The 56,485-nt window shown below is 42.8% G+C and carries 53 protein-coding genes, 15 tRNA genes and 1 pseudogene (2 of these 69 cut by a window edge); 25 read left to right on the top strand and 44 right to left on the bottom strand.

Annotated elements, in window-relative coordinates:
- From ACEYW6_RS01795 to pds, 4 genes are all read right to left on the bottom strand, one after another.
- Positions 1 to 324 carry the start of an ABC transporter substrate-binding protein gene (locus ACEYW6_RS01795; protein ID WP_412978381.1) on the bottom strand. It extends 999 nt beyond the left edge of the window, so 324 of the gene's 1,323 nt are visible here — the first part of the coding sequence; the start codon lies at positions 322 to 324; the stop codon falls past the left edge of the window.
- A 179-nt stretch (positions 325 to 503) separates the two neighbouring features.
- A tRNA-Ser gene (locus tag ACEYW6_RS01790) sits at positions 504 to 595 on the bottom strand.
- 84 nt (positions 596 to 679) lie between these two features.
- Positions 680 to 1,612: a 15-cis-phytoene synthase CrtB gene (gene crtB / locus ACEYW6_RS01785; RefSeq protein WP_190891065.1), complete on the bottom strand. Its 933-nt coding sequence runs from the start codon at positions 1,610 to 1,612 to the stop codon at positions 680 to 682.
- The gene (pds, locus tag ACEYW6_RS01780) at positions 1,596 to 3,035 is read right to left on the bottom strand and encodes a 15-cis-phytoene desaturase (protein WP_196512875.1); all 1,440 of its coding nucleotides are present in this window, start codon (positions 3,033 to 3,035) and stop codon (positions 1,596 to 1,598) included. The genes crtB and pds overlap by 17 nt, the downstream gene beginning before the upstream one ends.
- 29 nt (positions 3,036 to 3,064) lie before the next feature.
- Between pds and ACEYW6_RS01775 the strand changes: the two genes are divergently transcribed.
- Positions 3,065 to 3,268: a hypothetical protein gene (locus tag ACEYW6_RS01775; protein WP_412978380.1), complete on the top strand. Its 204-nt coding sequence runs from the start codon at positions 3,065 to 3,067 to the stop codon at positions 3,266 to 3,268.
- 524 nt (positions 3,269 to 3,792) lie between these two features.
- Positions 3,793 to 4,881 carry a beta-N-acetylhexosaminidase gene (gene nagZ, locus ACEYW6_RS01770; RefSeq protein WP_412978379.1) on the top strand — a complete coding sequence of 363 codons (1,089 nt, stop codon included), beginning with the start codon at positions 3,793 to 3,795 and terminating at the stop codon, positions 4,879 to 4,881.
- 1 nt (position 4,882) lies between these two features.
- Here the strand turns inward: nagZ and ACEYW6_RS01765 are convergent.
- The 16 genes from ACEYW6_RS01765 to ACEYW6_RS01690 form a co-directional block, all read right to left on the bottom strand.
- Positions 4,883 to 4,953 (bottom strand) — tRNA-Lys (locus tag ACEYW6_RS01765).
- A gap of 388 nt (positions 4,954 to 5,341) precedes the next feature.
- Positions 5,342 to 5,415: transfer RNA gene (locus ACEYW6_RS01760), tRNA-Ala, on the bottom strand.
- An 88-nt stretch (positions 5,416 to 5,503) separates the two neighbouring features.
- A tRNA-Gln gene (locus tag ACEYW6_RS01755) sits at positions 5,504 to 5,569 on the bottom strand.
- Positions 5,570 to 5,578: 9 nt separating this feature from the next.
- Positions 5,579 to 5,653: transfer RNA gene (locus ACEYW6_RS01750), tRNA-Asn, on the bottom strand.
- Between the two features lie 7 nt (positions 5,654 to 5,660).
- Positions 5,661 to 5,755 (bottom strand) — tRNA-OTHER (locus ACEYW6_RS01745).
- An 80-nt stretch (positions 5,756 to 5,835) separates the two neighbouring features.
- Positions 5,836 to 5,910 (bottom strand) — tRNA-Arg (locus ACEYW6_RS01740).
- A gap of 4 nt (positions 5,911 to 5,914) precedes the next feature.
- Positions 5,915 to 6,003 (bottom strand) — tRNA-Ser (locus tag ACEYW6_RS01735).
- A 4-nt stretch (positions 6,004 to 6,007) separates the two neighbouring features.
- A tRNA-Tyr gene (locus ACEYW6_RS01730) sits at positions 6,008 to 6,150 on the bottom strand.
- Positions 6,151 to 6,157: 7 nt separating this feature from the next.
- Positions 6,158 to 6,228 (bottom strand) — tRNA-Glu (locus ACEYW6_RS01725).
- 56 nt (positions 6,229 to 6,284) lie between these two features.
- A tRNA-Trp gene (locus tag ACEYW6_RS01720) sits at positions 6,285 to 6,356 on the bottom strand.
- 82 nt (positions 6,357 to 6,438) lie between these two features.
- A tRNA-Cys gene (locus ACEYW6_RS01715) sits at positions 6,439 to 6,511 on the bottom strand.
- A 3-nt stretch (positions 6,512 to 6,514) separates the two neighbouring features.
- Positions 6,515 to 6,591: transfer RNA gene (locus ACEYW6_RS01710), tRNA-Glu, on the bottom strand.
- Positions 6,592 to 6,595: 4 nt separating this feature from the next.
- Positions 6,596 to 6,688 (bottom strand) — tRNA-Asp (locus ACEYW6_RS01705).
- 806 nt (positions 6,689 to 7,494) lie between these two features.
- Positions 7,495 to 7,887, bottom strand: coding sequence for an alr0857 family protein (locus ACEYW6_RS01700; protein WP_412978378.1), 393 nt, complete (start codon positions 7,885 to 7,887; stop codon positions 7,495 to 7,497).
- Positions 7,888 to 7,903: 16 nt separating this feature from the next.
- Complete coding sequence (locus ACEYW6_RS01695) at positions 7,904 to 8,440, bottom strand: HNH endonuclease (protein ID WP_412978438.1); 537 nt, start codon at positions 8,438 to 8,440, stop codon at positions 7,904 to 7,906.
- Between the two features lie 84 nt (positions 8,441 to 8,524).
- A complete protein-coding gene (locus ACEYW6_RS01690) occupies positions 8,525 to 8,776 on the bottom strand; it encodes a hypothetical protein (RefSeq protein ID WP_412978377.1) in 252 nt (83 codons plus the stop codon).
- Between the two features lie 71 nt (positions 8,777 to 8,847).
- On the opposite strand from ACEYW6_RS01690, the gene ACEYW6_RS01685 reads away from it, so the two are divergent.
- The 3 genes from ACEYW6_RS01685 (at position 8,848) to ACEYW6_RS01675 (ending at position 12,334) form a co-directional block, all read left to right on the top strand.
- Complete coding sequence (locus tag ACEYW6_RS01685; protein ID WP_190891054.1) at positions 8,848 to 9,183, top strand: hypothetical protein; 336 nt, start codon at positions 8,848 to 8,850, stop codon at positions 9,181 to 9,183.
- A gap of 515 nt (positions 9,184 to 9,698) precedes the next feature.
- Positions 9,699 to 11,717 carry a GAF domain-containing protein gene (locus tag ACEYW6_RS01680; RefSeq protein WP_412978376.1) on the top strand — a complete coding sequence of 673 codons (2,019 nt, stop codon included), beginning with the start codon at positions 9,699 to 9,701 and terminating at the stop codon, positions 11,715 to 11,717.
- 8 nt (positions 11,718 to 11,725) lie between these two features.
- Positions 11,726 to 12,334, top strand: a complete 609-nt coding sequence (locus ACEYW6_RS01675) for an SRPBCC family protein (RefSeq protein WP_412978375.1) — start codon at positions 11,726 to 11,728, stop codon at positions 12,332 to 12,334.
- A gap of 90 nt (positions 12,335 to 12,424) precedes the next feature.
- On the opposite strand, the gene ACEYW6_RS01670 is transcribed toward ACEYW6_RS01675, so the two are convergent.
- Positions 12,425 to 12,497: transfer RNA gene (locus ACEYW6_RS01670), tRNA-Glu, on the bottom strand.
- A 329-nt stretch (positions 12,498 to 12,826) separates the two neighbouring features.
- Here ACEYW6_RS01670 and ACEYW6_RS01665 point away from each other — a divergent pair.
- The gene (locus ACEYW6_RS01665; RefSeq protein WP_412978374.1) at positions 12,827 to 14,746 is read left to right on the top strand and encodes a cation:proton antiporter; all 1,920 of its coding nucleotides are present in this window, start codon (positions 12,827 to 12,829) and stop codon (positions 14,744 to 14,746) included.
- Between the two features lie 43 nt (positions 14,747 to 14,789).
- Here the strand turns inward: ACEYW6_RS01665 and ACEYW6_RS01660 are convergent, their stop codons facing one another.
- The gene (locus tag ACEYW6_RS01660; protein ID WP_190891044.1) at positions 14,790 to 15,449 is read right to left on the bottom strand and encodes a cytochrome b N-terminal domain-containing protein; all 660 of its coding nucleotides are present in this window, start codon (positions 15,447 to 15,449) and stop codon (positions 14,790 to 14,792) included.
- Between the two features lie 361 nt (positions 15,450 to 15,810).
- Positions 15,811 to 16,506 (bottom strand): esterase/lipase family protein, encoded by a 696-nt coding sequence (locus ACEYW6_RS01655; protein ID WP_412978373.1) that lies wholly within the window; start codon positions 16,504 to 16,506, stop codon positions 15,811 to 15,813.
- Positions 16,507 to 17,125: 619 nt separating this feature from the next.
- On the opposite strand from ACEYW6_RS01655, the gene ACEYW6_RS01650 reads away from it, so the two are divergent.
- Positions 17,126 to 18,760, top strand: a complete 1,635-nt coding sequence (locus tag ACEYW6_RS01650) for a hypothetical protein (RefSeq protein WP_412978372.1) — start codon at positions 17,126 to 17,128, stop codon at positions 18,758 to 18,760.
- A gap of 285 nt (positions 18,761 to 19,045) precedes the next feature.
- On the opposite strand, the gene petJ is transcribed toward ACEYW6_RS01650, so the two are convergent.
- From petJ to ACEYW6_RS01615, 7 genes are all read right to left on the bottom strand, one after another.
- Complete coding sequence (petJ, locus tag ACEYW6_RS01645; protein WP_190891037.1) at positions 19,046 to 19,390, bottom strand: cytochrome c6 PetJ; 345 nt, start codon at positions 19,388 to 19,390, stop codon at positions 19,046 to 19,048.
- Positions 19,391 to 19,633: 243 nt separating this feature from the next.
- On the bottom strand, positions 19,634 to 20,053 hold the full coding sequence (petE, locus tag ACEYW6_RS01640) for a plastocyanin (protein ID WP_412978371.1): 420 nt from the start codon (positions 20,051 to 20,053) through the stop codon (positions 19,634 to 19,636).
- Positions 20,054 to 20,452: 399 nt separating this feature from the next.
- Positions 20,453 to 20,944: a photosystem II cytochrome c-550 gene (gene psbV / locus ACEYW6_RS01635; protein WP_190891032.1), complete on the bottom strand. Its 492-nt coding sequence runs from the start codon at positions 20,942 to 20,944 to the stop codon at positions 20,453 to 20,455.
- Positions 20,945 to 21,076: 132 nt separating this feature from the next.
- The gene (locus ACEYW6_RS01630) at positions 21,077 to 21,292 is read right to left on the bottom strand and encodes a hypothetical protein (RefSeq protein WP_190891030.1); all 216 of its coding nucleotides are present in this window, start codon (positions 21,290 to 21,292) and stop codon (positions 21,077 to 21,079) included.
- Between the two features lie 180 nt (positions 21,293 to 21,472).
- Positions 21,473 to 22,309: a carbohydrate ABC transporter permease gene (locus tag ACEYW6_RS01625; protein ID WP_412978370.1), complete on the bottom strand. Its 837-nt coding sequence runs from the start codon at positions 22,307 to 22,309 to the stop codon at positions 21,473 to 21,475.
- On the bottom strand, positions 22,306 to 23,214 hold the full coding sequence (locus ACEYW6_RS01620) for a carbohydrate ABC transporter permease (RefSeq protein WP_412978369.1): 909 nt from the start codon (positions 23,212 to 23,214) through the stop codon (positions 22,306 to 22,308). The genes ACEYW6_RS01625 and ACEYW6_RS01620 overlap by 4 nt, the downstream gene beginning before the upstream one ends.
- 418 nt (positions 23,215 to 23,632) lie before the next feature.
- A complete protein-coding gene (locus ACEYW6_RS01615; protein WP_412978437.1) occupies positions 23,633 to 24,853 on the bottom strand; it encodes an ABC transporter substrate-binding protein in 1,221 nt (406 codons plus the stop codon).
- Positions 24,854 to 25,081: 228 nt separating this feature from the next.
- Here ACEYW6_RS01615 and ACEYW6_RS01610 point away from each other — a divergent pair, with 228 nt between their 5' ends.
- Complete coding sequence (locus ACEYW6_RS01610) at positions 25,082 to 26,491, top strand: MFS transporter (RefSeq protein ID WP_412978368.1); 1,410 nt, start codon at positions 25,082 to 25,084, stop codon at positions 26,489 to 26,491.
- 95 nt (positions 26,492 to 26,586) lie between these two features.
- Here ACEYW6_RS01610 and accD read toward each other — a convergent pair whose 3' ends face one another.
- From accD to ACEYW6_RS01585, 5 genes and pseudogenes are all read right to left on the bottom strand, one after another.
- Positions 26,587 to 27,537 carry an acetyl-CoA carboxylase, carboxyltransferase subunit beta gene (accD, locus tag ACEYW6_RS01605; protein ID WP_190891018.1) on the bottom strand — a complete coding sequence of 317 codons (951 nt, stop codon included), beginning with the start codon at positions 27,535 to 27,537 and terminating at the stop codon, positions 26,587 to 26,589.
- A gap of 649 nt (positions 27,538 to 28,186) precedes the next feature.
- Positions 28,187 to 29,035: a prepilin peptidase gene (locus ACEYW6_RS01600; RefSeq protein ID WP_412978367.1), complete on the bottom strand. Its 849-nt coding sequence runs from the start codon at positions 29,033 to 29,035 to the stop codon at positions 28,187 to 28,189.
- Between the two features lie 102 nt (positions 29,036 to 29,137).
- Positions 29,138 to 29,398 carry a hypothetical protein gene (locus ACEYW6_RS01595; protein ID WP_190891010.1) on the bottom strand — a complete coding sequence of 87 codons (261 nt, stop codon included), beginning with the start codon at positions 29,396 to 29,398 and terminating at the stop codon, positions 29,138 to 29,140.
- Between the two features lie 90 nt (positions 29,399 to 29,488).
- Complete coding sequence (leuB, locus tag ACEYW6_RS01590) at positions 29,489 to 30,577, bottom strand: 3-isopropylmalate dehydrogenase (RefSeq protein ID WP_412978366.1); 1,089 nt, start codon at positions 30,575 to 30,577, stop codon at positions 29,489 to 29,491.
- 121 nt (positions 30,578 to 30,698) lie between these two features.
- A pseudogene (locus ACEYW6_RS01585) lies at positions 30,699 to 31,534 on the bottom strand (IS5 family transposase).
- Positions 31,535 to 31,818: 284 nt separating this feature from the next.
- Here ACEYW6_RS01585 and ACEYW6_RS01580 point away from each other — a divergent pair.
- The 5 genes from ACEYW6_RS01580 to purT all read left to right on the top strand — a co-directional run bounded on the left by ACEYW6_RS01580 (position 31,819) and on the right by purT (position 37,507).
- Entirely contained in the window at positions 31,819 to 32,673 is an 855-nt protein-coding gene (locus tag ACEYW6_RS01580) for a mechanosensitive ion channel family protein (protein WP_196512855.1), read from the top strand.
- Positions 32,674 to 32,878: 205 nt separating this feature from the next.
- The gene (locus tag ACEYW6_RS01575) at positions 32,879 to 33,829 is read left to right on the top strand and encodes an ABC transporter ATP-binding protein (RefSeq protein ID WP_196512883.1); all 951 of its coding nucleotides are present in this window, start codon (positions 32,879 to 32,881) and stop codon (positions 33,827 to 33,829) included.
- 44 nt (positions 33,830 to 33,873) lie between these two features.
- The gene (locus ACEYW6_RS01570) at positions 33,874 to 35,640 is read left to right on the top strand and encodes an ABC transporter permease subunit (protein WP_412978365.1); all 1,767 of its coding nucleotides are present in this window, start codon (positions 33,874 to 33,876) and stop codon (positions 35,638 to 35,640) included.
- 155 nt (positions 35,641 to 35,795) lie between these two features.
- On the top strand, positions 35,796 to 36,278 hold the full coding sequence (locus tag ACEYW6_RS01565) for a pentapeptide repeat-containing protein (protein ID WP_412978364.1): 483 nt from the start codon (positions 35,796 to 35,798) through the stop codon (positions 36,276 to 36,278).
- Between the two features lie 65 nt (positions 36,279 to 36,343).
- Positions 36,344 to 37,507, top strand: a complete 1,164-nt coding sequence (gene purT / locus ACEYW6_RS01560; protein ID WP_412978363.1) for a formate-dependent phosphoribosylglycinamide formyltransferase — start codon at positions 36,344 to 36,346, stop codon at positions 37,505 to 37,507.
- A gap of 114 nt (positions 37,508 to 37,621) precedes the next feature.
- Here the strand turns inward: purT and ACEYW6_RS01555 are convergent, their stop codons facing one another.
- Positions 37,622 to 38,197 carry a TetR/AcrR family transcriptional regulator gene (locus ACEYW6_RS01555; RefSeq protein ID WP_190890993.1) on the bottom strand — a complete coding sequence of 192 codons (576 nt, stop codon included), beginning with the start codon at positions 38,195 to 38,197 and terminating at the stop codon, positions 37,622 to 37,624.
- A gap of 102 nt (positions 38,198 to 38,299) precedes the next feature.
- On the opposite strand from ACEYW6_RS01555, the gene ACEYW6_RS01550 reads away from it, so the two are divergent.
- Entirely contained in the window at positions 38,300 to 38,872 is a 573-nt protein-coding gene (locus tag ACEYW6_RS01550) for a carboxymuconolactone decarboxylase family protein (RefSeq protein WP_412978362.1), read from the top strand.
- Between the two features lie 20 nt (positions 38,873 to 38,892).
- Here the strand turns inward: ACEYW6_RS01550 and crtH are convergent, their stop codons facing one another.
- Entirely contained in the window at positions 38,893 to 40,386 is a 1,494-nt protein-coding gene (crtH, locus tag ACEYW6_RS01545; protein ID WP_412978361.1) for a carotenoid isomerase, read from the bottom strand.
- A 279-nt stretch (positions 40,387 to 40,665) separates the two neighbouring features.
- Here crtH and upp point away from each other — a divergent pair, with 279 nt between their 5' ends.
- The 3 genes from upp to ACEYW6_RS01530 all read left to right on the top strand — a co-directional run bounded on the left by upp (position 40,666) and on the right by ACEYW6_RS01530 (position 42,133).
- A complete protein-coding gene (gene upp, locus ACEYW6_RS01540) occupies positions 40,666 to 41,316 on the top strand; it encodes a uracil phosphoribosyltransferase (protein WP_412978360.1) in 651 nt (216 codons plus the stop codon).
- Between the two features lie 75 nt (positions 41,317 to 41,391).
- On the top strand, positions 41,392 to 41,745 hold the full coding sequence (locus tag ACEYW6_RS01535) for a hypothetical protein (RefSeq protein WP_190891464.1): 354 nt from the start codon (positions 41,392 to 41,394) through the stop codon (positions 41,743 to 41,745).
- Positions 41,746 to 41,872: 127 nt separating this feature from the next.
- Complete coding sequence (locus tag ACEYW6_RS01530; protein WP_190890983.1) at positions 41,873 to 42,133, top strand: YggT family protein; 261 nt, start codon at positions 41,873 to 41,875, stop codon at positions 42,131 to 42,133.
- A gap of 264 nt (positions 42,134 to 42,397) precedes the next feature.
- Here the strand turns inward: ACEYW6_RS01530 and ACEYW6_RS01525 are convergent, their stop codons facing one another.
- On the bottom strand, positions 42,398 to 42,829 hold the full coding sequence (locus ACEYW6_RS01525) for a biotin carboxylase (protein WP_412978359.1): 432 nt from the start codon (positions 42,827 to 42,829) through the stop codon (positions 42,398 to 42,400).
- Positions 42,830 to 42,969: 140 nt separating this feature from the next.
- On the opposite strand from ACEYW6_RS01525, the gene ACEYW6_RS01520 reads away from it, so the two are divergent.
- On the top strand, positions 42,970 to 43,605 hold the full coding sequence (locus tag ACEYW6_RS01520; RefSeq protein WP_190890978.1) for a hypothetical protein: 636 nt from the start codon (positions 42,970 to 42,972) through the stop codon (positions 43,603 to 43,605).
- 44 nt (positions 43,606 to 43,649) lie between these two features.
- On the opposite strand, the gene ACEYW6_RS01515 is transcribed toward ACEYW6_RS01520, so the two are convergent.
- Positions 43,650 to 44,879 carry an alpha/beta hydrolase gene (locus tag ACEYW6_RS01515; protein WP_412978358.1) on the bottom strand — a complete coding sequence of 410 codons (1,230 nt, stop codon included), beginning with the start codon at positions 44,877 to 44,879 and terminating at the stop codon, positions 43,650 to 43,652.
- A 107-nt stretch (positions 44,880 to 44,986) separates the two neighbouring features.
- Positions 44,987 to 45,871, bottom strand: a complete 885-nt coding sequence (locus ACEYW6_RS01510) for a shikimate dehydrogenase (protein WP_412978357.1) — start codon at positions 45,869 to 45,871, stop codon at positions 44,987 to 44,989.
- Between the two features lie 86 nt (positions 45,872 to 45,957).
- Here ACEYW6_RS01510 and ACEYW6_RS01505 point away from each other — a divergent pair, with 86 nt between their 5' ends.
- Positions 45,958 to 46,896, top strand: coding sequence for an alpha/beta fold hydrolase (locus ACEYW6_RS01505; RefSeq protein ID WP_412978356.1), 939 nt, complete (start codon positions 45,958 to 45,960; stop codon positions 46,894 to 46,896).
- A 326-nt stretch (positions 46,897 to 47,222) separates the two neighbouring features.
- Here ACEYW6_RS01505 and ACEYW6_RS01500 read toward each other — a convergent pair whose 3' ends face one another.
- The 3 genes from ACEYW6_RS01500 to ACEYW6_RS01490 form a co-directional block, all read right to left on the bottom strand.
- Entirely contained in the window at positions 47,223 to 47,873 is a 651-nt protein-coding gene (locus tag ACEYW6_RS01500; protein ID WP_412978355.1) for a sigma-70 family RNA polymerase sigma factor, read from the bottom strand.
- A gap of 220 nt (positions 47,874 to 48,093) precedes the next feature.
- Positions 48,094 to 49,470, bottom strand: coding sequence for a DUF2330 domain-containing protein (locus tag ACEYW6_RS01495; RefSeq protein ID WP_412978354.1), 1,377 nt, complete (start codon positions 49,468 to 49,470; stop codon positions 48,094 to 48,096).
- A gap of 28 nt (positions 49,471 to 49,498) precedes the next feature.
- A complete protein-coding gene (locus tag ACEYW6_RS01490; protein ID WP_412978353.1) occupies positions 49,499 to 50,335 on the bottom strand; it encodes an RnfABCDGE type electron transport complex subunit D in 837 nt (278 codons plus the stop codon).
- Positions 50,336 to 50,541: 206 nt separating this feature from the next.
- Between ACEYW6_RS01490 and ACEYW6_RS01485 the strand changes: the two genes are divergently transcribed.
- Positions 50,542 to 51,222, top strand: a complete 681-nt coding sequence (locus ACEYW6_RS01485; protein WP_412978352.1) for a polysaccharide deacetylase family protein — start codon at positions 50,542 to 50,544, stop codon at positions 51,220 to 51,222.
- A gap of 217 nt (positions 51,223 to 51,439) precedes the next feature.
- On the top strand, positions 51,440 to 52,204 hold the full coding sequence (locus ACEYW6_RS01480; protein WP_412978351.1) for an HIRAN domain-containing protein: 765 nt from the start codon (positions 51,440 to 51,442) through the stop codon (positions 52,202 to 52,204).
- Here the strand turns inward: ACEYW6_RS01480 and ACEYW6_RS01475 are convergent.
- A complete protein-coding gene (locus tag ACEYW6_RS01475) occupies positions 52,201 to 53,178 on the bottom strand; it encodes a carbohydrate kinase family protein (protein ID WP_412978350.1) in 978 nt (325 codons plus the stop codon). The genes ACEYW6_RS01480 and ACEYW6_RS01475 overlap by 4 nt on opposite strands.
- Positions 53,179 to 53,543: 365 nt before the next feature.
- Between ACEYW6_RS01475 and ACEYW6_RS01470 the strand changes: the two genes are divergently transcribed.
- The 4 genes from ACEYW6_RS01470 to rfbB form a co-directional block, all read left to right on the top strand.
- Positions 53,544 to 53,807: a helix-turn-helix domain-containing protein gene (locus ACEYW6_RS01470; RefSeq protein WP_012410583.1), complete on the top strand. Its 264-nt coding sequence runs from the start codon at positions 53,544 to 53,546 to the stop codon at positions 53,805 to 53,807.
- Between the two features lie 392 nt (positions 53,808 to 54,199).
- Positions 54,200 to 54,901, top strand: a complete 702-nt coding sequence (locus tag ACEYW6_RS01465; protein ID WP_196512838.1) for a DUF6391 domain-containing protein — start codon at positions 54,200 to 54,202, stop codon at positions 54,899 to 54,901.
- Between the two features lie 111 nt (positions 54,902 to 55,012).
- A complete protein-coding gene (locus ACEYW6_RS01460) occupies positions 55,013 to 56,008 on the top strand; it encodes a glycosyltransferase (RefSeq protein ID WP_196512837.1) in 996 nt (331 codons plus the stop codon).
- A gap of 52 nt (positions 56,009 to 56,060) precedes the next feature.
- Positions 56,061 to 56,485 carry the 5' end (the start) of a dTDP-glucose 4,6-dehydratase gene (gene rfbB / locus ACEYW6_RS01455; protein ID WP_412978349.1) on the top strand. 637 nt of this gene lie beyond the right edge of the window, so 425 of the gene's 1,062 nt are visible here — the first part of the coding sequence; the start codon lies at positions 56,061 to 56,063; its stop codon lies beyond the right edge, outside the window.

The raw sequence follows: 56,485 nt of genomic DNA, 5'->3' as shown, positions 1-56,485 counted from the left end.
TTTGGGGTCGGTTTGGTCGTCTACTTGCACCAAGGTAACAGGTTCGCCATTTACCCCACCGCAAGCATTGACTGTATCGACGAGTAAAGGGACAGAACCTAGCATCTGTTGTCCCACAGAAGCCAAGTCGCCTGTTGTTGGTAGCAGGGAACCAATTTTTAGCCCTTTACCAGTGCTTGTAGTAGTTGAGTTTGCCGCTGGGGTAGCAGTACTTCCGTTGGTAGCTGTGCTATTGGGGGTACTGGTATCACCACAAGCCCCAACTAGGAACCCAGTTGCTAGGGTAGCTATACTGAAGGTTAAGGCAGCGCTAATTTTTCTCATAAGTATATTTCACTCCTCAGATATCTAGGAGCCTAAAAGTAAGATTCAAACTTAGCTGGATCTTATCAGGACTCCAAAGGATAAATCATATCATCCATCTTTGGGAGTAGAAATATTTACCACTACACTAGTATTAGTGTTATACACAGCATATGCTCTGTGTATTAAAGGCTGGAAAACGGAGAGGGAGGGATTCGAACCCTCGGTACGGAGTTGCCTGCCGTACAACAGATTAGCAATCTGCCGCTTTCGACCACTCAGCCACCTCTCCATGACTCACGAATATCAATGTTACCAGACTTGCTTTTAAGAGTCAATAGTCATTTGTCTTCGGGAACGACAAATGACTAATTTCTCAAAGGACTTGCGATCGCATCCAAGCTAAGGGCAAAGTGCGTAACTTTTTCCACTGGGGAACGTAAGCGCGCTGACTGAACACATCATAATCGTTGCGTTCAATCACCTCCAAAATCTGACCGTACAGCATTGATGCTGCCCATACAGGCCAACGGGCGTCGGATGCTAAATAAGTAATTCCCTGATCGGATGTGCTATAGAATTGGCGGGCCCGATCGATTTGAAAGCGCATCAGCGCCCGCCAACGATCATCTACCACACCTTTGAAGAAGTCTTGCTCGGTGTAGTTGAATTTTTCCAAGTCCTCAAGGGGAATGTAGATCCGCCCCCGTTTGGCATCTTCTCCCACATCCCGCAGGATGTTAGTGAGTTGATTGGCAATTCCCAGAGCGATCGCTTCTTCTGTGGGAAGATATGGTTGTTTGTTCTGATGCCACGGAGCGGTGTATATGGTGCTATCCACACCCATGACTTCTGTTGACATTAAGCCAACAGTGCCAGCAACGCGGTAACAGTAGAGGTATAAGTCCTCAAAGGTTTCATAACGACTGCGATATAAGTCCATACGTTGACCGGCAATCATATCCCGAAAGGGCTGAATGTCCATCGGAAAGCGCTGGAGGGTATCAACTAAAGCGACATCGTAATTTTCTAATGGGCGTCCCGCAAAAATCGATTCCAGCTGCTGTTCCCATAGGTCTAGGGTTTCTGGCGTGGTAATAGCAGATGCGGGCCCATCCACCAATTCATCTGTACGGCGACACCAAGCATAAATTGACCAAATAGATTGACGTTTTACCGGACTCATGAGCAAAGTACCCAGGTAAAAAGTCTTGGCATACTTTGCTGTGAGATCCCGACAAAGTTTGTAGGACTCGTCTACAGAGACCAGCGTTTTCATGCGCGGGGGGGAATCAGGCAGTTGCAGCATTCGTTGCGGGCGGTCGGGTGAGCGTTTGCAGGTTTGAGGAATTTGCTACCGGGAGAGCCTCAGAAATTGCCTGCGCTGTCAGCTTACCAGAAAGTACGGCACCTTCCATACTGCCTAAGTAGCGTTGCATGGTATAACTTCCGGCGAGATAGAAGTTGGCAATGGGCGTAACTTGTGCGGGACGGTACTGTTGACGACCAGGGGTCGCTTTGTAAACTGAACGCGGCGTTTTCACCACATGAGATTTCAGCAATGTTGCTGGATTGTCTCCCCCAAAGTGGTCGGGGAAAAGTTTTTCTAACTCGGCAATCGTTGCAGCCACAATCTCCTCATCAGATTTGGCAATCCAATCTTTTGCCGGAGCTAGAACTAATTCCAGCATTGAGCGATTGGGGTTGGCGTATTCACGGCAGGTATTGCTCATATCAGCATAAACGCTTAGGAGGGGCGATCGCGAAAAAAGCAAGTGATCAATTTCTGTAAGTTTCCGGTCAAACCACAGATGCAGGTTAATCACTGGTACTCCTTCCAAACCTTCTAGCTTCTGGAAAAACTCCATTTGCTTCCAAGATTTAGGCAACATGACCTTTAAAGGATCAACTGACATGGCAGATACATAGGCATCAGCCGTAAAAACTTCATCTTCTGCACCATTTAACCCTCGAATCAAGTATGCTTTCACCGTGCCATCGGCGTTGAGCAAAATCTCTTTTAAGGGGGCATTCAATCGCACTTCTCCACCGCGTTCTGTGATGTAATCTACGATCGGGCTGCATAGACGTTCTGTGGGAGAACCATCCAAAAATGCAATTTTGGAGCCATATCGTTCTTGCAGAAAGCGATTCAGTGCAGTTAACAAAATCGTTGCCGAAACTTCATCAGGGTTGATAAAGGTGAGGGCTTTACATGCGGCGATAAAAACGTCACTAGTTACCCGCTCGTCAACACCTTGCCTTTTCAACCACTCTAAGAAGCTGTACTTGTCCATGTCTTCAACATACTTTTGACCCCGAACCACTGCTGGAAGTAGGCCAACTGCAAATCGAATCTTCTGCTCCCAAGTCAACATGTCTTTGTTGCGAAGAATCGATGCAATAACGTTGAAAGGTGATGGAATATCTGGAACATCAAAACGTGAGAGTGTCCCAGGCTTGTCTGGTTGATTGAAAATCAGTGTATGCTCTTTCCACTGGAGTCTGTCTTCAATGCCCAACTCTTTGAGCAATTGGAGCATATTAGGATATGCCCCAAAGAAGGCGTGTAACCCGGTTTCGTACCAGTCGCCGTCAGAGTCTTTCCACGCCGCAACCAGCCCACCCAATACGTCCCGGCTTTCCAAGACAATGGGAGTGTGACCTGCGTCCGTGAGATATTTCGCGCAGGAAAGTCCTGCTAGACCAGCACCCGCGATCGCTACTCGCATTTAACCTTAATGCCCTTCAATATTTCTTAATGGTTTTGTTGATTCTCATTATACGTTGCAAACCGTTACATTTGGCAGTCATTGTGCGATCGCTTCCCCAAAAAACTTTTACCAAAGGGAATTTTACCTACGCGCACCTACCCAACATAATTGCCAACACCATTGTTGCTAATAGGTTTTGGCGAACAGTTTATCTAGATTTACGGGTAAGAAATTTAGGGAAACAAAAGTAATTCCTTTGACTGAAAATAGCTAATCCTAAATATTGTCTTAAAGTAGTTGATTTCTTTGCTAAGTCGTATATTTACTCTGAGGAAATATTTAGGGTATTAGTTGAAGACTGCTAGTTAATTTAAGATATATTTTCCTACAGTGAATACATCAATAAAGTAAAAATTAAGACCAATTATGTTCTAGCTTAAGTATTTTAACTGTTAAGTAGTTAGTATATATTAGCAATAATTATGAGTCATTATGGAGTTGTTTGATGGCGCAACAGAGCAAATATCTATATGAAACAGCAGAATGCTTTTGTGGGAAAACTAATCTCTAGTAGCACCAGTAATTATGCTGAATATTTTGGCTTAATTATCTTAGGTCGCAGCCTTTAAAAAATATTCCCATACTCGGCATGAAAACTAGAATAAAAACCTCCGTTTGAAAGCTCGCCACTCTCCATAAGGATGTAGGATAAAGGTTTATGTCCTCTAGGTTGAACAACTCTGTTGTTTACCGCACAACTTATAGGTAAAAGATTATGAGTGTATCGCAGGAGCTAAGGCGCTTTGGACATCACCTGATTCTAGGTATTTCCGGCACTACATTAAGCGATGATGATAAACGTGCACTCAATGAATTGAGACCGATCGGGGTGATCTTTTTTGCGAAGAACTTTTTGGATGGTACCCCATATCAAGTTTGGCTAGAAAGCTTTAAAGATTTGACCAGTCAAATACGAAAATATACTGAACGTGATTTAATGTTTATGACTCTGGATCATGAAGGAGGTCGTGTCATTCGCACACCACAGCCGATTACGCGGTTTCCTCATGCGTTATTGCTACGATCGCACGCCCGTGAAGTAGCAAAAGCCACAGCATTAGAGCTAAAATCACTGGGAATCAATTTATCTTGGGCACCTATAGCAGATATTTTTTCGTATCCCCACAATCCCATTATTGGGCCTCGTGCCTTTGGTGACACTCCCGAAACTGCTACTCAAGGTGCCCGTGACTACTACCTTGGACTTCAAGAGTCAGGAATTTTGGGATGTGCCAAACACTTCCCCGGACATGGAGACACTAGCAAGGACTCTCACATTGAGCTACCAATACTGAATTTAACTCTAGAAGACCTGCGAATTCGAGAACTTATACCTTTTAGAGCTTTAATCGAAGTACAGATTCCTTTAATCATGACTGCCCATATTTTATTTCCCAGGATAGATGCTGATGTACCAGCAACCCTTTCACAAACAATCCTCAAAACCATACTTAGAGGGGAACTTGGCTTTGAGGGAGTAGTTGTATCTGACGACTTGGATATGAAAGCTATCTCAGATATGTTTATTAAAGCTGGTACTGTGGCACGGTCATTTCATGCAGGCTGCGACTTGTTTATTGTCTCGCGCAACATTAATTCATCATCAATTGAAAGAACTTATCAGATTGCTGAAGATTTTGTTGATTCTCTAACCAAGGGTAGCTTAGACGAATCATTAGTGGAAGCAGCCAGAGAAAGAATCGATAAACTACTGGCAGTAACACCGCAATATCCCGTACATGCTTTGGATAAAGATATATTATTGCAACATGCTGAACTAGCGATCGCTAGTTGCTATTTATAAATGGGTGGTATAGGGGTCGAACCTATTTCTGCGGGTTAAAAGCCCGCTGCACAGCCGGTATGCCAACCACCCTAGTTAATTTGCAAAAGAAATGAGCAAGTATGATCGTATAAACATCGTAAGCTTTTTTATACAACGCTAAATATAAATCCACCAGGGAGGTACTGCCCCTCCTATTTCTGTGTTATCAGCACAGCGCCTCGCTTTTCGGCTTCAGGTGGAAAAGAGGAAGATGGAGGAATCGTAGCTTGCTTCCCGTAGGGTACCCCTACAGTTTGCTGTACCTGGTTTTCAAGACCAGTTGCCGTCCATACTCTTCGAGAAGGCTATCGCCTACAGCGGCATCTTCCATTCAAGGGTGCCTGACGGGACTTGTTCGCGTAAGCGTTCCCGAAGGGTACCCGCTATGACTGGTTCCACAAACCAGCGCCTCGACCACTTTGGCTTCAGACACCATCAGTGGAACCAATGGGACTTGAACCCATAACCTCCTGCTTGCAAGGCAGGCGCTCTAGCCATTTGAGCTATGACCCCATATTTGGTGGATACTGGTCGGAATTGAACCCACGCACTGAGTATGGCGTACTCAGATGCTAGCGATTACATCACACCCGCATCAAGCTGGTAACAGGAATTGAACCTGCAACCTCATCGTTCAGAGCAATGCGACTTACCAATTCGTCCAACCGACAATGAATGGCTGCCTCAGTAGGACTCGAACCTACAACCGCGCGGTTAACAGCCGCTTGCTCTACCATTGAGCTATGAGGCAACGACAGCCCCCCAGGTCGGAATCGAACCGACGACCTCCTGTTCTTGTCTTTCAGACACGCTACGCGAACAAACAGGCGCTAACTAACTGAGCTACTAGGGGATAGAAGGAGAGATGGGTATTACCTTATGAACTGGTTTAATTCAACTTGAATCAGCCACTCCACCATCTCTCTGATACAACGAGAGCGGAGGGAATCGAACCCTCAAATCTTCAGTTTCGTAGACTGAGATGTTATCCAGTTACACCACACTCTCAAAACGGAGAGAACAGGATTTGAACCTGCGACGGATATTAAAACCCGCTTCCTCTTAGCAGGAGGATGCTTTCAGCCACTCAGCCACCTCTCCATAGTGAGTCGAGCAGGATTTGTAGCTTGCTTCCCATTCGGGGAGCGTCCCGTTGGCGCAGCCTCTCGTAGAGAAGGAAGGGTACCTGTGTGCAAAAAAGAACAGTTTTACAGACTGTCGCCTTCAGCCAGACTCGGCCACCGACCCATAATTATTCCCTCGACGAGAATTGAACTCGCATCTGTGCTTTGAAAGAACACTGACTTAACCATTCGTCCACGAGGGCATAATTGACCGAGTTGTAGATTTTGGATTAAAAAATTTAATCCAAAATTGTCTAACACAGGGACTAGGATTTGAACCTAGAACATCGGATTTGGAGTCACGAGGTGTTGCCGTTACACTATCCCTGCATTTGGTGGCAGCGGCGGGATTTGCACCCGCATATACCAGGGTATGAACCTGGCTGGTTAAGCTACGCTGCGATCGCACCAGAGGCTGAGGTGAGATTTGAACTCACGATATCGGTTTTGCAGACCGACGCCTTCGACCACTTGGCTACTCAGCCATTTGGGAGTCCTGACGAGATTCGCACTCGCAATCTTCAGCTTGAGAGGCTGACGGCTTAAACTATTCGCCTACAGGACTACAACCAGGGTGACGGGATTTGTAGCTTGCTTCCCGCAGGGTACCCGCAACATTTCCGCAGACAACGGAACGCTCTAGCCAATTAAGCTACACCCCGATTTTTTGAATCTGTGCTTAAACTTTTAGGTTTTTAGACACAGAATTGTGGTGAACTTGCCCATTTCTTATTTAGTTTTCAAGGTTCAGAAAATCTACTTTTTACTTTTAGAAACTCTTAGGAAAACAACCGAAACTCTAGGTAGCAAGCCTGTTGTGTATTACGGATGTATTCAATAGTTTTGATGATTGCAAACTTAGAATTTTTTGCGTTTATTGCCTTTACTGCCGATGATTTACAAGTAAAAGCAGCTTTTTTGATTGGGGACTCTGGTTTATTCCAACGCCTGTCCTTTAGTTTTATGTAGAACATAACTTTGACTCTTGGGAAGCTTGTTTTCCGTTCCACTACATTTATGCTACAAAATACTACAAGAAGTGTCAAGGGGTTTCAGAAAATTTTTTTGAAATTGTCTAAAAAAGTTGCTGTACTTAGGTTTGAACTTAATTAACCACTCTGAAAAGTAAAACTACAGTTATGCTTGGGTGAATATTTAAAAGCCTGACGTGACAGACAACTCCCTCAAGCGACAACAGATAATTAGTTTTGTCGCGATCGCCTCTAGTATTACAAGCTTGTAGTATTGCCCCAGACACCTCCCCACAATTGCGGTTGAACCAGCCAATAAGCATGCATAAGTTCAAGATCATCTAGGAAAGGCTAAATTAATGCGACATTATTTTGGGTAGGACAAGTTTTGCCACAAATCATCAGCACACTCAAATGCTACTGATTTGTGACAATTCCCAAACTCTTAAAAATGAGGCAATAAAGGGTGAGAAATTCTACTCACCCTACTATTACGTTTATTCGCTCAATACAGAAGCACTGCTCTCTTGAGCTTCTTGCCAAAGTTTGTGCAAAAAGAACTCAGCGCGATCGCTCATAGTGGTAACGAACACACCGACAGCATCCTTAGAACTATCTAATAGCCAAGAACCCCGCAGGGTGACTTCTATATATTCGGCATCGCAGGCACAAAGGGCAATGATTCCTCTGTCATCTCTTTTTACCTCAGCCTTAAGCACTTCTATCCCTGGCAAATCAACAGGAAGCAAAAAGGAAGCGGTACTGGGTTCAATGCATAAACTTTGCCCAACTCGCAGGGCTAAAATTACTCGCTGCGCTACCCATTCTTCTAGCGACAGAGTGACACATTCCAAATAAAAGCTGCTTTCAGTGTAAGTTAATTTCAGCATTCCTTATGCTCTCCTGTTATTCCAGGCTTCCTTGCATATCTATCCAAAACTGTTCGGCAAAAGCAATCGCGGGGTGGATTGGTGCTTTTGGTTTGGTACGCAGTTGCATACCAACTTCAAACAAGGTGCGGTCACCTTTACGGGAGTTACATTTCTCACAAGCTGTGACTACGTTATCCCAAGTGTGAGAACCGCCTCTTGATCGCGGCATCACATGATCTAGCGTTAGATGTTTGCCGCTACCGCAATATTGGCAACTGTGATGGTCTCTTCGTAACACTTCCCGCCGATTGACTGGCGGAACTTTCCACATCCGCTCATTAGAAGTAACTGTTAAGCGAATGTGTTTTGGCACATCAATTACCAAACTGGGTGAGTGAACTCGCCATCCGCCTTCTGTGGTAAAACCCAGCGGTTGAGCTTTGTCTGTTACTAACAGCACAATCGCCCGCTTAATATTGATCCGACACAGTGGCAAGTAATTTTGAGAAAACACCACCACAGATTGCTCTAACACTTGCATTGCGTTCGCGCCGCGCATGGAAGATATCATCACAGCTTCACTCCTTATAAAAAAACCCCCGCTTCAAGTTTTTGGTGAAGCGGGGGTTAGAATTGACCGGAAAACTTTCTGGTCTTATATCGGTACAGTATTCCTTTGCCTGTACCCCCCGCTTTGTTGATCTAGTTCTGGTTTTGCAATCAGCACACTAATGCTGAGATGTCTAAAATCATAATTACCCTCTGTGATTTGCCCATAATTTCGGGTACCATCGCCCATAAATAAATACTCCACTTCCATAGCAGCTGATTCCCAACCGGCTCGGCAATTGGTAGCGCACAAAATTGAAGTAGAGATGGGGTAAATGGATTTCACAGAAAATTTCACCTATTGAAGATTGCTTTAAACATACTACACTTGTATTACTATCTTGTCTATACCTTTAAGGAGAAATAGTGATGCATACGATCGCTCGCACCCCAACTACCGATATGGAAGTCACCAGCATCCGCCTAGAGCGGGAACTCAAAGATAAGCTTAAAGAAATAGCTGGCAATCAAGGATATCAAGCTTTGATCCGAGATATCCTTTGGAATTATGTCCAGCAAAAATCAGGTGAATGGAAGCCTAGATTTTCGCGAACCGACATTCGAGCTAGTATTGCTGCCACAGCTCAGCAAGAAGAACGCTGTGTACTCACAGGTCAACTAATTCAACCCCAAGAAGCGATGTTGTTAGGATTGACGAGGAATGGCGATATGGTTCCTCTGAGTGTCGAGAGTTTGGCTGGATAGTTTTATATTCAGGCAATGCAGCTCAGTTATTTTTACTAAATAATTGGGCTGCATTCAGAATTTAGCTTTATTTCCTCCAATAGGTAAAACCTATTGTTAAAAACTAAATTAAAAGCAAAATCTTACAAAAATTTTAAAATAGATTCAGTGTTATTACGGTTATAGCTGGGGGATTTTGCTTAGATTCCAGAGAAATTACGGTTTATGTATACTTACAGACAGGATATTCTAAATCAAAGTAAATTAATTATCTCAATATAAAGAAGATAAAGCAGCCACAAATAATCAGGCTAGGGCATTTTAGAATATCCTAAGTATCTCATTACCTATGTAGCAATTTGCTTAAATAGCGGGAACTTGGCCATCTGCCATAGAAAAGGGCTATAACAGGTGAGAGAAAGTATTCATAAAAAAATTGTCAATTATCAAGGTGTAGCAACACAACTAACGGGGAATAATATGCCAAGAGGTTGGGTGCAAAAACAATGGGGTTATTATCCAAGGGCGTGCCAAGAATGAAAAAGCCTTTATGGTCGTCGCCACAGTACGTAGATGACATAGATCGACTACAACCTTACCAAGTCAAGCTGATGCAGCATCAGGAAGAAACTGCCCACCAGTTGGTACAAAAAATTAACCAAATCATTGCCAATAGCTCGGCGACGGCATTGATGCTGCAAGATATTGCCCAATTGCTAGGAGTTGTCTTTCAAGTAGATTGTTGCTGCTTGGTTTCAGTAACGGGTGAGACATCCGACGAAGCGACTACTACTAATTGGTGTGCTGATGAGTATCTAGGGTTGCCACATCCAGAAGAGATGTTTTCAATGGAACAGTTGCTTATGCACTCACCAGTGTTGCAATGTGCTGCTGAACCATTAACTATTGAAGATATTTCCATCATTCAAAATAGTCTGGTAATTGGCTGTCAGTATTTGCCACTACCGATAAAAGCCGTTTTGGCAATTCCCACCCGATTTGCTGGCAATAATAATGGGGTGATTAATCTGATTAAATTCCAACCCTATGATTGGAGTGAATCAGAAAAACAACTGCTCAAAGATGTGGAGTCGGCTTGTGCGATCGCTTTTTCTCGCCTAGCACAAGCTCAACTAATTACTCATCAACAACAGTATCTGCAAAAGAACAATCAGTATCAAAGCTTGATCAAGCAATTAACTATACTGAGTCGCAGTAATTTGGAGCTTAATCAAATGCTCCAGTTAGTTATAGCCTCTACTGCTGAATCTCTACAGGCAGATCGGGGTTTGCTTATACTACTAAAATATACAGATCCACTCTTTAGGACTCAAGCCAAAAAGCAAATTCCTAAAGCGAAAGCTAGAGTAAGCGGTGAATGGACTAAGGCAACACAGATTTCCCACACTACTAAACCAGATAGCTTAGATCAGTCTTTCTTGCTTTCGGAATGTGGTTTATGTCAGCGTGCCTTCATGGATACTGGAAAACCAGTAATCTTCGATGACTATAAAGATCAAAATGATACCTCGTCAGCTGCTCCATTATTTGCAGTAGAGGAATTGCCTGCGGTATTATTAGTGCCATTAGAGAGTCAGGGTAAAATCTTAGGATTCTTGGTGCTACAGCAAGCTGTCACTCGCAATTGGCAAGCAGCAGAAATAAATCTTGTGGAAATGGTTTGTGCTCAAGTAAGTAACGCCATAATTCAGTCACAGACATTACGCCAAGTCCAAACTTTGGTAGATGAGCGGACAGCGAAACTCCAAAGCAGTCTGGAACTCCAGGCAAAATTGCATGAAAGAACCCGGCAGTATGTTGAGCAGCTACGGAAACTCAATGAACTCAAAGATGAATTTTTGAGTAATATGAGCGATCGCTTGCGCTATCCTTTGACAAACATGTTAATGTCAATTCGGAACTTACGTTTGCCAGGAATAGCACCAGAGCGTCAGGCTAGATACATAGATATCCTAGAGCAGGAATGTACAAAGGAAATTAACTTGATTAATGACTTGTTGACACTCCAGAAACTAGAGTCGCCTCACGAAGCCCCACAATTAGAATCTATAGATTTAAATACTAGAATCCAGGATATAGCAGCATCCTTCGAGAAAAAACTCGCCGAGAAGGGATTAAAGATTTCTGTAGATTTACCACAGGAGTCGCTAAAACTGCAAACTGAACTAGAGAGTTTTGACCGCATTCTCCAAGAACTGTTAACTAATGCCTGTAAATACTCAGAGCATGATACCATCGTCCATTTGGAAGCTGCTCACAGAGTTGATCAACAAATTGATCAAGTTATCATAAAGGTGACGAATACAGGACGTGCCATCTCTCAAGAAGAAGCGACTTACATCTTTGACAAGTTCCGTCGCGGAAAAGGGCGCTGGACTCCAGGGACTGGCTTGGGACTTGCTCTAGTCAAGTCTTTAGTGCAGCATCTGAATGGAGCGATCGCAGTTGAGAGTCTTCAAATCTTGGATTCTCAACAAAGCGAAATTTGCTTCACCTTGACTCTGCCCCAATTTTCTGACGAAAGCAAACCATAATTCTGAAAGTGACTAAAGAACAAAACACAACACAGAACCCTGATTTCCAGTCTTCTAGTGATGACATTAACCTCGAAGGGGCTTTGACTGCTGATGCAGTCGCTTTGGCAGCTAACATAGAAGTTCAAATTGAGAAAATAGCAGAGCGAAAGCGACAAATCAGTGCCAAAGTCCAAATTCCCCAACCAGTGGAACAAATCTGGAAGGTTCTGACAGATTATGAAGCCTTGCCTGACTTTCTTCCCAATCTTGCCAAGAGTCGTCTAATCGAACATCCCAATGGTGGAATTAGACTTGAGCAAGTAGGCTCCCAGCGCTTACTGAATTTCAACTTTTGTGCGCGGGTAGTTCTGGATTTGGAAGAATGCTTCCCCAAAGAAATTAATTTCCGCATGGTAGAAGGAGATTTTAAAGGCTTTTCTGGTAGCTGGTGCTTAGAGCCTTATTCTCTCGGTGAGTATGTAGGAACAAATCTTTGCTACACAATTCAAGTTTGGCCTAAACTCACTATGCCAGTGGGAATCATTGAAAATCGCCTGAGCAAAGACCTGCGGTTAAATCTTCTGGCTATTCACCAACGTGTAGAAAAGCTAGCCAGCAATGAACCTTATGTATAGTAAAAGTGTCATTCAGGTTTTTTCCTGAATGACACTTTTACTTAGTAAATTTATAGCAAGAAACAATTCTGCTTTTTTATTGTTTTTAAGTACCCCCAGGGGAATTCGAATCCCCGTTACCTCCGTGAAAGGGAGGTGTCCTAGGCCTCTAGACGATGGGGGCATCGGACTCAGACCTTTTATAAGTTAACCAATTTCCTTGCCTTTGTCAACAGGTTTTGCCAAAAAAAGTTTATGACAGCTAAACTGGGTGGAGGCGAAAGCTTGAATGAGGATACAAAGAGACATGGAGACACAAAAAGAATTCAGTAGACGCTTCTGTGGGAAGCCGCAGGGTGCGTCAGCGTCCGGCGCTGGGGATTTAAAAAGATATCCAGATAGAAAAAACGCTAAATTCAGCAATGGACAAAGGGTATGATGTTGTACCGTGTAAAGTTAATGTTTACGGTTTTTTATAAAAGATTTTGAAATAAATCGCTCAAAATCTACAACATGGAAGCATCTTTTGAAATTACCCTACAGATGGCGATCGCCGTCCTTGCAGGCATTAGCGCCCAAGTGCTGGCTGCATATTTTCGGATACCCAGCATCGTTTTGTTATTGCTGTTAGGAATCCTCTTTGGCTCTGATGGCATCGGGCTGTTGCATCCCCATTTGCTAGGTACTGGACTAGAAGTTATTGTCGCCCTAGCAACGGCAATCATTTTGTTTGAAGGCGGACTGAACTTGGATTTACGTGAGTTAGGTAGAGTTTCAGTCAGCCTGCAATTGCTCGTCACTCTAGGAACGCTGATCACACTGCTTGGTGGGAGTATGGCAGCCCACTGGCTGGGTGAATTTCCCTGGAATATAGCTTTTCTCTATGCTTCTATAGTTGTGGTTACAGGTCCAACCGTGGTTGGGCCTTTGCTTAAACAAATCAATGTAGATCGGCAAGTAGCAACACTCTTGGAAGGAGAAGGGGTTTTAATTGATCCTGTAGGAGCTATCCTCGCCTTCGTTGTCCTCGATACCATTTTGAACGGCGATGCTGACCCAATTAATGCGATCGTCGGTTTACTCATGCGCCTGGGTGTTGGTGCGGCAATTGGTGGTGCTGGCGGTTATCTGATGAGTTTGATTTTCAAACGCGCCAGTTTTCTGTCATTTGAGCTAAAAAACTTAGTGGTGTTAGCAATACTTTGGAGCTTGTTTACCTTATCGCAAATGATCCGCAGTGAATCGGGAGTAATGACAACAGTAGTTGCAGGAGCAGTCTTTGCTAACTCCTCAGTCCCAGAAGAACGTCTGTTAAGGAGTTTTAAAGGTCAGCTGACAATTCTCAGTGTCTCGGTGCTATTCATCTTATTAGCTGCTGATTTATCCATTGCCAGTGTATTTGCTTTGGGTTGGGGTAGTTTATTCACTGTTTTGGTACTAATGTTTGTCGTTCGCCCGATTAATATCCTCTTGTGTACGTGGAACAGTGACTTAAACTGGCGACAGAAACTATTTTTAAGCTGGGTTGCTCCTAGAGGAATTGTTGCCGCCTCCGTAGCTTCTTTTTTTGCAATTTCGCTGACCCAACGTGGCATTAACGGCGGTGATTCCATTAAAGCTTTAGTCTTCCTCACAATTATTATGACTGTTGTCTGCCAAGGGCTAACAGCTGGTTGGGTTGCTAAATTGCTGCAAATCACCTCCAAAGACGTAACTGGGGCAGTGATTGTGGGTTGTAATCCCTTGAGTCTTTTGATTGCCCGGTTCTTTCAAGAACGAGAAGAAAACGTGGTCATGATTGATACTGACCCCCAATGTCTTGTTCAAGCTGAGGCGCAAAATCTGCGGGTGATTGCCAGCAGTGCGCTGGATGCTGCTGTTTTGGAAGAGGCAGGACTTGCCTCTATGGGTACTTTTTTGGCTATGACAAGTAATGGCGAGGTGAATTTTGTTTTGGCTCAAAGGGCAGCTGAGGAATTTAAGCCGCCGCGCGTCTTAGCTGTTTTCCCACGCGATCCGCAAGCGAATATTTCGGCTAGTAATAAAGTTAATCAAGCTTTTATCCCAGACTTAGCGATTAAAACTTGGAATGAATATTTGAATGATGGAAGAGTCAAGTTGGGGACAACTACGCTAAATGAGTTGGAGTTTTCCACTCAATGCGATCGCATCCAAGAAAAGATTCGGACTGGGGTATTGATACCACTATTGGTAGAGCGAGAAGAACGCTTACAGGTAATGCCAGCTAACCAAGAGTGGGAAGTTGGCGATCGCATTATTTACCTGTTGCATGACCCCAGACCTAGCCTTTTAAAACGCTTATCTGGTGCTACCCAATCCACTCCCCTCTCTCTAGAAAAGTTACCGGAGGTTGAAGACCTATCCCTCGCCCAATTGTCTCAATTTTCCGCTAGTGAGGCTCCTGGGGGATAAGGGGGATGGGGACAGGGGAAAATTCTTAACTTTTGACTCTTTATTATCCTTGGGAAGGAATAAACTTGCCTTCTGGTGGTTGTTGCAAATTATCAATTTCTGGTCTTGGTGCTTCTTGATACATTTCCCATTCCTGCCACAGTAAAGCAGATAAATGAACTATGGCAAGAATTAGTGTCGCCACGGAAATTAAATAACTGTGTATTGTGTAAAGATGTTCGACAGTAACTGTGTTAATCGCTCCACCCCCAGTGAGGATGTCGCGCAGTTGTCCACCAATCAAAGGAATGGCTTCGATGGTTCCTAGTTCAATGTTAAAACGCCAGTATCCTTCCTGAGTCCAATCTAGGATCATCGCTGTCCAATTCAGCCCGATCGCACTTAAGGTCAACAAAATCCCACTAATCCAAGCAGCCAGCCAACTCTTGCGAAATTGCCGACCTAAAAACATCACCACAATTTGAATGAGAGCGATCGCAATTATCGCGTTACCAGCAATATCATGCGCTCTCCAAAACAACCAGCCATATGGCAGTTGTGTATTAATCATCTTCAATGAGTTATAAGCTCCGCCTGCTGTCGGTTCATAGTAAAAAGAAAGCATTACTCCGGTAGAGATATAAATTAAGCACAGAGTCAGAATCACGACCGATAATATCGTCGCTACTCGTCGCAAAATCCTATCGAACTGGGTGCTTTGCATAGCTCACCCCTCCTGTTCTTAACTAGGTATTTATTACAGTTACAATTTTAGCTAAGAAATATTAATAAATGTTGCATTACCCAAATAAAATATATAGTTTCCACTCAGATACGGTACAAGATTATATTGCTAGGTGTAGGGGCACGGCACTGCCCATACGGGTGTACCTCACGTAAACTAGAACCGCTATAGTTTTTTAAATCGGATATGTTACACCATTTGCGATGAGCTAACTAGCCCGCCTCAGACTTAAGTCTGAGCCTAATAGCCCCAACCGTTTACTAGTCGTCTTTAGACGACTTTAGCTATTAGGTTAGTAATTCATTGCTAGGCGATTGTTAAAAATAGCGCAAGTTACCAGTTAAATCAAATATTGCACCCAAGCTTTTAAGGGTTCTGGTGAACCATACCAAATCCCAGGACTTCTCGGAGAATGCTTCACACCTTCAATCACCAGATTTTCTGCGCCTTCTAAGTGAGCAGCTTCAATGGGCGTGATTCCATCTCCCCAAGTGTTGCCCTTACCACAAGTTAATTGGTAACTACTGTAAGCTAACCAACTACCAGGCCGCCTTTGCCCAAAGATAGTTTTGCCAGCTACACAAACGTAACGAACGTTTTTGTAAAAAGCTCCTGGGTAGTTATTGGTCACAAAATCTAGATTGGAGCGAGTCCAGCGTTCTTGACTAATATGGGGTGTACCCAAGGTTATGAGAGTAGCAATCAAGGGATGCGCTTTCCAGAGGGATGGTTTAACGTTACCTCTTGCCAAATAAGGCTTTTCTCCCATGTAGATACGGGATATCCAACCTCCCGCTGAGTGACCAATCAAGTTAACTTGAGTAGCATTATGTTGCAGCAATGTATGCTTGATCGTAAGATCGAGTTGTTGCAGAATTGGCGTTATCGGTCTTCCTCCAATAGTGGGTAGCCAGTCACGCCGTCGCAGTGGTACTGTAACCGTTGAAATATTTAACTCTTGTAGGGATTGTTCTAGTTGGTGGTAAGCGATCGCGCTTTCTAGATATCCAGGTACAATAACTGTCGGTAACGGCATTTTAAATTTTGGTTGCAATGATTTAGGGTTTGAACTTTTTTGGCGAAGAAGTAGTCAGAAGTTAAAAGTTAAAATTGCGATCGCATGACTGACTCCTTTTATAAAAACCCAAATAGCTTTAGCGGGGTTTAAGGCTAGAATGTCAATAAAATTGTACAATTTGCAACAGTTTTAGGGACTGCTAATGTGGTAGTATTTTCACATAGGGGCTAGTCTAGGACAAGCAAGTGTGCCATCTGTTACAGAAGTGTAGTTGACTGAAAAACAGTAGAAAAAACAAGGCAACTTCAGCAGACGTTGTGATGCGCTCAGACTTTTCTGTTCACCGAAACTTTAGAAATATCCCAGATATTAATCTTAGTTGTGTGCGTCATAACAATAAGAAATCAAAAGTAGTAATTTTTCAAATATCTCTTTAGTAAGCTCAAATTTAGAACACATGATACAGCGTCATTGATCAATTAAATAGTGAAATAAGTGGCAATTTTGGCGTTTTAATTGCCAGGATATGAAGTTATTATTTCCTTAGAGGGACGCATATATTGCAAGATATTGCAATATAGTCAAAAAGAGAAAATCGCTAGTCAACTGCAACTGAGCCGAGTGAACGATAACAGCTATGTCTTACGTCTCCCTGTTTAAAAATATACCAGAAATCTTAAGCCAGCCAATTGGGATAGCAGCTATAGCTTCTCTTGGCATTCACGGTGCGATCGCGATGATTGTGCCATTGATGCCTATGGATTCTAGCAAACCCAGAGATACAGAATCATCCAAAACCGTCGGACTTTTGGAATTGAGCCAAGCCGACCAAAGCCGTTTGCCGCAAAGCACGCCCCAAGTCGGTTTACAACAACTTCCTCCAATAGCGCCACTTTCTGCTCCCAACTTTAGTGCCCAAACTGGATTAGCCCCATTGGCACCACCGCCATCCAGCCAGTTAGTAATGCCTCCGTTACCCGCATCATTGAATAACTATCGGGTGTCTTCCTTGCCTACAAGGCAGTCTTTGCGGATGATTCCTAGTGATAATTTGCGATTTGATGCCTCTAAATTTGACAGTTCTAAATTCAATAACAGCGCCAAATTCTCTCCATCAGTTCCTCGTGTGAATGTCACTGACACCAAATACGAGGCACCTCAGCCGCTGGCTATAAATAGATTGCCAGAATTGCAGTCGCAGAAAATACCCGATGATATTCTGCAAAATACCCAACCGCCAAATCTATCTGACACTAGCCCCATTACAACAGCACAGGGAAATACGACTCCACAGATGACGCAAGCAGGGAACGATGCGTCTAGAATTGCTCAAAACCCGCTGATAAATTCTTTAAAACAAACTCCAAGGACTGGGGATAGCTTAACCCTAATTAGGGACACCACGCTCAAGACACCCGATTCATCTGTGAAAGGAACTGAACTGGCAATTGCACAGCTAGACTCTTACGCAAACCTGAGAAAAGAAGTCCAGCAACAATACCCTAACGCGGAACAAAAACCAGTTATCCGCCAAACATTACCCACCGATAAACCGAATCTTGAAGGCTCTGTTATGGGTGTATTAGTGGTAGATCCTGATGGTAAGGTCTTAGATATCAAGTTTCAAGACAAGTTAGTTTCCCGTGAATTGCAATTAGAAGCAAGGGAATACTTTAACAAGCAATCCCCCAAGGGAGATAAACAGATTAGTTCCTATCCATTTAACTTACGTTTCCAAAACAGCACTAGCAACAGCACTGGGACTACTCAATTATCTGCACCGGGAATCAATAACAATCAGCTTACCCCTTCACCAGCAGCTACTTCTAAACCATTTCCTGAGCTGCGAATCAGAAATAACCAGTCCACGCCTTCATCGACAGGTACTCTTAAGCCATTAACTGCACCAGGAGTCAATGGCAATCAGCCTGAGTTATCACCGGCAGCTACTCCCAAACCATTATCTGAACTGCGCATCAGAAATAACCAGCCTGCGTCCTTACCGACAGGTACTCTCAAACCATTAACTGCACCGGGAGTCAATAGCAATCAACCTACGCCCTCACCAGCTGTTACTTCTAAACCATTCTCTGAACTGCAAATCAGAAATAACCAGCTTACGCCTTCATCGACAGCTACTACTCCTGAACCGTTAGTTCTGCCGAGAGTCAATAAGACTCAGCCTACACCCTCTACTGAATCGGATGGAAAATTAGTAGAACGGTTGCGTGAAGTGAAGGAAAATAGACAAAAGTCTAATCCAGAAAAATAATCACCAGCGGCTGATTTTGGATTAAGAACAAGCTAAAAGCTATGAACGATAAAGATTCTGAATTTATCATTCATCTTTAAAATATCGTTTTTAGCAGTTGACGAACTGGCTATAGCTAGTTCGTCAGATATAACTAAATTTGAAATTGATTAGAAGATTATACCTAATAAATACACTTAGGTATTTCCAACAACAAAATTCTCCAATCTTGTGAGGTGGGTGTCTAACCCGCCTTTAATTGCCGGCGAGACACTTACCCCACAAGAAGTATACGGTACAGCTACTTTACCAGCCTTGTTCTGCATTCTGAAAAACGTAAGCAGCTACCTCCAGAATCTCCTCAGAAGTTAACTTGCTTTTAAAGGCAGGCATGGCATTTTTACCATTTTGTACTTGGTGGATAATCGCCTCGATTGAGTCGCTATTATAATTTTCTAGGTACTTTGATAATGCTTCCTTTTTCAAGGTTTTCTGGCTAATGAGGATATTACCGCCACCTATATGGCAAGAAGCGCAGTTAGCCTCGAAAATTTTAGCACCATTGGATATTTCGGCAGCTAGTGCTGGACTAATGAATGTCAATTTGAATAAAGCGATCGCTAAAAGTAGGATTAATAAAAGTATTCTCAACAGAATTTCCTCGCAACAAGCCTCCAGCAAGAGTATAAACGCGATTAATGCCTGATTAAGTCAAATTTGATCAAAATTGGCGGTAACGAGTTCACCCCTCTATCGCCACAGGTTACTTAGCGTCTTAGGGGAGGATAGGACTCGTTACCGCCATTTATCCATTGTGTGCGTCACTCTAGGAGTGTGGCATGTTGAGATGAGCTAATTTCACTGATAAATCATCTTGTGCCAACGGCGAGGTTTCTAGCCTTCGACAGTGATTGTACCAACCATGCCAGCACCACGGTGGGGTTCGCAGTAGAAGGTGTAGTCACCAGCAGGTGCATCTGCGGGGAAGGTGGTTGTTTCCTTTTGACCAGCACTCATTAGCAAATTCTTATGAGACAGGGATTTTGCTAAAGCGGCATCCTTGGCGGGGTTTTTGGCAGCATCAAACACAACATTATGGGGAGGAACTTTATTGTTCACCCATTCAATTGTGTCACCTGGTTTAATTGTCAACTTTTTCGGTTCAAATGCCAGCATTCCTTTATCGCTACCCAATTTCACCTTGTAGGTTTCAGCCGAAGCACTGGGAGTAAAAACAGCAAAGCTGCTAACAACTAAAAGGATTGTTAACACAGCTAAACTAAGGCGTCGCAAGCTTGCGGATATAAATTTCATCGCTCTCTCCTAACAAACAATTTTTTTTCCTTTCTCATTTTAAATAAAATCAACGCCAAATATGACAATCTGTCATAGATACATTTTTTTTTTAAGAATGGGGAGCAATTTATTGAGAACATCTGTGCAATTAGTAATAAATACTAGACTGCTATAGACCAAAAAGCCTGTGAATAAAGGTAATCGGTAAAATTATAGATTTTTATTTTTCTTGAGGAATATCTTAATTTTTCAAAAATTTTCCGTGCCCCAACCAGGAGCCTGTTGTGCTGCTGCGAAACGAAAGCAGCTAAATTTTGCTGAAAACTAGGCATTGGGGGCTAGGAATTAGGGACTGATTTCTTTCCAATCCCTAATCCCCAGCACCCAGTACCCAATACCCAGTACTAATTCCAGGATTTAGTAATAGATTTTTCCGCCTCCCCACTTAGTGCCAACGATTTTGGGTTGTAAGAGAATATGACCGGCGATCGCCTCCAAGTCATCATCTGTCAGATTTCGCATTGCTGTGAAAATATCTGCGCTTTTGATACTGGGGTGTATTTCGGAAATCTCTTCTTCCCCGTCGTAAGTAGTGGGATTTTTCAGGTAATCCACTAAGCCTTCAATGTTATTACGGTTGGGTGTTGCCAGTGCCAGATCATCTGGAGTGAGTCCCACGTTCTGGTTTACCTTGGTAACTCCCCCAGCATGACATTGGGCGCAAGCGTAATTAAATAAGCGTTTACCTTCTTTGACTTGTTTCAGGCTAAGTACGACGGTATCACCTTGAGCATTTAATGGCACTGTTCGGGTAGCTTCGTCCAGTTCCACTGCTGTCGCGCTACCGACAAACAACTGAAACGAGAGTAAAACAGTGGCCATAACAACGCCAATTAGTCTTCTAAACATGTTTCCCCTTAAAAATTTTGACGCTCAACACAGCTAAGAAAGCGGTTCTCAATCTCCAAGCTGCTAATTGCTAATGACTCATTGTTTTTTGTCATTAGCTATCAGTGATTAGCTAAAGCCCAAGATCACCCTTCAGATGACCTCGTTATCACCCACCAAGTCACTAGTACCTTTTGGGCGTGTTTCAGATGATATTTGGGAAATAATTGCCTTTGCATCTTCTAACGCCAAACGGGTCTTTTGGTGTTTGTAGGCGATTCCCAGTTGGTTGCACAGAGAAAACACTTTTTCTACAGGAATGCTGTAGTCGGCTGCTATCTCTGCGATCGATAGGTCTGCAAAACCCATAATGCTTGTTAACTGATAGATAGAGATTGAGTCGCTGTAATACCAATATCACGTTAGGAGTGCAATTTGTTGCCCAAAATACTGTTTGGGGAATGGGAGGGGAAAAGAGGGTAGGGGGAGTAGGGGGAGCAGGGGAAGCAAGGGAAGAATTTTTAACTAATGACTAATGACTAATGACTATTAACCTTTTCCCCCGGTAAAGGTGACGCTTTGAATAAAGTAACGATTAAAAAAGGCGTAAATGCCTAAAGCTGGCAGGGTAAAGACCATAGAAGCCGCCATAATGTAGTTCCAATAACTGATGTATTGACCTTTGAAGGTGTTCAGCCCCAAAGGGAGGGTAAACATTTCTGGGTCAAATAGGATAACTATAGGCAGTAAAAAATTATTCCAACTTCCCATGAACACAAAAACTGCCTGTGCTGCCAGTGCTGGTTTTGCTAAAGGTAAGACAATATGTCGAAAAATTCCAAAGGTATTTAAACCATCCAGTTGAGCTGCTTCTTCTAGTTCTTTAGGAAAATTAACGAAAAACTGCCGCATCATAAAGATAAAAGTGGCATTAACCATACTAGGGACAATCATTCCTTGGTAAGAATTCAGCCAACCGATCGCTTTCAAAATCAAAAATGTGGGAATTAGGGTGATTTGCGCTGGTACTGCCAGCACAGCCAAAATTAGGAAGAACCAGAAGCGCTTACCCACAAAGCGCAGTCTTGCCAAGGCATAACCAGCCATTGAATTTAACAACAAGTTTAAAAGCGTAACGCTGACGGCGATCGCCACACTGTTGAACAACCAGCGCCAAAACAGCGGTTCTTGGAGAAAGATTTGTCTGTAGTTATCGAAAGTAAAATTCTTGGGGAGAAAATTGGGTTCACCGCCGACAATCTCTGTTAGCGGCTTAAATGATGCTGAAAGTGCCCAGAGAAAGGGAATTAGGGTGACGATCGCATAGAGTGTCAGCAAGAGGTATAACAAAACTTTGAGCCAGGATAAGCCAGAGATGTTAGTCAAATCCGTTCGCCTCCAAAAAGTCGCTGCTGAATTAAAGTGATGGCAATGATTACTGCTGCTAACAAAAATGCGATCGCAGCTGCATATCCCATTTGTAAATTCCGAAACACAGCTTGGTAAATTAGCAGTACCACAGTTAAGGTAGCGTTGTTTGGCCCGCCAGTACCCCCAGAAAAGATGTAAGACTGGTCAAAAAGTTGAAAAGTCCCAATCACCCCCACTGCTACCACAAAGAAGGTTACAGGCTTAAGCAAGGGAAGAGTAATGTGGATAAATTGCTGCCACCCATTTGCGCCATCGAGTTCCGCCGCCTCATAAAGTGTTTGGGGTATATCTTGCAACGCCGCTAGATAAATCACCATGAAAAATGGTGCGGTTGACCAAATGTTCATGATCATAATGCCTTTGAGCGCAACTGCTGGATCACCCAACCAGTTATAAGTAGGTAGCCCGACAAAAGTCAGGAAATCGTTTAGTAGCCCATCGGTGTTATAAATCCACATGAAGATGAGTGTTAGCACTGCTGAAGAAGTGACTGTCGGCAAAAAATAGAGGATACGCCACCAGTTTTTACCACGAATCCCCGAATTCAGAGTTACCGCCAGAATTAAAGCCAGGATAGTTTGAGTTGGCACAACAATGGCTACATATTCTGCTGTGTTTCTCAAAGCAATCCAAACTCGTTCATCTTCAGCTAATCGTGTGAAGTTCCGAAAACCGATGAACTCGTACTCAATACCGCCAAGAAGTTGAACTTTTTGCAAGGAAAGAAAAACGGCGTAGAGAATGGGTAAGACTACGAAAGTCCCTAAAACTAGAATGGTGGGCATCATGAACATATACCCAGCCAAGTTTTCTGTGATATTCCACCTGGGGTTACTCCGCCGCCTGCTGATTTCAAACACTATTGAACCTCCATCTAATCCCGCACTAACCCGGCTGTAGCGATGGGTAGTGCATGATTATTTATCGTACTTCGTCCTCTGAACTTGGAACTTTGACCTCAGAACTCGGAACTCCGTGCTTTGAACTCGGAATTTCGACCTCAGAACTCAGAACTTCATGCTTTGAACTTGGAACTTCGACCTCAGAACTCAGAACTCCGTGCTTTGAACTTGGAATTTCGACCTCAGAACTCAGAACTTCGTGCTTTGAACTCGAAATTTCGACCTCAGAACTCAGAACTCCGTGCTTTGAACTTGGAATTTTGACCTCAGAACTCGGAACTTCGTGCTTTGAACTTGGAATTGCCAAAATTTCAAAATAATTGAAGAGTTAAGTTAAACGAATGTGAGAGTAAGAAATAGGACAATTTTTAATTGCTTAATCCATTGCTTTAATCTGCTGATTAGCTTCATTTTCTGCCCGCACCATCGCTTGCTTTAATGGTTGTTGTCCCAACAAGGCACTGACAAATTGATTCTCAAAGTTATTCACGATCGCAGCTGGATACTGACCTACCTGCCACGGTGTAGCATAATCCACTCCCGCCACTAATGGCGATCGCAATGGATCTTGGTCGTAACCCAAATTCTTTGCCACTGATTTCCGGGTTGGCAAAGCAAATCCTGTTCCTGTCCACTTCTGCATTCCTTCTTTACCTGTGAGATAAGAAATCAACTCCCAGGCTTCGGCTTTGTGTTGTGCTTGCTTATTCATTACGTAGGCAACTGTAAACACCATCGTGCCTTTTTTGTCATTAATAGTAGGCACTGGTGCAGTAGCAAACTCTACTTGGGGAAAGGTTTCAGTTAAGTAGGGAATTGCCCAGTTACCTTCAATTACCATAGCCACTTTACTCTGACCAAACATTTCACTACCTGAGTTTGTCCCTACATCAGATTTTTGGGCTGAGGAGCGGTCTTTTTGATACTGGTCTACCACCAACTCTAAACCCTGTAATCCTGCCTCACTGGCAAAGGTAGCATAACCATTTTGATCAACGAGTTGCCCACCAAAGGCTTTAATTTTATAAGCCTGACGCGCTAATTCTGGAATTTCTCCAAAGCCGTATCTATTAAGTTTGCCTGTCAATTGCTTCGAGTAGTTACGTAGTTCATCCCAAGTAGCCGGCGGATTACTCAACCCTGCGGCGGCGAAGGCTTTTTTGTTATAAAACAGAGCAAGGGTGGAATAGTCTTTGGGAAGACCATAAATCTGGTTCTGGTATTTGAAACTGTCGAGTAGGGTATGCTCGAAGTCCGCTAGGTCAAATTCGGGGGTGATATAACTTTCTAACGGTTCCAGGACATTTTGACTCATCAAGAAAGGAGCTTCTAGGGCATCCAGATAAAAGACATCGGGCGCAGCTTCCCCAACTAAACGAGTTTTGATTACATCCATGTATTGGTCAGAAATTACCTCATATTTGACCTTAATAGTTGGATGTTGTGCTTCAAAGTCTTGCAGTACCTGCCTCAAAAGTTTTTGCTCAACAGGAGAGCCTCCCCATCCACTGAGCTTAATGGTGACTGCGGTAGATGCTAACGGTTTGCTTGGTAATTGTAGGCTTTGACAAGCAATAATAGCGATCGCGATCGCCATCACCAATCCCAAAAAATTAAATAATTTTTTCTTGATCACAGACAGATAATAGTTTCTTTCTTCTTACTTATACCTTCTGTTGCTAAGGAGTGAAATTTTACTTATTTGAAATTTTTGTTGAGAATTGCAAGCTAAAATAACGAAAAATTATCAGAAATGCTAAAAAAGCATACTGAGTTCCTTTGCAACCGGATTACTCCCAGAATGCTTTACTTATAAACATACATTATGGATTTTGTTCAGGTTGAAACAACTGCGCCACTGACTCTGGAAATTCCCCAGATTGCTTTACCATCAACAGCACTTTCTCCAACCTCTCGAATTCCCAAGGATAGTATTCGCACTAGTTTAAAAGCCTCCACTGCGGATTCTGTCTTAGCAGCGGTTTACTCCCTTGGAACTGGCGGAATTTTACTCAGCAATTTCTTGGTGGAATTGGGTGCTAGTCCAGTGGTATTTGGGATGCTGTGCTCTATCCCAATGTTGGTCAATCTTATTCAGCCGTTGGGTGCTTACTTATCTGAACGTAGTACCAGCCGCTTTCAATATTCTCTTCGGACACACGGAATTGGTCGACTGCTATGGCTGGTTCTAGTAATTGGTATTGTAGGCGTAAGCTGGGGAGCGATTAATACTCATCAGTTAGTTATATTGACACTCTTGATTGTTCTATTCAGCAGTCTTTTGGGAGGACTAGGAGCGGCATCGTGGCTAAGTTGGGTAGCAATGATAGTTCCCCGGCGATTGCGAGGCAGGTATTTTGGTATACGCAATAGTGCTGCTAGTCTCACCAATTTGGTTTGCGTACCAATAGCTGGCCTAGTTGTATCACATTGGTATGGTGGAAGTCTCCAAGGTTATGGGGTGGTTTTGCTGGTAAGTATAGTGTTTGGGATTGCGGGATTGGGGTGTCAATATTTTCAGGTGGATGTGAATCCGCGATCGCAAAACACTTATTATGGCAAGTTAACTCAAACAAATGAGATTCAATCAGAGGTTGCAAAAGATGAATCTTGTAGTGTGCCTACTCCACAAAACCAATTAGAAAGCAGTATCTGGAAAAACTCTAACTTTTTGAGATTTCTGCTGTATTTAAGCTTCTGGACGCTTGCTGTTAACCTCAGCAGTCCTTTTTTTAACCTCTATATGCTCGACACACTGGATTTGGATGTGAGCTACGTGACTATCTACAACAGCCTTCAGGCGGGGGCGACTTTGCTGATGCTGATCCTGTGGGGAAAATTAGCAGACAAGATAGGCAATCGTCCCATCCTCATCTGTATTGGAATTTTGGTTGCAGCCACACCACTGCTGTGGCTGGGGATTGGTGTTAATCGCCTTGACATCTGGTTATGGTTACCGCTGTTACACATCTTGATTGGAGGTACTTGGGCGGCAATTGACTTGTGCAACAACAATATACAATTAGCGATCGCACCAATTAAAAATCAGTCTATCTATTTTGCGATCGCAGCTGCCGTTGCTGGAGCAAGTGGTGCTTTAGGCATAACTATAGGCAGCTTTATAGTGCAATTTGCTCAGTTTGGAGGCTTGCTGGGGTTGTTTGCCCTCTCTAGTCTATTTCGACTAACAGCACTTGTTCCACTCATGTTTCTTCAAGAGCCAGGCAGAGGTTAGGGATTGAAAAGTGAGAAGTTAGAAGTTAAGAGTGAGGAGTTATGAATTTTTCACTCATAACTCCTCACTCCTAACTCTTCACTTTTGACTTTTGACTATTCTGCGGCGGTAGAAGTCAAGGACATTGTTTCCCACAACACCATATGAGGTGTTGTTAGTACAGGCTGGTGTAGGGCTATCAGCTGGGTTAGGGTGTTCTTTAATTGGGTACGGGGTACGATATCATCAACAAAACCGTGCAGGAGCAAATCTTCAGCAGTCTGAAAATCATCAGGTAGTTTTTCCCGCAGGGTTTGCTCAATCACTCGCCGACCGGCAAAACCGATGGTTGCCTTGGGTTCTGCCAAAATGATATCGCCCAACATTGCAAAACTTGCGGTAACGCCGCCTGTTGTGGGATTGGTCAAAACCGGAATATATAATAGTCGAGCGTCTTTATGGCGCTGTAGGGCTGCGGAGATTTTCGCCATCTGCATCAGGGAGAGCATTCCTTCTTGCATTCTCGCGCCCCCGGAGGTGCAGACAATAACTACAGGATACCGCCGTTGAGTGGCTTGCTCAATCATGCGGGTGAGTCTTTCTCCCACGACCGAACCCATGCTACCACCCATGAAGCGGAAGTCCATAACCCCAAGGGCAATGGGTAAACCATTAATTTGACCTAAACCAGTTTTAACTGCGTCTATTAAGCCAATTTTCTCTTGCATTTCCCGCAGGCGATCGCTGTAGAGTTTGCGATCGCGAAATTCCAACGGATCGGTTGGACGCAAATGCTCGTCTAGCGGTTTCCAAGTATTATGATCTATCAATTGACGGATGCGCTCATCGCTGTCTACCCGATTGTGATGACCACATTCAGCACAAACCATCTGATTGGCTTTCAGGTCTTTTGTATATGCCAACACGCTACACTTAGAACATTTATGCCATAGTCCATCAGCAATTTCACGTTCTTGGCGTTCGAGGCTGGTAGATCCTGATTTCCGTCGATTGGCAAACCAATCAAATAGAGACTTTAAACCGCGTGATTCTTCGTTGTTAGCCATTTTTTATTTTATTTTAAGTGGGTATGAGGTCGAAAACATGTCAAGCCGTATCGGGTTGTCTTTAGCCTTTTGCCATTTGTCTTTATTAATGAAAAAAGGCTACATCGTCAAACTACGCTTTTAAGCAATTCAGACCTTAATTTTCATCTTTGGTTGCCAGCTTAACGAAAATACTTATGCCAATACAAGTCTCTTGCTACTTTTTTCAGCAGACTTAATTATATGGACGTACTGACAAAGCCATGAGAATACCAACCTCCAAATAAGATGCTTTCCCCCTCCTACCCAAATCAATTATTCGTATTGCTAGGTTATGAGCAATCAGCATCTGTTGCACTAATTGTGCTTGCGAACGGTTAATCGTCGTTAAGAGGGTAATACAAGTCACAAGCTGAATATTATCAAAATATGAAGGGTAGATGGGGTAATGTTGGTTACAGTCACGAATTATAAATATTTCTTATGAAATCACATTTGGGTGAGAGAAGAGGTAACACAATACGGTTCGGTTAAGGGAAGAGACGCGATTTATCACGTCTTTGTGATCTATAACTTTCATCAAAAAACCTTATCCGAACTGTATTGAGAGGTGACAGCAAATAATCTGTCCTCTGTAACCTGTACCCTATTTCCTTTTTCTGTCCTCAGTTCAAGACGCTGGAAAAAATAACCGCAGGTAGCTAGACAAAATGGCTTCGCCGCTAAACAGAGTAATCACAGATCCTAAAGCCAGAAAAGGGCCAAAAGGCATCTTTTGTCCTAACCTTGGTAGCGATGTCTTTTGACTGGCGGTTTTGCGTCTACCCATAATGAGACTGCTGCCAACTAACGCTCCCAGCAAACAAGCAATAAAACTAGCCAAGAGCAAATATTTCCACCCTAACCAGGCTCCCATCATGGCTGCTAACTTGGCATCACCCGCACCCATTGCAGCTTTACCAAAGGCAATTGAACCCAATAGGGCGATCGCATCAAACAGCCATAAACCCAATACTGCGCCAACTATCGCCATCATCAGGTGATTTACCAATGCCACGGAACTAGCCTCTGGTAAAAAACCAACCACCATTTGAAATAAAATCCCCACCACTAAACCCGACTGAGTAAGTGGATTGGGTAGGGTCATTGTATCTAAATCTATGAGCGATAGGGCCAATAACCAACTACAAAAAGCCCAATAGCCTATTGTTAAAGTCGAAACTTGAAATACCAAAAAAACTATTAAAAAAATTATGCCCGTTACCCCTTCTACCACAGGATAACGGACAGAAATTTTGCTTTTGCAATATCGACACCGCCCTCTTAAGGAAATCCAACCAAATACTGGTACATTGTCGTAAGCTTTTAGCTGGTTTAAGCAGTGGGGACAACGAGAGGGCGGCCAAAGAATTGACAACCCAGCAGGTAGCCGATAAACAATAACGTTGATAAAACTGCCAATAGATGCACCCAAAGCAAAGACCATTACACTCGCCGGAACGGCGAACAAAATGTCCATACAGTCATTTGTCCTTTGTCATTTGTTCTGTGTCATTTGTCGTTTATCTTTTGTCCTTTGTCGAGAACTAATGACTAATGACCAATGACCAATGACCAATGACTAATACATGTGCGATTCTATTTGACTCAACGGCACAAAACATTCTTGAGGTAAAAGAACTGGTTGGTTAGTAAAAATAACCTTACCTCGATGAGTCACACGATTAATTGCTACACCGGAAGATTGCCCAGCTATTTCGGGATGTACTTCACAGTGAGTATAGTATATCTGCCCAGCGGCTCTGATTAGGGCGGGATCAATCAAAGGCGATTGGATCTTTGGGGCAGTAAAATTTGCTTGACCTTGTCGTAATGCGTACACTATCGACTGTTATTTGATTGCTAGATTTCCCTTTAGTCTACCCGAAACTTATAGCAAAGGTTGCCAAATTGCCCAAGTTGCATTATTTGATTATTTTTTTTCAAGAGCTAAAATCAGTGCATCGCCCATAGCGCGGCAACCTAAGAGGTTTTTTCCTGGAGAAATTATATCCCCGGTGCGATCGCCTTGTTCTAAAACTTGCAATACGGCTTGTTCAATGTGATCTGCCGCTTTTGGTTGGTCTAAACCGTAACGCAACATCATCGCCGCACTCAAAACCTGCGCTAGAGGATTTGCCTTATCAAGTCCGGCAATATCTGGGGCGGAACCGTGGACTGGTTCAAACACACCAGGCCCAGAAGCGCCCAAACTAGCTGAGGGTAACATCCCAATGCTACCTGTGAGCATAGCAGCAGCGTCAGAAAGAATATCACCAAACAAGTTGCCTGTAACGATGGTATCGAACTGCTTAGGAGCGCGTACCAACTGCATAGCTGCATTATCTACATATAAATGAGAGAGTTCAATATCTGGATATTCCGTACTAAGTTGGGTGATGCGATCGCGCCACAACTGCGATACTTCTAATACATTCGCCTTATCTACCGAACAGAGTTTCCCACCGCGTTTTCTAGCCGCCTCAAAGGCCACCCGCCCAATGCGCTCAATTTCTGATTCCGTGTAAACCATTGTATTTACACCGCGTTTCTCACCAGTTTCTGTGGCAAAAATCCCTTTAGGTTTACCGAAGTAAATCCCACCAGTGAGTTCGCGCACCACCATAATATCCACGCCTTCGACAACTTCGCGCTTCAAAGTCGAAGCATCAATTAACTGGGGCAAAATTTTCGCTGGGCGCAAATTGGCAAATAATCCTAAACCTGCACGTAATCCTAACAAACCTGCTTCTGGGCGTAAATTGGATGGTAACGAATCCCACTTATAACCACCAATCGCAGCGAGTAACACAGCATCACTGTTACGGCAAGCCTCTAGAGTGGCAGATGGTAAGGGTTCGCCCGTGGCATCAATTGCTGCACCACCGATGAGGGCTTCTTGGAATTCAAACTTCAGATCAAATTGCTTCCCTACGACTTTCAGCACATCTACCGCCACTGCCATAATTTCAGGGCCAATGCCATCGCCGGGGAGTAGAGTAATGCGGTAGTTCTGGGTCATAGCTGATTATTACTAGGTAAATGCTTACAGATCAAATATCATACCTAGCAAAATGTACCATTGGAGTTTTTAATTTATATGATGCCCCTTGTACTTTTAGAGCTGATTCGTAAACAAAAGATTAAGCTGCCATTCGTTTTACCATCAGACGAATCAATGAGCCGTAAATCATTGCTTCACTTATCTCTGTGTACAACTCATAATCCTTACTCAAACGCCGAAATCGATTGAGCCAGCCGAATGTCCTTTCCACAATCCACCGCTTGGGTAATCGTTCAAATGTTTTCGATATTCTTTCAATCACCTCAACACGAACCTGTTCTCCGCAAACTTGCTTGACGGCTTGAGCAAAGTTTTCTCCTGAATAGCCTTGATCTACCCAAACAACTTCCAATTTGGACAATTCCTCAGCCGCTTCATGCAGTACAACCACAGCCCCCAAACGTTCCGACGCATTGGCTTCAGTCACTAAAACGCCAATCAACAAACCTTGAGAATCCACAACTATATGTCGCTTACGGCCTTTAACCTTCTTACCACCGTCGAAACCGTAGACCTCCCCTTTTTTTCCGTTGTTTTCACTGATTGAGAGTCAGCGATGTCTACGACGGGCTACGCCTACGCAACGGTAGATTGTTCATCTCTGCCTAAACTTTGTCGTAGATGATGGCGCACTTGGTCGTGAATCTGTTGCCAAATACCTTTGCGCTGCCATTTCTGAAAGTAGCCGTACACCGTTGTATAAGGAGGAAGGTCATGAGGTAGCATTTCCCACTGACACCCGGTACGTTGCACGTAGAAAATAGCATTGAGAATTTCTCTTAAATCTACTTCTACCGGATGCCCAAATCCCTTTGGTGTAGGTAGAAGAGGCTTGAGAATTAACCATTCGGCATCGCTTAAATCACTTGGGTAGGGTTTGCGGTGCGGATTCTCAATTTCTGGTAGACGGCTCATCGATAACAACATAACTACACTCGATTTAGCCTATAACCTGAGTAAAGTCAAATTCAGTTCTCTTTAGATTTTCTTTACGAATCAGCTCTTAGGGCAGGTAAGATGCCTACCCCACCAGAAACTATTTATATTCGTCCAAAAATTTCCAGACATTCTTCGATAACACTTTGCTTTTTACTGCGTAGCACACCAAAAATTAAAAAAAAGTATCTATAGGAGATTTTTATTTAATTTATTGTATGTTTATTGTGTTTAATAATTCTCAAACAAAAAAATAAAAAATTATGGATTTCAGACAAATTAGCGTAGTTGCTAGTCAACTTTTAACTCAGTTTGGGCTGAAAGTTTTAGGTGCAATCGCTCTGTGGCTGATTGCTCAACGCTTGATTGATTTTGGATTGAAGCTAGCCCGACGTGCTTTCCGAAGCCAACAGGTTGATCCGACACTGATTAACTATCTTCTGAATATCATTGGCGTTACGTTGAGAATTGTTCTAGTTGTGGCAATTCTCGGCTTCTTTGGGGTTGAAACAACTTCCTTTGCTGCATTGCTAGCAGGAGCCGGCATTGCAATTGGTGCAGCATGGGGAGGACTACTAGCAAACTTTGCAGCCGGAGCATTTTTAATCGTTTTTCGACCATTCAAAGTTGGTGATTTCATTACGACAGCAGGTGTCACAGGTACTGTTACAGAACTTGGGCTGTTCACAACTAGTATTAATACACCTGATAATGTATTGACGATTGTTGCCAATAATAAAATCTTTGCTGACAATATCCAGAATTATTCTGCCAATCCTTACCGTCGGGTTGATTTGGTAGCTCAACTCCATCATGATGTGAGACATAACGAAGCGATCGCACTTTTGAAAGCGAAAATTAGCCAAATTCCTAATGTCCTTCAAAATCCAGCACCGGATGTAGAAATTCAGGATTTCAACTTTGCAGGGCCTGTACTAGCAGTACGTCCTTATTGCAATAATGACCACTACTGGCAGGTTTACTTCGACACTAATAAAGCTATCCGTGAAACCTTTAGCGAAGCTGGATATCCAATTCCCGAATACCGTTATACAGTTAACGGTTCATCTGGTAATGGGATTAATAACGCCATCCCACCACTATCCGAAATAACTTGATAGTAGAGTAAAAAGTCAAGGTTTTAGTTGCAAAGTTTTCCTAAATAGCACAATAAGAATTAAAAAGTAGTTAAAGCTTATGCCTTAACTACTTTTTTATGTCGCCAATTTCCTTACAGTCAGTTTCAATTTCCGAAACCAGACTGACAGAAGCTGTAGAAAAAGGTTAGGTTAACTGTTAATCACAAGCCGCACCCCAGCAGCGATGGTAAAAGAATTAGCAATTTGCACCCGTGGACTAACTAAGCAATTTGACCGACATGTTGCTGTCAATGATGTTGATTTAGAAATCCAGGCGGGAGAAGTATACGGACTGATTGGGCCGAATGGCGCGGGTAAAACAACTCTCATCCGAATGTTGGCAACTGCTGAGGAACCAACTACGGGTGAGATTTATATTAATGGCGATCGCCTACTCCGTGACAAGAGTAATCCCAAACTTAAGCGTCGTCTAGGCTACTTACCTGATGACTACCCATTGTATGAGGATTTGACAGTCTGGGACTACCTAGATTATTTTGCACGTCTGTATCGTTTGCGAGAACCACGCCGCACTCAACGCCTGCATGAAGTTTTAGAATTAATCCAACTTGGAAATAAACGTAATAGCCAGATTTCTACTCTGTCGCGGGGGATGAAACAGCGCTTAAGTTTAGCGCGAACCATTATCCACGAACCGATTTTACTACTACTAGATGAGCCTGTTTCTGGACTTGACCCCATCGCCAGGATGCACTTCCGTGAAATTATCAAGGCTTTGCAAGAAGCTGGGATGACTGTAATTATTTCTTCCCATGTTCTTAGTGATTTAGCGGAACTGTGTACTTCTGTGGGAATTATGGAACTTGGCTTTTTGGTAGAAAGTACTTCCCTAAAGCAACTTTATCAACGTCTTTCCCACCAGCAAATTGTGATATCAACTCTGGGTAACCTAGAAGCACTATTAAGGGAATTGAAACATCATCATTTAGTAGAAGAGTGGGAGGTGATATCAGGAAAAAATAGTATAAGGGTGAATTTTTCGGGCAAAGATGAAGATAGTGCTGAGTTGTTGCGATCGCTCATTAAAGCAGGTATTCCTCTGACTGATTTTCACTGCACACAAGAAGACTTAGAAACTATTTTCTTAAAATTAGGTCACAAGCAAGCATCTTGATTCGTCAATAAATATCACTCCCCATTTTTGGAGAATTTTTTGCTATGATGCTCAATTTAATAGACAAAATTGGCGATTGGAATCCGCAACTATTGCGGGAACTCAAAGGACGGCTGAAATTTTTTAATGTAGCGATCGCAGTTGCAACATCCTTATTACTGCAACTGGTAGTTTTTTTATATCAGTTCCGCGATTTCCCTGGTGATGAATACTCTCTTACTGGCGAATACTGTCGTTTGCGTAAAGTATATGAATGGCGGCAAAAAGAGATTTACCAACAATCATCTCCATCTAAAATTAATGATTTAAATGATTTAATTTCAAATAATTTTTGCCCAGAAAATGAAATTGATTTGCAGTTGTGGTGGCGAGACCATTGGGAATATATATTTTTAGCGTTTAGTGTAATTTTTGTATTTACACTATTAGTTGCAGGGACTTATTTATTAATCAACGACTTAGCCAAAGAAGAAACTCGTGGTACGCTGAATTTCATCCGTCTCAGTCCCCAATCAGAAACAAGTATATTGACTGGCAAGTTGCTAGGAGTTCCGAGTTTAATTTATCTCGTTATCTTAGCAGCAATTCCTTTACATTTGTGGGCTGGGCGTTCTGCCAAAATTGCCTTTAGTTACATTTTGAGTTACTACGCAATTCTTGCTGCTAGCTGTATTTTATTCTACAGTGCTGCATTACTCTTTGGCTTAGTTAGTCGTTGGTTCAGCGGTTTTCAGCCTTGGTTAGGTAGTGGTGCAGTATTGCTTTTTTTGTTCACAACAATGGTACTGGCATCGTCTTATAACAACAATTTAAATAATTCAACTGCTTGGTTCAGACTCTTTAGTCCTTGGGATGTAACAAATTATCTTTTTCCTAATTTGTTCAATCTATCTAATGGTTATCCCCTGAAAAACTGGCAGTTTTTCTATTTACCATTAGGGGCAAGTGTTGTTAGTGTTGTTGGTTTCCACTTACTTAACTTTGGATTGTGCAGTTACGGGATTTTGCAAGCTCTGAAACGTTGCTTTCGTAATCCTGAAGGCTCAATAATCAGCAAAAAGCAAAGTTATTTATTAGTAGCTTTTTGCCAGTTCATGATGTGGGGATTTGCTCTACAAGTTGGTAAAAATAACGAAAGATGGGTTGAACAGGTTGGGGAAAATTATATTTTACTGGTACTTTACAACTTGGCGTTAATTTTAAGTTTAATTGCGGTTCTTTCTCCTCACCGCCAAGATGTACAAGATTGGGCAAGATATCGACATCAAGGATTTTCTAGCCACAAGAGTGTTTGGCAGGATCTAATATGGGCTGAAAAAAGCCCTGCACTCGTAGCGATCGCAATTAATCTTACAATTGTTACTATCCCTTGGCTAGTTTGGATTTCATTTACATCTGTTTTTGATGCGAACGATGGCCAAAATTTGCTGAGTCACGATATTGGCAGGTTTAAAGTACTTTTAGCTATAGCTTTGTCTATCAGCTTAATGATGATTTATGCTACCGTCGCTCAATTGATACTTTTGCTCAAAACTCCCAAACGTTCTTTTTGGGCAATAGGTACTATAGGTGCAATCACGTTCCTACCACCGATGATTCTAGAAGTTATCGGCATCTCCTCGTGGAAATATCCTAATGTATGGCTGTTTTCAACTTTTCCTTGGGCAGCTATAGAATACGCTGGGACGACAACAATTTTTATGGCACTCCTCGCCGAGTTGAGTGTTCTAGCGTTGTTAAACTTTCAGTTAACAAGGCAGGTGAGATTAGCAGGTGAGTCTGCTACGAAAGCATTATTGGCAGGACGTTAGGTAAGTAGTTATCTCTAAATTTAGAACCCCGATTACTTTGAAAAATCGGGGTTATTGTTTTTCATGAATGATTTAGGACTGCTATATTATCTATTATTTACTGACATCATCTGTTCAATTTTTAATCTTTTTAAGTATCACTACAATCAGAAATTATGTTAAATCACCGTACTCACGACCTACGCCACACAGCCATTCAGTTTTTAGAACAAAGTCCTCCACAGCGTCTGCAAATTCTTAAACAATTGGGTATAGCTCGTTATGAATTTTTAACCAAGATACGACTAAATGAAGCAAATATCATTTGTATGATGCGATTTTTTAAATATCCAAGTCAGCTAAAATTTCCTAATCTTATAGGAGCAGATTTATCTGGTTTAATTTTAGATGGCGTAAATTTCATCCGAGGAAACTTATCAGGAGCAAATTTACAAGGTAGCAGTTTAGTCAATGCAGACCTCTTATTTGCAAATTTTACGAAAGCCGACTTGAGAAATGCCGATTTACGAGGTACAACTCTGAACGAGACTATTTGGTTAGAGACACTAGTAGATAAGTGTCAGCTTGGAGTAGGTACTGGTTTAAATCATCTGCAACGTCAAGATTTACAACTACGGGGTGCTAGATTTAATTTTTGAGAAGATGGTAATTAAAACACACAAAATTATAAAATTATTAAATTGAGATTAACCTGGATAAGTTAATGAGTATTAAGTTGCCCCAAAAATTGATGTTGCTGGGTTCAGGAGAACTAGGCAAAGAATTTGCGATCGCTGCTCAACGTCTTGGTAATTATGTGGTTGCAGTTGACCGCTACGCTAATGCTCCGGCGATGCAAGTTGCTGATGCTTATGAAGTTATTTCTATGCTCAGTGCTGATGATTTAGAAGCTGTAGTGACAAAACACCAGCCAGATATTATTATACCAGAAATCGAAGCAATTAGAACAGAAAAACTGCTTGAATTTGAACAGCGAGGAATTACAGTTATACCGACTGCGGCTGCTACTAACTATACAATGAACCGCGACAGAATTCGGGAACTGGCACATCAAGAATTAGGCATCAGAACGGCTAAATATGGTTATGCAACAACTCTAGAAGAATTGATTGCAGTTTCTGATGAAATTGGGTTTGGTAATGTTGTTAAACCTGTGATGTCATCTTCTGGTAAAGGTCAGTCTGTAGTGCAGGATAAGAGTGAAGTTGAGAAGGCTTGGAATTATGCGATCGCTAATTCTAGAGGAGACAGTCAAAAGGTCATCGTAGAAGAATTTATTAACTTTGAAATTGAGATCACTTTACTGACAATTAAACAGTGGAATGCACCGACAATTTTTTGTTCTCCTATTGGCCATCGCCAAGAAAGAGGCGATTATCAAGAATCGTGGCAACCTGCACTAATTTCTGAAGACAAAATATTAAAAGCTCAAGAAATAGCCATAAAAGTCACTGATGCATTAGGAGGAGCCGGAATTTTTGGCGTTGAGTTTTTCATTACTAAAGATGAAGTGATTTTTTCTGAACTTTCTCCCAGACCTCACGATACGGGAATGGTGACATTAATCTCACAAAATCTCAATGAATTTGAACTACATCTGCGAGCTATATTAGACTTGCCAATTCCTCATATAGAACAGCTAGGAGCATCAGCTAGTGCAGTAATTTTGGCCTCACAAAAATCTGATTCTATTGCTTTTAGTGGTGTAGCTGATGCTTTGTCAGAAAAAGATGTAGATATTAAATTATTTGGTAAACCTAGTGCCCATCCATATCGGCGAATGGGCGTAGCTTTAGCGAAAGGTGTGAATGTCCAAGAGGCTAGACAAAAAGCTACAAAAGCTGCAAGTAAAATTCAAATCATCTAGCTCTGTTAACTAAGTTGACTTACATCTTGTACCAGAACACCGAACAACTAGAAATCGCGGCTATATAAGCGAAGTCTACCTAATTTCTTTTGTGTAATTGACCATGTGTTCATGTCAATTTCCTATGTTGGCATCAATCAGAACCGAGAGCGCACTTTGAGCAAATGTTGCTCCGTTCGGTGACTGTTCGATTGTTGCCATTAAGCTGGCTCCTCCAATCAGCAGAAGGTACTGTTGCGAAAAGAATTCTGGATTTTTAACGCCTGCATCAGCCGCCAAGCGCACAATAATTTGTCGAATTGACTCACGTAGGTCTACCGAAACCTGATGTGCTTTATGAGAGGCATCGGCAATTTCCAAAACAGCATTGATGAAGGGACAACCCCGAAAATTGGGACTTGAGTACCATTCACGCAACACATCAAACGTTCCTAATAAGCGTTCTTTGGGTGTAATGCCTCGCTCTGAAACTGCATCTTCAAACCAGCATAACCACTGGATAGCGCGATATTTCATCACTTCCTCGATTAATAAGTCTTTGGAAGGAAACCAACGGTAAAGCGTCCGTTTAGCAACACCTGAGGCTGCAATGACTTCATTAATACCGACATGCTGAATCCCCTTCTGGTAGAAGAGTTCAGAAGCCGTTTCCAGGATTTGTTGCCGAGCGTGACTTGATTCAGTAGTCATAGTTAAATGAGTAGACAAGATTGTCTCCTTTGAAATACAATAACACCAACTTTTAGTAGACAAGTTTGTCTACTTTTTTTTGTACATTTGAGGCAACAACCAATGGAATTTACCATTTACACGATTGATACCGCGCCTGAAGACTCTAAAGCAGCATTAGTTCACGCACAACAAACGTTTGGGTTTATTCCAAATTTAGAGGGAGTTTTCGCCCAAGCACCAGCATTGCTCAAAGGTTCGATGACACTATGGGATTTGTTTACTACGACAAGTTTCAGCCCAATTGAACAGCAAATCATTTATTTGACTGTGAATTATGAACACGAGTGTCACTACTGCATGGCAGCCCACTCCGGCTTGGCAAAGATGATGGGTATGAAGAGTGAAGATATTCAAGCGCTACGTGATAATACACCACTCAAAGAGCCAAAATTGCAAGCACTGCGCTGTTTTACGCAACGAATAATTCAAGCACGGGGTTGGGTTGAAGATGCTGAAATTCAGGAATTTTTAGCAGTTGGTTATGATAAGCAACAAGTACTAGAAGTCATTCTGGGCATAGCAATTAAAGTGATGCACAACTACACAAACCACATTGCTAAAACGCCTCTTGATAAACCATTTCAGCCATACATTTGGTCAAAGCCTGGAATCGAGAGCGTCAATAGCATTTGACGGAACTCTAAAGGGGTACTTCACAATCTTAAATCTACGGCAATGCGATGGGCGCAAGCAAACCCAGAAAAAGCGACTGCATTCAATCCTTGACCAGGAAAAGTACTATCCCCCACACAATAAAGTCCTGGAATAGCTGTGCGATTAAAGGGCATACTTAATAACCCCCGCAACTTGCGCCGGGGGATTGGGCCATAGGTGCCATCATGACGACCCAAAAAGCGGCGATGGCTGCGGGGTGTTCCCACTTCCAGATAATCCAATCCAGCATCTAAGCCTGGAAAAATCTTCTCTAGGCGGTCAATAATTCGCCAAGCCGCCTCTTCTTTCTTCGCTTCGTACTCACTGGGAGAAAGTTTTTGCCAATCCTCAATCCAGTGAGGCGTGAAGGCATGAATGATGTGATATCCACTAGGTGCTAAATCTGGATCAAGCAATGTGGGAATCGAAACAAAAACTGTGCCTTCCACTGCTGTCATCTTTTCCCAATCTTCCAGCAAAATATGGTGACACTCTGTTTTCGCAGGTAAAACTGACTCCTTTACCCCGATGTGTAAACTCAAGAAGCTTGGAGATTTTTGATAATTTTGTTGCCACTTTTTCTCATTATGTGGCATTGCTTCTGCTGGTAATAATTGTTCAAATGTATCCCAGCGTGTAGCATTAGAAACTATGCGTTTACCCCGATATACTTTACCATTAGCCAGTTGCACACCTACCGCTTTTCCCTGTTCTGTGAGAATCTTCGTGACTCTAGCTTGGTACTGAATCTTACCTCCAGCCTTTTCTAGACCTTCCACCAGTTTTTGGGCAATTTGTCCCACTCCGCCTTTGGGATAGTTAACTCCGCCATAATGCCTGTCAGAAAAAACCATCCCAGCATTAATCATTGGTGTCATGTCCGATGGAACCACCGACCAGCAATAACATTCCATATCGATAAATTTCAATAATTGCGGGTCTTTGATGTAGCGTCGCGCCACGTCGCCAGCATTTTGGGGCAGATACTTAGCTAAACCGAGACACGCCAAAGGATGCTGGAAAAATACCCGCAGTAGATACCGAGGTTCTTCCAGCGACAGCAAATCCATGCTGTTGAGACACTTGAATACTTTTTGGCATTCGTCATAAAAGCGACGAATCCCCTGTTCTTCATGAGGAAAATGAGCAGTAAGATTTTGCAAAAATTTTTCATAAACCCGGTCAACCTTCAAGTTTAAACCTTGGGGTAGATGATAGTGAATCTGCACCGGATCTGCGATCGCTTCTTGGCTGACATTTACAGCTGATAATGCACGGGTGAGTAAGTTGGTAGTACCATTTTGTCCCAGCCCAAAAATCATCGATGCGCCAACATCAAATCGATAGCCTTGGCGTTCAAAATAACCAGCGCTACCACCTGGAATCAAATAACGTTCCAGTACCAGCACTTTCGCTCCCTTCGCTGCTAACTGAGTCGCTGTTACTAATCCGCCAATCCCAGACCCAATCACGATCGCATCAATATCTTGCATTTTTGCCTTTTGTCATTAGTCTTTTGTTTATTTTCCAATACCTAATGACAAAAAAGAGGGACGAGCCTGCTACTGCTGGCTAATCCCGTCTGCCGATCCTTAAAAGAGAGGAGAACACTGTATAACAATATAACCTTGATTGACAATTAATGTCAACTATTAATGAAAATTTTTATCAATAAAAATGAGAGTGTTAATTGATCAGCTGTCAGCCGGATGCAGGAAGGAGTATTATGGTGTTTCAGTTCTCATACAATAAAAAGGCGCCTGTTTCCGGCTATGACGCTACAATTGCGCGTTTATGTTCCACCCCATCCCCTGATCAAACACTGGCTGGCAGTTGCCCGTGATGCAGGCACACCTTCAGTCCTATTTCGCAGTGCCATGACTGAGTTGGGAAGATGGCTGACTTATGAAGCTGCGCGAGACTGGTTGCCGACCCAAGAAACAGCGGTGCAGAGTCCCTTGGATACCTGTCCAGCAACGGTGATTGATCCGCAAGTGCCTATGGCAGTAGTGCCGATTCTGCGGGCTGGACTAGGATTACTTGAGGGAGCGCAGACTTTATTGCCTTTAGCATCGATTTACCACCTTGGCTTGGCGCGAGATGAAGAGACACTGCAACCTCATTGTTATCTGAACAAGTTACCAGAAAAATTTGACCCCCAAACACGAGTGTTGATTACCGATCCAATGTTGGCAACCGGGGGATCAATCATGGCAGCAATGGCAGAATTGACACAACGGGGTGCTGATCCAGCCTTGACGCGGATTATTAGTGTAGTGGCGGCTCCACCAGCTTTGCAAAAACTGAGTGAAGCTTATCCAGGTTTAATAATTTACACCGCGACTATTGACGAAAAACTGAACAGCAAGGGGTATATTGTACCGGGATTGGGAGATGCAGGCGATCGCATCTTTGGGACTTAAGCTAGTATGCAGCTAGGGCAGGAAAATAGCATAACTACTGTAAAAGTTGCAAGGTTTGTTGAAGGCGGTAAAGATATGAGTCAGCGAGATGGTTTTGGCAGTGGTTTTTTAGCAGGGGCGGTTGTCGGTGGCGTATTTGGCGGTGTCATCGGGGCCCTGATTGCTTCTCGACGCGATCCAGAATTGCTAACGGAGGAGGAGGCAGAACTTACAGATAGCCAACTCGAAGCTAAGAAGATAGCGGCAAAGCGGCGTCAGATGAAAGCCTCAGAAAGTGAGAGCATTGGCATAGAAACGGCTAGGCGATCGCTAGAAGATAAAATTGCCCAGCTAAATGCCACAATTGATGAAGTGCGAAAGCAACTGGGAAATGTTAATGGCGGTTCACCCCAAGCAAGCAATGAACGCACCCTCACTAAAGACTCCTGAGGTTTGTTCAGGCGTGGTGAAAGTGTCAAATATGGTAAATGTGGAATCCGCAAACACCATGACATGGACTAAATTAAAATTAAAAGATAAGACCGCGTTTGACACTTAGTAGGAAACCAAACTATCCATGAATCCTCTAGAGTTACTGATTAACACTCTGGCTACTTTTACGCAGATTTATACTTTTCTGCTGCTGATTCGCGTGCTGTTGACCTGGTTCCCGACGATTAACTGGTATGACCAACCATTTGCTGCTTTGAGCCAGATAACTGACCCTTATCTGAATCTATTTCGCAGAATTATTCCCCCATTGGGCGGCATTGATTTTTCGCCAATGTTAGCGATTATACTGCTTCAAATAGTAGGTGGTGGTTTGCAAGCCGTCTGATAACACAGAACTTGCATTTTATTCCATGTTCAACTAATGAATTTTAGGTCTGGGCTAACTAGCTCAGACTTATGCAAGGTCAAGTGCCCAACAGCGATCTCTTCATTAGAGAAATACTGCCAAAGTGGGATTTTACTATGAAAGAAAGCAGCATCGCTACACGCTACATTCTGTCAAGGGACTATTCCTATTTGTCAGCTATTTATCCCAATACCGAATATTTCGATAAACTGCGAGACTTTTAGCCGTAAAAGTTAAAATTTATTATCTACGCACTTGACCACTAAACCCGGCAGCCTTAAACTGCTTTAGCTTCAACGGAGTAGGCTGATTCGCAGGTACAGAAATCCTCAATTCAAAATCGCTAATGCCTGGTGGCACCTCGGTAATAGAACCTAAGCGAGTCCGGTTTTGCATCACCGAGTCATTATTGGCATCATAGATGCGTCCAAAAATATCTGCGTCGTAGACTGTCTTATTAGTGCCATTTTCTGCTTTGCCAATGACAAGAAAACAATTGGCAGCGGCGCTACCACTACTGATAACAGCCCCTTGTGCTAGTTCTGGTGGACAATCTTTATAAGAGACATCAAATAGTTTAATCTGTGTCAGGGCTACAGCTGAGGGAGTAATCACCCACGATAGAAAGGTGATGAGACAGGAAATAAAAACGACCGTGAGTGAACGCAACTGCATAAAAGACCCCGTGACTTGATTTAACAAACAATATGTAACTTATAACCTCAGCTTACCTGAATTTAACTACAGGGTAATTAGAGACTTTAATTTAACATTTGTAATAATTAGGGAAATAAACCCTTAATTGCTATTAACTTATGACTCCAGATGAGATTGAAACAGCTATGCTTGCAGCCTTTAATCGTTGTGATGTAGCAAGCTGTCCTCTCACTGACACGCAGAAACAGATATTACTGCAAGTGGTCGAGCAAATTCAGGGAAATTCTACCTTTGGGATGTCAAATATTGCTAATCCCTTAGACGAACTTACCCCAGAGGAGTTAGAAGCATTTTTACAGTTTGTTAAGGATGAAGAACAACGTAACCGCACTTGGAAAGTGCAATTACTCAATGACTGGTTGCTGGAAAACGACTCTGGAACAGTACAATTCATTCGCCAACGTTATGGTTTACAGTGGCTGAATCGGGTTGAGTCATATCATTTTGATAAGTATTCTTATTTTGAGGATGCACTAAAGTTAAGAGTAGGCGATCGCATTGAAGTTTCCAATGCACTATGGGAATGGGTGCAAGAAGATGGGCCTTGTAAGCGCGAATGGTTTCCCTGTATGGTGATTAAGGTCGAGGAAATTAGCGATGTCTACGACGGGCTACGCCTACGCGATGATACCTCTACTAACTGCGTCGTCCGCTTCTTCAACGGCTCTGAGTATGAAATTCAAGGAATCTACGAATGGAATCGCTATAACTGGCGCTGGCCGCAAAAGGAGTGAGGAGTGAGGAGTTCTGATAAAGCTCAATGAGTCTTTTAACTTCGTTAATGAGCCTTTATACTCTGATTGCTGCTGTACTTGAACAACGCCCAAGCCAAAAACCTTTCGGTATGATACAACGCTAATTGATTGCTCACACCATTAAAAACAGCATCAAAAGCGTGTTCTGCCCAAGGAATTTCTAGAAAAACCGCAGTATTGCCAGAATCATGTAAACGTTCATACATCCGTCTGCCAAATCGTGCTTCTACCAAATGGTCACGACTGCCGTAAATTAATAAAGTTGGTGGTAAAGGGTGCGTCAGATAATTTATTGGTGAAGCAATTTTATACTGATTGGGTAATTCTTCTAAAGAACCACCGAGAAATGCTTTTAAAACAGCGCGGGTGTTGATAGGATCGGGATTTGGTGGTGTTTTGTATCCTCCAGTTAAGTTGACAGGCCCGTAATAGTTCACCACAGCCCGAATAGGTGGTGCATCCGCTTGATAAGCCGCTAGCATTGCTAGGTGCGCTCCCGCAGAACGTCCTAAAAGTACCATACGTTCTGAATCAGCTTCATATTCGGCTGCATGTTTGCGAATAAAATTCAGGGCTGTACGCACATCATCTAACTGAGATGGAAACCGATATTTAGGTGCGTGTCGATAGTCAATCGCAAATACCGTATATCCCTGATGAGCGATATATTGATTAAACTCAGAATTGGCATGAGGGTTACCATATTGCCAAGCTCCACCATAAATTACCACCACTGCTGGATATTTCCCCACCTCTGGAGGTTGGTAAACTTCCATTTTTAAAGGCACTCCCGCAGGAGAAGCAAAGAGAATATCTTTTTGATGACGCGTTTTACCTAATGGAATACCCCGGAAAAAATTAACTAAGTTAAAGGGATGGGTTTGCATCTTAGCCATTACTTGGACTGGAATTTGCTCTAGATAATTTGCTCCCAGTCCTTGTTTCATCGCTTTAGCCATCTGCATTTGAGTTAGTGGGATATTCACTAGCACCCATCCACAAATTAGCAATCCTATCAAACTGAAAATATAAGCTAAACGCTGTAGTTTACGGCGACGGATGTAGAACAAAGAAAGCAATAAAGATAGCAAATTTAATAACAATAACCAAGGACTGACTTCTGGCGCTCCCACTGCTAGGGTGAGTAAAAACATATTTGGAGCAGGAAGAAGAATCCAAGAACTAAGAAATAGACTTGCAAAACTTAGTAATAATACAAGCCATGATAAAAGTATTTTGGGTTTAGCAAACATAGACGAAAGGGCGGGACAAATGACTTAAAGAAGTACAATCTATCCGCCAATGCTAAGGTTGGCAATAGATTTATCTGTAAATGGTAAATAAGGTAATTATTTCTCCATCAATCTAAACCTAAATGCTTTTGCAATGCTTGGCGCATCACTTCTACAGGTACAGTTTCCTGCTGTAACCAAATTTTTAATGCTGCTACCCCTTGTTGAACTAGCATTTCTAAGCCATCGATCGCAATTGCGCCTTGTTTTTCTGCCTGCTGAAGAAATTGCGTCGGTTTCGGAATATATATTAAATCGTAAGCGATCGCACCCTTGGGTAAATTTGCTATTACCTCTAGACTCAAAGGCGACTCATCAACCTTAGGATACATACCTATGGGGGTTGTGTTTACCAGCAGATTTGCTTGGGGAATTAGCTTTGGCAATTCCTCCCATTGATGAACTTGTAAATTTTCGCTTATAGGTGAATTGCTCCAACTATTAGCAAATTCTTGTAATCTCTGCACATTACGCCCAACAACATGAATTTTGGCAAAACCTAGTTGGTGACAACCTGCTACAACTGCTCTGGCCGCGCCACCATTGCCTAAAATTACCGCTACCTTCTGGCTCCAATCCTGCTGATACGTTGTCTGCAAAGGAGCGATAAATCCTTCTATATCTGTGTTTGTCCCCACCCATTGATTATTTTGGCGACTAACAGTATTCACTGCGCCTATAGTTTGAGCAAGAGGGGTAATTTTTGAGAGGAGAGGCATGATTGCCTGCTTATGAGGTATTGTCACGCTAAAACCGACAACATCAATAGCTGCGAAACCTGCGATCGCCACCTCTAAATTCTGTGGTTCGATAGGAAAGGGAAGATAAACGTAATCTAATCCTAAATGAGCGATCGCAGCATTATGCATCGCTGGCGACAGCGAATGTTCCACCGGATGTCCAATTACCCCTAGTAGTTTAGTTTTGCCTGTAATCAATTTTTCTTTAGTCATTAGTGATTCCCCTCCAGTCTCCTTTGCTCCTTCACTCCTTCGACTAGCCTACAATTATTAAAAGCTACTTAACAATTCTTTGAATCATGCAGGCAACTACAGCCCTCTCTACAACCCCAATTCCTGGTAAATATTGGCAGTGGCACGGGCACAACGTTTACTATGTGCGTGCGGGAGAGAAGCAAGCGCAACGTCCGCCTTTGCTTTTGGTACATGGATTTGGTGCTTCCACAGACCACTGGCGCAAGAATATCACAGGATTGTGTCAAGATTTTGAAGTATTTGCGATCGACCTTTTGGGATTCGGGCGATCGGCAAAACCGAAATTGCAGTATAGCGGCGACTTGTGGCGTGACCAACTCCATGATTTTATCAGTGAAGTAATCGGTCAAAAAGCAGTATTAGCGGGTAATTCCCTTGGTGGCTACGCTGGCTTGTGTGTTGCAGGGCAACGTCCCGACAGTGCGGCTGGTTTAGTTTTGCTCAATAGTGCAGGGCCTTTTAGCGAAAGCCAGCCTACATCTGAGCCGGAAGCTTTACAATCAGAAATTCAGGCTCCAAAACAACCCGCTACTTTGCAAAAACTTCTTGGTGACGGCACTAAGTGGATTTTTCAACAACCTTTAGCCCAGTTTTTGTTATTTCAATATGTGCGACAACGTTGGGTTATTCGCCAAACTCTAGAAAAAGTTTATCTTGACAAAAGTGCGATTACAGACCAATTAGTAGAAGAAATTTCTCGCCCTGCTTACGATCCTGGTGCAATGGAAGTATTTGTGTCAGTCTTTAGCACTCCTCAAGGAGAAAAAGTTGATGTGCTACTAAAGCAATTAATTTGTCCTCTGTTGATGTTGTGGGGAGAAGCTGACCCTTGGATGAATGCTAGAGAACGTTCTCAAAAATTTCGTCAATATTATCCTGAACTCACAGAACATTTCTTAACAGCCGGTCATTGTCCCCATGATGAAATACCCGATAAAGTAAACCAACTTTTAGGCGATTGGGTTTTGTCTATTACCAAGTGATACGAACCTCTCCCAGCTTTGAACTTTAGTTCAAGCCTATCCCTCTCGCCCGTCGGAGAGGGACAGGTTTTATGTAGTAAAACCTCTTAGCTCGACTTTATCCAAAATTAAGAGCTTGGTTTTCTTGATACGGCAAAAACCCTAGCTTTTTGGCAAAAACTTTTTACATATCACTAATTTTCGGTGAAATCGAAAAAGTAGAGCTACTGTCCTACAAAGGTTTCAGCGTCAGCTTGAGCGTTGCCAAAGAAATGGATAAAGTCGAGTTTAGAGGTCTTTTTATTTTTGGGAGAGTTCGCAACCGACTGGCTTTCCTTCTTTCTTGTTTATAACAATCCCTCAAATTCGGCGAATTTACGCAAACGTGGTAGACACTGGCGCTGATAAAAACTGCTTAATGTCGGAATTGACAATCCAAATTCCTCAGATAATTCTCTCCAGCTAACTTCTGGAGGTAGGCGTTTGAGAATTAACATCTGACAATTCACATCTGGATGTCCTTTAATGTAAGTGCGGCGCAGTTCTCCTTCAGAATCTGTCTTAGCCCATATCTCCAAGTCTTCCAGAATGGGAGGTGCTTGGGGGCTAGCTGGGAGGTTATCTACAGGATCAATGGTTTCACTTATTCCACCCGATGTAGACTGACGAACCCGAAGAGGGACTGTTATGGCTTGTTCCCGGTTCTGGTTAATGTAAAAGTCTTGTAGTCTACGTTTTAGGTAAGCATTCAGCCAAGTGACAACACTGCCATAATTGGGGTCATAGATTTGACCTGTTAAACCTTCACAAACATTGCGGCAGAAATACAACCAAGTTTGTTGTAATGCATCTTGATAGTAGGGAGTACTTTCCCTCCAGAGTTTATTTGCTGTCAAGCGAATAATTTGCGTGAGCAGCTTCTGACGCTGAGGGCTTCCAGGTGGGTTTCCACAGGCTTCGGTAACTAAGCCGCGTAGCTGTTCATCGAATTGAACCATGACAATCTTCGGACAGAAAGCAAGAATATCTTAGTATTGCCTATAACAACGCCCTAAAAAATTACCTTTCGTCAAGATGCTATATCTTTTTTCAAAGGGCATTGGGCATTGGGCAAAAAAGTTCTGAGTTCAGAGTTATGAGTTCTAAGTAAAGAAGTGAGATTCCCCACTCAGCACTGGGCACTCAAAACTCGCTTATCTCCACGCTCGCCACGATGACTTATAAACCCAGCCAGGAAAATAAAGTTTCCCACCAGGAATATGTCAGATTACCAACACTCAGCTTCATTTTGTTACGAATGTCTTGGATTTTCCAGTTGGTTAGTTTAGCCAGAGTTTGCGCTTCTTGTTCAAAACGCTTGGGTAAAGACCGTTTATATTCTCTACCCGCCTGACATTTAAGTTCCCCTTGGAACGGATGTTGCAAAACATAACGCCCTTGGAAAGATTCACTGTTGGCAGTTTGTTGGAACATCAAGTCTTCAGGGAATTTGTTGCGGGTGTAGCGGACATGCAACCGGGAGATGAAGACATTACTTCTAGGAAAGGGACGACGAAAGCCGGGGCGTATTGGTACATTGCTTGCAGAATTATCATCTAGCCAAAATACGCCTGCTTGCTTGAGTTCCTCTTGGGTTAGGGGATCGGCAGAACAAGGATCGCAACTACCCATATCCCAAGCGTATTCTAAAAAACCAACTTTTCTGTCTTCTTTGGTATAGATAGTTTGAAACATGGATTTGTAGAATTCACCAAATTCATCTTTGACAAACAAGGGAATGTTTGTGTTGGAGGGAATTTTTACCGTCCGGTAGTTAGTGATTTCTGCTTGTCCTTGGGGCGAGAGGATGTACACAATCAAATCCTGCTCTGTCGTAGCATTGATCATGCCTAAGCGAATTGGCAGCATGAATTTGGGTGACTGGTAGGAAATTTGTAGCGGACGAAGGAACTGGTAGCCAGATTTCTCAAATTTATTCAAGTTGACTTTGGCAACAAAGAATTTCATTGAGGAGCGGATGTAAGGCTGAAGTAACTGTTTTGCACCTCTGGGGATTTTGTAGCCATTGCGTTTGAGCCAAGTTTCTAGTCCGCCAGATTCTTTAGCACTGAGAATTAGAATGTCATATTCCCCCACGTTGAAACGTGCTTCCACTGTCACGCCTAAACTATTATCACGGCCTCTCGTACTCCCTGACTCAAGGCTTGCTGCTGGTCTAGGTGCAGCTTGTGGTAAGTTTTCGTCGTAAACTGGGGCACAAGGATCTGAGTCAAAATATTCTACTAATCGCGGCGCACTAAAAGCATCCAAACGCTCGACAATCTTCGGTTCAGCCACGCGAACTTGTTCTTTTTGCAGCACCGTTGGCACAGGAACTACCATTGCAAAATCTTTGACTTCGCCTTGAAAGTCATTTGCCATTGTTAGGACAGTGCGATCGCCATCCCGCGCTATTACCACCTGAGAAGCTTTGTTATACAGTTTTGTATCAGCTTTGGCTACATAAAATCCACAAAATGCCCAAGCTGCGGGTGCAAAGCACAAAACAGCTACAATTGCCAACAATAATGGCGTTAAAAGTCGAAAAAACTTCATTTTATACCTCTACTTTTTTAGTGCTGAGTTAGGAGTTAAGAGTTAAGAGTTTTCCCTCCGCCTCCTCTGCTCCCTGATCCCCTTCTTGCCAAGCAAACCTTGGGGCTAACCAGAAAACATCAAATAAGATGGTCAATGGCGCAAGGGCAAACAGCGCCCAGAAAACTGCTGTGGAAACAAAGAAATAATTTCGCAGGATAAAAGTTAATCCGGCGATGCAGATTGCCCAAACTACACGCCCAATTCGGGAATTGGGAATCGATCGCGGATCTGTAATCATAAATAGGGCAAACAGCAGCAAAGACCCGCTCATCAATCGATGCCAGTAAACATCCCAAGTCCAACCTAGCCAGAGATTGCGAATCGCCTCTAGCAAAGAGTAGGAACCCAAAAAAGCTGCTGTGGTGTCCCAGCGACCAACGCGCTGCAAAATCATGCCGCCAGTTCCGGCAAATAATAGCCCATACCACCACTCTTCACCCCATTGTCCCGGCGAAACCCAAGCATCAGGGGTCAGAATCAAGGCAGATATGATGCCAAAATTGGTAGGATTAAAGAAATGCTTATCACCAACTTGAAAGATAAATTTGCTAGCGATCGCAATTACTGCGGCTATTGCCATTGTTGTCCAGTGATCAGCCCGCAAAATTAGGCCCAATCCCAGAGATGTAATTAAAGCACTCCGAAGATTTGCCATTGGTTCTTTGCCAGTAACTAATGACAATATCCATTGGGTTGCAAGACAAGTGGCGATCGCTACCCCAATTAATTCTGGTCGCAGCGTCCAATCTCGTGTGCCGATTCCCAGGATTAGAAATAAGCCCAGAAAGAGAATTTGATAATCACGTATATCTTTTAGCAACATTACCCCTTTAGTCAGGGATTACTCGTAGATTTCTCCCCAATTTAGTCGAGAGTTAGCTGCAATAACATTGCTGTTACAGATTTTGTTACAAAATAGGATAGTTAAGTCTAAAAGCCCCCAAGTATGAGGTCAGATATAGATTTTAAATTAGACGGTTTTGAGAAATGAATGTATAAAATTTCTTGAAAGCTACGGAAAGGCTCAAAATGCAATTTGCACCTCTATTCCCAATTTTCTACCGCTTTCTCCAGCCGAGTTTTCCCAATTGCCTTTGGAATGGAAATCCTCATGTTAAAGCGATCGCACTTACCTTTGATGATGGGCCGCATCCTCAATACACACCTGAAGTCTTGGCAGTGTTAGATCGTTACAAGATTACAGCGAGTTTTTTTTGGTTGGGTACTTGCGTCAACCGTTCACCAGCCATTGCTAAAGCCGTTAGCGATCGCGGACACTGGATCGGATTGCATGGTTATGATCATCGCTCTTTTCCTATGCTTTCGCCAAATGACCTGAAGGACAGTTTAGAAAAAACCCAAGCCGCCATCTACAACGCCTGTAATCTGCAACCTGAACAAATGCGAGATGTCCGCCCCCCCAATGGTTTATTTACACCTGCTACTTTAAAATTATTTTTTCAGTGGAATTACCGCCCAGTTATGTGGAGCGTTGTACCAGAAGACTGGGTGCGTCCAGGCGTAACCACCGTAGTGCAGCGAATTATGCAGCAGGTGAAAAATGGTTCAATGATTGTTTTACATGATGGGGCTTGTGGCGGACAAGATGTTGCTGCCACAATTCAAATTCTCATTCCGCAACTGCTACAACAAGGCTATGAGTTTGTGACTGTTGATACTCTATGGCAGCAAGTTAAGGCTAACCATTGACTATTCAACATTTTAAAAATAGCTGAAGTTAATAATTTGCTTTAAATCAGACTTCCCAATAAATTATGCCAGAGCAGTTTCCTTTAGCAAGGGTGTCAAGCAATGATACGTTAGAGCTTTTTGAGTGTATTCCATCTAATCGCATATCGCAAACAGCAATTGAATTTGCACAAAAGATATTGGAGTTAAATCAAACTAAGCTGCTGGACACCCTACTATGAAAACACTTTTTTTAGCTTGGCAAGATCCTAAAAGTCGCGCTTGGCTTCCCATTGGTCGCTTAAGATTTGACGGAAAAAAATATCAGTTTGTATATACGCAAGGTGCTGTTAAAGCTCAAACTGAACATAATTTTCAGCTATTGTATTCCTTTCCAGACTTGAACAAAGAATACGCATCAGTTGAACTATTCCCCTTGTTTTCTAATCGATTAATGCGACGCTCTCGCCCTGACTACAAAGATTATATTGAATCGCTAAATATTTCCGAAGGAGAAGACGATCCAGTTAGCGTTCTTTCTCGGAGTGGTGGACGCAAGGTAACAGATTATTTTGAAGTTTTCCCCTATCCAGAACCAGATGAGAATGGTTTATACCATATCCATTTTTTTGCACATGGACTGCGACACCTTCCTGCTTGTGCAACTGAACGGATTAATCAATTACAAACGGGTGAACTCTTATATTTAGCTAACGAATTTCAAAATCCATCTGATTCGCGTGCATTGCTCTTATGCACTAAGGATCACCACATTGTAGGTTATTGCCCTCGATATATTGTGGATGATGTATCTAAACTGAAGAACAAAAATCCTGCGCTTGTAAAAGTACATGTTGAGCGCGTTAACCCAGTACCAACACCTCTCCAACTACGTTTATTGTGCAATATGACCGCAGAATGGCATGAGGATTTTCTTCCATTTTCTAGCCGGGAGTATCAGCCTTTGGTGGCTGATATCCCAGCGGCTTATACTAGTTCCTAAAGTTGATGTGAGGCTAGAAAAGCTTCGACTTCAGCAGCAGTAGGTTGAGAAGCGATCGCACCTGGTTTAATGGTAGTCAGTGCCCCAACAGCACTGGCATAGGTGACGATGCGTTTTGCTGTTTCTGCATCCCGCAAGCTGTGGATGCCATGCTGACTCAACTGGTGGATGAATCCTGCCAAAAAGCTATCCCCTGCACCAGTTGTATCAACTACAGGGATGGAAAAGGAAGGTAATTTGCCTTCGTTCTCACCCAGACAGTAGCTGCAACCGTTTTCCCCATCTGTTACAAGTACTCCTTCAATGGAAGCCAGGCGGTAAGTGATGGCTCCGGGATCTGCGGTTTCAAATAGCCATTCAGCTTCTTCTTTGGAGAGTTTAAGGAAATCGACTCGCTTAAATAATTCTGGAATTTTTTGATGAGCAATATTTGGTTCGTCCCAAAATACAGGACGCCAGTTTACATCCAGCACAATCTTCAGGTCATAATGTTCTGCTAACTCTAGGGCGCGGTGAATTGCCTGTTCACTTTCAGGATAGGCTAATTCCAAAGTACCCAAAACTAGAAAATCTGCCTCTTGAAACAGCGAATTTGGCAATTGTTTGGCTTGCAGGCGAGTATCGGCAAATTCTGCGGTGTCATACTGACCAAATCCAGCGAAAGTGCGATCGCCAGCCAGATCCCGTGTAACATAAACTTGCCGCGTTGGTGCCGTGGGATGGCGTTGTACCCCAGTTGTATCTACACCTACATCTTGTAATAGCTTGACCAGTGCATTCCCTGGTTCATCTTCACCAACGGCTCCGATAAATCCTGCTGGCGTTCCCAGCTTGACTAAAGCACAGGCTACGTTAGCTGGTGCCCCTCCTGGATAGGGAGTCCAAGATTTCACTTCTTCCAGCTTTAGCCCTAATTGATCGGCTAAACAATCAAACAAAACTTCACCGAGGCACAAAACACGGGGATTGCTCATTTCATTTTAGATTTTAGATTTCGATTTTGGATTAGGAATTTACAGTATAAAATCTACAACAATTTTTGCTAATCTGTCGCCAGTCCTTCATAGAATTAAATAGCAATTTTTACTACTCCCGTAACATCTATATGCTTCTGATTATTAATAAATTCTCCTAAGCATTTATTCCTAATGTTTATGCAAAACATTGTATTATATAAGACTAATGTAGATTTATGCTTTATATTCTTACCAACTTGAAATCCAAAGAAAATATTGACAATCGTATTACTGCTAACACTTGAAACCCCTCCCAACAAAAGAATCTTCTAGAATTAGAAAGAGTGATTAAGTACATATACCAAGGGAGGATAGAAATAGTCATGGCTGGTGGCAAGTCTGAGACCCCCGTTAGTCTGTCAGACAGAGAACTGCAAATTATCGACTTAGTAGCCGCTGGCTTAACTAACCAAGAGATTGCAGGAAAACTGGAGATTAGCAAGCGTACAGTTGATAACCATATCAGTAATATTCTTACAAAGACCGAGACAGAAAATCGAGTAGCTCTTGTCCGCTGGGCTTTACAGTGGGGCAAAGTCTGTTTGAATGATGTCAATTGCTGTCTTCTGCCTAACCAGATCGAATAAACAATTTACTAGTAGCAAGGTAATTGCTTTGGTCTGGTATACTCACAAACCAATTTTGAGGTTTAGTGATTGTTTCCCTCCTCACGCCTAAGTTTTCAGTGTGAACACTCTACCAAAAGTTCCGAGTCCTTCACTCAGCCGGAGTTTATGTTAGTGGAGCCAGCTGACCCTCGGACTCGGAAACTATAAAGATCAGAATTCCTTTCCAAATTCAGCAGAACAGATTTACAACTTACGCACAGGAGCAGAAGGGCAGAGGAGATTAATTAATAACCAATGCCCAATGCTCAAACTCAACCATCATCCACAAAAATTAGCAACAATTCAGTGGTACAAGCGTTACATTTGAAAGAAATCTATGTTGCCCCATCGGCTTTGGGAGTAGTGTTCCAATGAATACTTCCGCTTCTTTTCAGGGTAGCTCGTCTCCCTTTAAATTTTTTAACTTTGATTTTACGACACCTGTATCTGAAAAAATTCCGAGTCTTGAAGACCGATTTTCAGGCTTTGTGCAACCCACACAAGATGCCGACTTACTCAGACAGCTATCGTTTATTCCAGGGTTGCAAGAAATTTTAATGATACGGCAGGTTCACGCCTTAGAACACGCTACTGTTTGGGTTCTTAGCGAATCAAAAAGTTCTTATTCTCCTAAAGGAGAACCTACTAACGTTCAACTAGATAACGAACTATTAGGCGGTTTGTCTACTGAGCAGGGATTTTACCTTTATGGTGAGGTAAATATTAGTGATTTGCGGCGTGCGGTCATACTGGCTCGACATCGCCTCACGAGTGGAGAATGGGATTTGGCTGTACATCCCCGTTGTGGCACCAATTTATCAGTAGCAATGCTCTTAACCGCTGGACTAGCTGTCGGTGTGCATCTGCTACTACCCTTTCGACCAATCGAGCAACTTATAGGTTTGGGGTTAGCAGCGACGACAGCCGCTGAACTCGCACCCGATTTAGGTTCTATGGCACAGCGTTACCTAACAACTGCCATTCCTTTTAACCTAACAATTGAAAATATTACCCGTAGACGTGATGTTTGGGGGCGTGAGGCACATTTTGTTAAAGTGGGCTGGCAAGAATGAAGAGACTTCAGGGAATGAGGAGGACAAGGAAGACAAGGGGGACAGGGTAAAATTTTCTCCTTTGTCTCCCCTATTCCCCATTGTCCACTCCCTACTCTCCTAAAAAAAATTATGAGAAAGCTTTACTTTTTACTCCCCGGTACAGATGGCAAATTTGCCTGTGGTGGTCTTTGGGCTGAGTTAAAAGCACTTAATATGGTGCAGCAGTTCTGTAGTGCTGATGTTGTAACTTACCGCCAACGCGAAAAAGGTAAGCTTTTTATCGATGATTTGCTAAAAGAGGAAAATTTAAATGATGTAATTTTTGTCATCAGTTGGGGATTTGATATAGCTCAACTCGTGGTTAAACTTAAGCAATACAATGTCGTTTACCATGCACATAGTGCAGGTTATCCATTTAAGCTACCTGCGAGTATTCCGATCATCACTGTTAGCCGCTATACAATGGGATATTGGGGAGAAAAATCACCTAATTCCCTGATTTATTATTTGCCGAATCAAATTTCTGATGAGTTTGAAAATTTAGGTCTTGAACGAGATATTGATGTTTTAGTTCAGGCTCGGAAGTCTTCTGAGTATTTAATTAAAGAATTGATTCCAGCGTTGCAAAAACGTTGTAAAGTATTGGTTGTTGATTCATATATAGAGGATTTACCTGGACTATTCAACCGAGCGAAGGTTTATCTTTATGATTCGGCTGAGTACTGGGCGCAACAGCGTGTTAGCGAAGGATTCGGTCTACAACCAATGGAAGCTCTTGCCTGTGGTTGCCAAGTATTTTCTAGTGTCAACGGTGGACTGGCTGATTACTTAGACCCTGGATTTAATTGCTATAAAATTGCTGGATATTCGCAAGAATATGATGTCCAACGGATTCTGAAGGTGATTGATTCTTCAGTAGCTTTTAGTTTGTCTGAAGAGTTTCTGGCTGAATATCGAACTGAAAATATTATTAAGCGTTTCCAAGTAATTTTGGATGAGTTAAATGAGTTTTTTGATCACAAGATCCAGCAACCATCTAATATTAAGAGTTTGACGAAAATACGTGTGGCGAAATTACTCGCTCAGAGAATATATGGGAAGCTGAGGAAGAAATATTTTAAGTAATAGAAACGCACCGCAGAGGCGCAGAGAACACAGAGAGAAGAGAGGAAATTTAATGAGTCGGCGGTTATTAGTTACTGGGGGTGCGGGGTTTATTGGGGCAAATTTTGTCCATCACTGGTGTCAGGTTTATCCAGATGACCGGGTGGTGGTGTTGGATGCGCTTACCTACGCGGGAAATCGTCTGAATTTGGCGCTGGTTGAGGGAAGAGAGAATTTCCGGTTTGTGCAGGGGGATATTTGCGATCGCACTATTGTAGATCAGTTACTAGCAACCGAAAATATAGATACCATCGCCCATTTTGCTGCTGAGTCTCATGTTGATCGTTCAATTCTTGGGCCTGCTGCTTTTGTGCAAACTAATGTGGTGGGAACTTTCACACTGCTAGAAGCTTTTCGGCAACATTGGGAGACAAAAGCAAAGCCATCTGATTATCGTTTTCTACATGTTTCTACTGATGAAGTCTACGGTAGTTTGGG

The organism is Nostoc sp. UIC 10607, assembly GCF_047228265.1.
In the GTDB taxonomy this organism is placed as follows: Bacteria; Cyanobacteriota; Cyanobacteriia; order Cyanobacteriales; family Nostocaceae; genus Nostoc; species Nostoc foliaceum_A.
The sequence above is the reverse complement of the archived record's forward strand: the minus strand, read 5'-3'. Positions and strand labels throughout refer to the sequence as shown.

What these genes read in the sequence shown, in the direction of transcription:
- crtB (WP_190891065.1), bottom strand. Translation starts at nt 1,612, where the DNA reads ATGCTGCAACTGCCTGATTCCCCCCCGCGCATGAAAACGCTGGTCTCT.
- pds (WP_196512875.1), bottom strand. Translation starts at nt 3,035, where the DNA reads ATGCGAGTAGCGATCGCGGGTGCTGGTCTAGCAGGACTTTCCTGCGCG.
- ACEYW6_RS01775 (WP_412978380.1), top strand. Translation starts at nt 3,065, where the DNA reads ATGGTTTTGTTGATTCTCATTATACGTTGCAAACCGTTACATTTGGCA.
- nagZ (WP_412978379.1), top strand. Translation starts at nt 3,793, where the DNA reads ATGAGTGTATCGCAGGAGCTAAGGCGCTTTGGACATCACCTGATTCTA.
- ACEYW6_RS01700 (WP_412978378.1), bottom strand. Translation starts at nt 7,887, where the DNA reads ATGCTGAAATTAACTTACACTGAAAGCAGCTTTTATTTGGAATGTGTC.
- ACEYW6_RS01695 (WP_412978438.1), bottom strand. Translation starts at nt 8,440, where the DNA reads ATGATATCTTCCATGCGCGGCGCGAACGCAATGCAAGTGTTAGAGCAA.
- ACEYW6_RS01685 (WP_190891054.1), top strand. Translation starts at nt 8,848, where the DNA reads ATGCATACGATCGCTCGCACCCCAACTACCGATATGGAAGTCACCAGC.
- ACEYW6_RS01680 (WP_412978376.1), top strand. Translation starts at nt 9,699, where the DNA reads ATGAAAAAGCCTTTATGGTCGTCGCCACAGTACGTAGATGACATAGAT.
- ACEYW6_RS01665 (WP_412978374.1), top strand. Translation starts at nt 12,827, where the DNA reads ATGGAAGCATCTTTTGAAATTACCCTACAGATGGCGATCGCCGTCCTT.
- ACEYW6_RS01660 (WP_190891044.1), bottom strand. Translation starts at nt 15,449, where the DNA reads ATGCAAAGCACCCAGTTCGATAGGATTTTGCGACGAGTAGCGACGATA.
- ACEYW6_RS01655 (WP_412978373.1), bottom strand. Translation starts at nt 16,506, where the DNA reads ATGCCGTTACCGACAGTTATTGTACCTGGATATCTAGAAAGCGCGATC.
- ACEYW6_RS01650 (WP_412978372.1), top strand. Translation starts at nt 17,126, where the DNA reads ATGTCTTACGTCTCCCTGTTTAAAAATATACCAGAAATCTTAAGCCAG.
- petE (WP_412978371.1), bottom strand. Translation starts at nt 20,053, where the DNA reads ATGAAATTTATATCCGCAAGCTTGCGACGCCTTAGTTTAGCTGTGTTA.
- psbV (WP_190891032.1), bottom strand. Translation starts at nt 20,944, where the DNA reads ATGTTTAGAAGACTAATTGGCGTTGTTATGGCCACTGTTTTACTCTCG.
- ACEYW6_RS01630 (WP_190891030.1), bottom strand. Translation starts at nt 21,292, where the DNA reads ATGGGTTTTGCAGACCTATCGATCGCAGAGATAGCAGCCGACTACAGC.
- ACEYW6_RS01615 (WP_412978437.1), bottom strand. Translation starts at nt 24,853, where the DNA reads ATGGCGATCGCGATCGCTATTATTGCTTGTCAAAGCCTACAATTACCA.
- ACEYW6_RS01610 (WP_412978368.1), top strand. Translation starts at nt 25,082, where the DNA reads ATGGATTTTGTTCAGGTTGAAACAACTGCGCCACTGACTCTGGAAATT.
- accD (WP_190891018.1), bottom strand. Translation starts at nt 27,537, where the DNA reads ATGGCTAACAACGAAGAATCACGCGGTTTAAAGTCTCTATTTGATTGG.
- ACEYW6_RS01600 (WP_412978367.1), bottom strand. Translation starts at nt 29,035, where the DNA reads ATGGACATTTTGTTCGCCGTTCCGGCGAGTGTAATGGTCTTTGCTTTG.
- leuB (WP_412978366.1), bottom strand. Translation starts at nt 30,577, where the DNA reads ATGACCCAGAACTACCGCATTACTCTACTCCCCGGCGATGGCATTGGC.
- ACEYW6_RS01580 (WP_196512855.1), top strand. Translation starts at nt 31,819, where the DNA reads ATGGATTTCAGACAAATTAGCGTAGTTGCTAGTCAACTTTTAACTCAG.
- ACEYW6_RS01575 (WP_196512883.1), top strand. Translation starts at nt 32,879, where the DNA reads ATGGTAAAAGAATTAGCAATTTGCACCCGTGGACTAACTAAGCAATTT.
- ACEYW6_RS01570 (WP_412978365.1), top strand. Translation starts at nt 33,874, where the DNA reads ATGATGCTCAATTTAATAGACAAAATTGGCGATTGGAATCCGCAACTA.
- ACEYW6_RS01565 (WP_412978364.1), top strand. Translation starts at nt 35,796, where the DNA reads ATGTTAAATCACCGTACTCACGACCTACGCCACACAGCCATTCAGTTT.
- purT (WP_412978363.1), top strand. Translation starts at nt 36,344, where the DNA reads ATGAGTATTAAGTTGCCCCAAAAATTGATGTTGCTGGGTTCAGGAGAA.
- ACEYW6_RS01555 (WP_190890993.1), bottom strand. Translation starts at nt 38,197, where the DNA reads ATGACTACTGAATCAAGTCACGCTCGGCAACAAATCCTGGAAACGGCT.
- ACEYW6_RS01550 (WP_412978362.1), top strand. Translation starts at nt 38,300, where the DNA reads ATGGAATTTACCATTTACACGATTGATACCGCGCCTGAAGACTCTAAA.
- crtH (WP_412978361.1), bottom strand. Translation starts at nt 40,386, where the DNA reads ATGCAAGATATTGATGCGATCGTGATTGGGTCTGGGATTGGCGGATTA.
- upp (WP_412978360.1), top strand. Translation starts at nt 40,666, where the DNA reads ATGACGCTACAATTGCGCGTTTATGTTCCACCCCATCCCCTGATCAAA.
- ACEYW6_RS01535 (WP_190891464.1), top strand. Translation starts at nt 41,392, where the DNA reads ATGAGTCAGCGAGATGGTTTTGGCAGTGGTTTTTTAGCAGGGGCGGTT.
- ACEYW6_RS01530 (WP_190890983.1), top strand. Translation starts at nt 41,873, where the DNA reads ATGAATCCTCTAGAGTTACTGATTAACACTCTGGCTACTTTTACGCAG.
- ACEYW6_RS01525 (WP_412978359.1), bottom strand. Translation starts at nt 42,829, where the DNA reads ATGCAGTTGCGTTCACTCACGGTCGTTTTTATTTCCTGTCTCATCACC.
- ACEYW6_RS01520 (WP_190890978.1), top strand. Translation starts at nt 42,970, where the DNA reads ATGACTCCAGATGAGATTGAAACAGCTATGCTTGCAGCCTTTAATCGT.
- ACEYW6_RS01515 (WP_412978358.1), bottom strand. Translation starts at nt 44,879, where the DNA reads ATGTTTGCTAAACCCAAAATACTTTTATCATGGCTTGTATTATTACTA.
- ACEYW6_RS01510 (WP_412978357.1), bottom strand. Translation starts at nt 45,871, where the DNA reads ATGACTAAAGAAAAATTGATTACAGGCAAAACTAAACTACTAGGGGTA.
- ACEYW6_RS01505 (WP_412978356.1), top strand. Translation starts at nt 45,958, where the DNA reads ATGCAGGCAACTACAGCCCTCTCTACAACCCCAATTCCTGGTAAATAT.
- ACEYW6_RS01500 (WP_412978355.1), bottom strand. Translation starts at nt 47,873, where the DNA reads ATGGTTCAATTCGATGAACAGCTACGCGGCTTAGTTACCGAAGCCTGT.
- ACEYW6_RS01495 (WP_412978354.1), bottom strand. Translation starts at nt 49,470, where the DNA reads ATGAAGTTTTTTCGACTTTTAACGCCATTATTGTTGGCAATTGTAGCT.
- ACEYW6_RS01490 (WP_412978353.1), bottom strand. Translation starts at nt 50,335, where the DNA reads ATGTTGCTAAAAGATATACGTGATTATCAAATTCTCTTTCTGGGCTTA.
- ACEYW6_RS01485 (WP_412978352.1), top strand. Translation starts at nt 50,542, where the DNA reads ATGCAATTTGCACCTCTATTCCCAATTTTCTACCGCTTTCTCCAGCCG.
- ACEYW6_RS01480 (WP_412978351.1), top strand. Translation starts at nt 51,440, where the DNA reads ATGAAAACACTTTTTTTAGCTTGGCAAGATCCTAAAAGTCGCGCTTGG.
- ACEYW6_RS01475 (WP_412978350.1), bottom strand. Translation starts at nt 53,178, where the DNA reads ATGAGCAATCCCCGTGTTTTGTGCCTCGGTGAAGTTTTGTTTGATTGT.
- ACEYW6_RS01470 (WP_012410583.1), top strand. Translation starts at nt 53,544, where the DNA reads ATGGCTGGTGGCAAGTCTGAGACCCCCGTTAGTCTGTCAGACAGAGAA.
- ACEYW6_RS01465 (WP_196512838.1), top strand. Translation starts at nt 54,200, where the DNA reads ATGAATACTTCCGCTTCTTTTCAGGGTAGCTCGTCTCCCTTTAAATTT.
- ACEYW6_RS01460 (WP_196512837.1), top strand. Translation starts at nt 55,013, where the DNA reads ATGAGAAAGCTTTACTTTTTACTCCCCGGTACAGATGGCAAATTTGCC.